The 56,911-nt window shown below is 72.1% G+C and carries 43 protein-coding genes and 2 pseudogenes; 21 read left to right on the forward strand and 24 right to left on the reverse strand.

Translation table 11 applies throughout. From position 1 onward, the window contains the following. Positions 1 to 416: 416 nt before the first annotated feature. Positions 417 to 866 (forward strand): PTS glucose transporter subunit IIA, encoded by a 450-nt coding sequence (locus tag ACIBVL_RS41440; RefSeq protein WP_399106140.1) that lies wholly within the window; start codon positions 417 to 419, stop codon positions 864 to 866. Between the two features lie 96 nt (positions 867 to 962). Beyond that, positions 963 to 2,633: a phosphoenolpyruvate--protein phosphotransferase gene (gene ptsP / locus ACIBVL_RS41445; RefSeq protein ID WP_399106142.1), complete on the forward strand. Its 1,671-nt coding sequence runs from the start codon at positions 963 to 965 to the stop codon at positions 2,631 to 2,633. An 88-nt stretch (positions 2,634 to 2,721) separates the two neighbouring features. Here the strand turns inward: ptsP and ACIBVL_RS41450 are convergent, their stop codons facing one another. After that, positions 2,722 to 3,615, reverse strand: coding sequence for a hypothetical protein (locus ACIBVL_RS41450; protein WP_399106144.1), 894 nt, complete (start codon positions 3,613 to 3,615; stop codon positions 2,722 to 2,724). A gap of 27 nt (positions 3,616 to 3,642) precedes the next feature. Beyond that, a complete protein-coding gene (locus tag ACIBVL_RS41455) occupies positions 3,643 to 4,851 on the reverse strand; it encodes an MFS transporter (RefSeq protein WP_399106146.1) in 1,209 nt (402 codons plus the stop codon). A gap of 115 nt (positions 4,852 to 4,966) precedes the next feature. On the opposite strand from ACIBVL_RS41455, the gene ACIBVL_RS41460 reads away from it, so the two are divergent. Next, complete coding sequence (locus tag ACIBVL_RS41460) at positions 4,967 to 6,286, forward strand: aminotransferase class I/II-fold pyridoxal phosphate-dependent enzyme (protein WP_399106148.1); 1,320 nt, start codon at positions 4,967 to 4,969, stop codon at positions 6,284 to 6,286. Between the two features lie 34 nt (positions 6,287 to 6,320). Here ACIBVL_RS41460 and ACIBVL_RS41465 read toward each other — a convergent pair whose 3' ends face one another. Continuing rightward, complete coding sequence (locus ACIBVL_RS41465) at positions 6,321 to 8,297, reverse strand: acetoacetate--CoA ligase (protein WP_399106150.1); 1,977 nt, start codon at positions 8,295 to 8,297, stop codon at positions 6,321 to 6,323. A 214-nt stretch (positions 8,298 to 8,511) separates the two neighbouring features. On the opposite strand from ACIBVL_RS41465, the gene ACIBVL_RS41470 reads away from it, so the two are divergent. Further along, complete coding sequence (locus ACIBVL_RS41470) at positions 8,512 to 10,878, forward strand: TIM-barrel domain-containing protein (protein WP_399106152.1); 2,367 nt, start codon at positions 8,512 to 8,514, stop codon at positions 10,876 to 10,878. Position 10,879: 1 nt separating this feature from the next. Here ACIBVL_RS41470 and ACIBVL_RS41475 read toward each other — a convergent pair whose 3' ends face one another. Both ACIBVL_RS41475 and ACIBVL_RS41480 read right to left on the reverse strand, forming a co-directional pair. Next, positions 10,880 to 11,416, reverse strand: a complete 537-nt coding sequence (locus ACIBVL_RS41475) for an NUDIX domain-containing protein (protein WP_399106154.1) — start codon at positions 11,414 to 11,416, stop codon at positions 10,880 to 10,882. Positions 11,417 to 11,463: 47 nt separating this feature from the next. Further along, positions 11,464 to 12,273, reverse strand: coding sequence for a M15 family metallopeptidase (locus ACIBVL_RS41480; protein ID WP_399106156.1), 810 nt, complete (start codon positions 12,271 to 12,273; stop codon positions 11,464 to 11,466). A gap of 97 nt (positions 12,274 to 12,370) precedes the next feature. Here ACIBVL_RS41480 and ACIBVL_RS41485 point away from each other — a divergent pair, with 97 nt between their 5' ends. The 5 genes from ACIBVL_RS41485 to glpK all read left to right on the forward strand — a co-directional run bounded on the left by ACIBVL_RS41485 (position 12,371) and on the right by glpK (position 18,468). Beyond that, the gene (locus tag ACIBVL_RS41485; RefSeq protein ID WP_399106216.1) at positions 12,371 to 12,796 is read left to right on the forward strand and encodes a Zn-ribbon domain-containing OB-fold protein; all 426 of its coding nucleotides are present in this window, start codon (positions 12,371 to 12,373) and stop codon (positions 12,794 to 12,796) included. Then, positions 12,793 to 13,983, forward strand: a complete 1,191-nt coding sequence (locus ACIBVL_RS41490; protein ID WP_399106158.1) for a lipid-transfer protein — start codon at positions 12,793 to 12,795, stop codon at positions 13,981 to 13,983. The genes ACIBVL_RS41485 and ACIBVL_RS41490 overlap by 4 nt, the downstream gene beginning before the upstream one ends. 137 nt (positions 13,984 to 14,120) lie before the next feature. Next, a complete protein-coding gene (locus ACIBVL_RS41495) occupies positions 14,121 to 15,767 on the forward strand; it encodes a GGDEF domain-containing protein (protein WP_399106160.1) in 1,647 nt (548 codons plus the stop codon). Positions 15,768 to 16,157: 390 nt separating this feature from the next. Beyond that, entirely contained in the window at positions 16,158 to 16,907 is a 750-nt protein-coding gene (locus ACIBVL_RS41500; RefSeq protein ID WP_399106162.1) for an MIP/aquaporin family protein, read from the forward strand. Positions 16,908 to 16,947: 40 nt separating this feature from the next. Next, positions 16,948 to 18,468 (forward strand): glycerol kinase GlpK, encoded by a 1,521-nt coding sequence (gene glpK / locus ACIBVL_RS41505; protein ID WP_399106164.1) that lies wholly within the window; start codon positions 16,948 to 16,950, stop codon positions 18,466 to 18,468. Between the two features lie 61 nt (positions 18,469 to 18,529). On the opposite strand, the gene ACIBVL_RS41510 is transcribed toward glpK, so the two are convergent. The 5 genes and pseudogenes from ACIBVL_RS41510 to ACIBVL_RS41530 form a co-directional block, all read right to left on the reverse strand. After that, positions 18,530 to 19,135, reverse strand: a complete 606-nt coding sequence (locus tag ACIBVL_RS41510; RefSeq protein ID WP_399106166.1) for a GTP-binding protein — start codon at positions 19,133 to 19,135, stop codon at positions 18,530 to 18,532. Then, positions 19,116 to 22,762, reverse strand: a pseudogene (locus tag ACIBVL_RS41515) (hydantoinase B/oxoprolinase family protein). Before ACIBVL_RS41515 ends, ACIBVL_RS41510 begins: the two are co-directional and overlap by 20 nt. 24 nt (positions 22,763 to 22,786) lie before the next feature. Next, positions 22,787 to 23,182, reverse strand: coding sequence for a DUF742 domain-containing protein (locus ACIBVL_RS41520; RefSeq protein ID WP_399106168.1), 396 nt, complete (start codon positions 23,180 to 23,182; stop codon positions 22,787 to 22,789). 9 nt (positions 23,183 to 23,191) lie between these two features. Beyond that, positions 23,192 to 23,626, reverse strand: a complete 435-nt coding sequence (locus ACIBVL_RS41525; protein ID WP_399106170.1) for a roadblock/LC7 domain-containing protein — start codon at positions 23,624 to 23,626, stop codon at positions 23,192 to 23,194. Further along, positions 23,623 to 26,508, reverse strand: a complete 2,886-nt coding sequence (locus ACIBVL_RS41530; protein WP_399106218.1) for a nitrate- and nitrite sensing domain-containing protein — start codon at positions 26,506 to 26,508, stop codon at positions 23,623 to 23,625. The genes ACIBVL_RS41525 and ACIBVL_RS41530 overlap by 4 nt, the downstream gene beginning before the upstream one ends. Before the next feature lie 384 nt (positions 26,509 to 26,892). Between ACIBVL_RS41530 and ACIBVL_RS41535 the strand changes: the two genes are divergently transcribed. Beyond that, positions 26,893 to 27,489, forward strand: a complete 597-nt coding sequence (locus ACIBVL_RS41535; RefSeq protein WP_399106172.1) for a hypothetical protein — start codon at positions 26,893 to 26,895, stop codon at positions 27,487 to 27,489. 55 nt (positions 27,490 to 27,544) lie between these two features. On the opposite strand, the gene ACIBVL_RS41540 is transcribed toward ACIBVL_RS41535, so the two are convergent. The 4 genes from ACIBVL_RS41540 to ACIBVL_RS41555 form a co-directional block, all read right to left on the reverse strand. Then, positions 27,545 to 32,164, reverse strand: a complete 4,620-nt coding sequence (locus tag ACIBVL_RS41540) for a hypothetical protein (RefSeq protein ID WP_399106174.1) — start codon at positions 32,162 to 32,164, stop codon at positions 27,545 to 27,547. Between the two features lie 92 nt (positions 32,165 to 32,256). Continuing rightward, the gene (locus tag ACIBVL_RS41545; RefSeq protein ID WP_399106176.1) at positions 32,257 to 33,135 is read right to left on the reverse strand and encodes a hypothetical protein; all 879 of its coding nucleotides are present in this window, start codon (positions 33,133 to 33,135) and stop codon (positions 32,257 to 32,259) included. Between the two features lie 52 nt (positions 33,136 to 33,187). Then, positions 33,188 to 34,717 carry a hypothetical protein gene (locus ACIBVL_RS41550; RefSeq protein ID WP_399106178.1) on the reverse strand — a complete coding sequence of 510 codons (1,530 nt, stop codon included), beginning with the start codon at positions 34,715 to 34,717 and terminating at the stop codon, positions 33,188 to 33,190. An 80-nt stretch (positions 34,718 to 34,797) separates the two neighbouring features. Next, entirely contained in the window at positions 34,798 to 35,511 is a 714-nt protein-coding gene (locus ACIBVL_RS41555) for a GntR family transcriptional regulator (protein ID WP_399106180.1), read from the reverse strand. A gap of 174 nt (positions 35,512 to 35,685) precedes the next feature. Here ACIBVL_RS41555 and ACIBVL_RS41560 point away from each other — a divergent pair, with 174 nt between their 5' ends. Genes ACIBVL_RS41560 through ACIBVL_RS41580 form a run of 5 tightly spaced genes read left to right on the forward strand, consistent with a single transcriptional unit; the run spans position 35,686 to position 40,100 of the window. Continuing rightward, the gene (locus ACIBVL_RS41560) at positions 35,686 to 36,987 is read left to right on the forward strand and encodes an MFS transporter (protein ID WP_399106182.1); all 1,302 of its coding nucleotides are present in this window, start codon (positions 35,686 to 35,688) and stop codon (positions 36,985 to 36,987) included. Next, entirely contained in the window at positions 36,984 to 37,829 is an 846-nt protein-coding gene (locus ACIBVL_RS41565; protein ID WP_399106184.1) for a putative hydro-lyase, read from the forward strand. Before ACIBVL_RS41560 ends, ACIBVL_RS41565 begins: the two co-directional genes overlap by 4 nt. A 20-nt stretch (positions 37,830 to 37,849) precedes the next feature. Continuing rightward, positions 37,850 to 38,608, forward strand: coding sequence for a LamB/YcsF family protein (locus tag ACIBVL_RS41570; RefSeq protein WP_399106186.1), 759 nt, complete (start codon positions 37,850 to 37,852; stop codon positions 38,606 to 38,608). Between the two features lie 2 nt (positions 38,609 to 38,610). Next, positions 38,611 to 39,234, forward strand: a complete 624-nt coding sequence (gene pxpB, locus ACIBVL_RS41575; protein ID WP_399106220.1) for a 5-oxoprolinase subunit PxpB — start codon at positions 38,611 to 38,613, stop codon at positions 39,232 to 39,234. Beyond that, on the forward strand, positions 39,231 to 40,100 hold the full coding sequence (locus ACIBVL_RS41580) for a biotin-dependent carboxyltransferase family protein (RefSeq protein ID WP_399106188.1): 870 nt from the start codon (positions 39,231 to 39,233) through the stop codon (positions 40,098 to 40,100). The genes pxpB and ACIBVL_RS41580 overlap by 4 nt, the downstream gene beginning before the upstream one ends. A gap of 13 nt (positions 40,101 to 40,113) precedes the next feature. Here the strand turns inward: ACIBVL_RS41580 and ACIBVL_RS41585 are convergent, their stop codons facing one another. The 5 genes from ACIBVL_RS41585 to ACIBVL_RS41605 form a co-directional block, all read right to left on the reverse strand. Further along, positions 40,114 to 40,977 (reverse strand): SGNH/GDSL hydrolase family protein, encoded by an 864-nt coding sequence (locus tag ACIBVL_RS41585; RefSeq protein ID WP_399106190.1) that lies wholly within the window; start codon positions 40,975 to 40,977, stop codon positions 40,114 to 40,116. Further along, the gene (locus ACIBVL_RS41590) at positions 40,974 to 42,302 is read right to left on the reverse strand and encodes a glycosyltransferase (RefSeq protein WP_399106192.1); all 1,329 of its coding nucleotides are present in this window, start codon (positions 42,300 to 42,302) and stop codon (positions 40,974 to 40,976) included. Before ACIBVL_RS41590 ends, ACIBVL_RS41585 begins: the two co-directional genes overlap by 4 nt. Beyond that, positions 42,299 to 43,426, reverse strand: a complete 1,128-nt coding sequence (locus ACIBVL_RS41595; protein ID WP_399106194.1) for a glycosyltransferase family 4 protein — start codon at positions 43,424 to 43,426, stop codon at positions 42,299 to 42,301. The genes ACIBVL_RS41590 and ACIBVL_RS41595 overlap by 4 nt, the downstream gene beginning before the upstream one ends. A gap of 215 nt (positions 43,427 to 43,641) precedes the next feature. Then, positions 43,642 to 45,063 (reverse strand): HEAT repeat domain-containing protein, encoded by a 1,422-nt coding sequence (locus ACIBVL_RS41600; RefSeq protein WP_399106196.1) that lies wholly within the window; start codon positions 45,061 to 45,063, stop codon positions 43,642 to 43,644. A 326-nt stretch (positions 45,064 to 45,389) separates the two neighbouring features. Continuing rightward, positions 45,390 to 45,782 (reverse strand): ankyrin repeat domain-containing protein, encoded by a 393-nt coding sequence (locus tag ACIBVL_RS41605; RefSeq protein WP_399106198.1) that lies wholly within the window; start codon positions 45,780 to 45,782, stop codon positions 45,390 to 45,392. A 274-nt stretch (positions 45,783 to 46,056) separates the two neighbouring features. Here ACIBVL_RS41605 and ACIBVL_RS41610 point away from each other — a divergent pair, with 274 nt between their 5' ends. Both ACIBVL_RS41610 and ACIBVL_RS41615 read left to right on the forward strand, forming a co-directional pair. After that, the gene (locus ACIBVL_RS41610; RefSeq protein ID WP_133916307.1) at positions 46,057 to 46,251 is read left to right on the forward strand and encodes a hypothetical protein; all 195 of its coding nucleotides are present in this window, start codon (positions 46,057 to 46,059) and stop codon (positions 46,249 to 46,251) included. 52 nt (positions 46,252 to 46,303) lie between these two features. Further along, complete coding sequence (locus tag ACIBVL_RS41615) at positions 46,304 to 47,872, forward strand: hypothetical protein (RefSeq protein ID WP_399106200.1); 1,569 nt, start codon at positions 46,304 to 46,306, stop codon at positions 47,870 to 47,872. Positions 47,873 to 47,969: 97 nt separating this feature from the next. Here the strand turns inward: ACIBVL_RS41615 and ACIBVL_RS41620 are convergent, their stop codons facing one another. Then, the gene (locus tag ACIBVL_RS41620; RefSeq protein WP_399106202.1) at positions 47,970 to 49,469 is read right to left on the reverse strand and encodes a PLP-dependent aminotransferase family protein; all 1,500 of its coding nucleotides are present in this window, start codon (positions 49,467 to 49,469) and stop codon (positions 47,970 to 47,972) included. Between the two features lie 99 nt (positions 49,470 to 49,568). Between ACIBVL_RS41620 and ACIBVL_RS41625 the strand changes: the two genes are divergently transcribed. The 4 genes from ACIBVL_RS41625 (at position 49,569) to ACIBVL_RS41640 (ending at position 53,053) form a co-directional block, all read left to right on the forward strand. Next, positions 49,569 to 50,222 (forward strand): YitT family protein, encoded by a 654-nt coding sequence (locus ACIBVL_RS41625; protein ID WP_399106204.1) that lies wholly within the window; start codon positions 49,569 to 49,571, stop codon positions 50,220 to 50,222. Continuing rightward, a complete protein-coding gene (locus ACIBVL_RS41630) occupies positions 50,219 to 50,986 on the forward strand; it encodes a glycerophosphodiester phosphodiesterase (RefSeq protein ID WP_399106206.1) in 768 nt (255 codons plus the stop codon). Before ACIBVL_RS41625 ends, ACIBVL_RS41630 begins: the two co-directional genes overlap by 4 nt. Positions 50,987 to 51,038: 52 nt before the next feature. Continuing rightward, positions 51,039 to 52,400, forward strand: coding sequence for an MFS transporter (locus tag ACIBVL_RS41635; protein ID WP_399106208.1), 1,362 nt, complete (start codon positions 51,039 to 51,041; stop codon positions 52,398 to 52,400). Between the two features lie 278 nt (positions 52,401 to 52,678). Continuing rightward, positions 52,679 to 53,053, forward strand: coding sequence for an RNA polymerase-binding protein RbpA (locus tag ACIBVL_RS41640; protein ID WP_020128921.1), 375 nt, complete (start codon positions 52,679 to 52,681; stop codon positions 53,051 to 53,053). An 88-nt stretch (positions 53,054 to 53,141) separates the two neighbouring features. On the opposite strand, the gene fxsA is transcribed toward ACIBVL_RS41640, so the two are convergent. From fxsA to ACIBVL_RS41660, 4 genes and pseudogenes are all read right to left on the reverse strand, one after another. Further along, positions 53,142 to 53,675 carry an FxsA family membrane protein gene (fxsA, locus tag ACIBVL_RS41645; protein WP_399106210.1) on the reverse strand — a complete coding sequence of 178 codons (534 nt, stop codon included), beginning with the start codon at positions 53,673 to 53,675 and terminating at the stop codon, positions 53,142 to 53,144. A gap of 46 nt (positions 53,676 to 53,721) precedes the next feature. Beyond that, complete coding sequence (locus ACIBVL_RS41650) at positions 53,722 to 54,564, reverse strand: polyprenol monophosphomannose synthase (protein ID WP_399106212.1); 843 nt, start codon at positions 54,562 to 54,564, stop codon at positions 53,722 to 53,724. 568 nt (positions 54,565 to 55,132) lie between these two features. Then, positions 55,133 to 56,734 carry an amidohydrolase gene (locus tag ACIBVL_RS41655; RefSeq protein WP_399106214.1) on the reverse strand — a complete coding sequence of 534 codons (1,602 nt, stop codon included), beginning with the start codon at positions 56,732 to 56,734 and terminating at the stop codon, positions 55,133 to 55,135. 77 nt (positions 56,735 to 56,811) lie between these two features. Then, positions 56,812 to 56,911 (reverse strand): annotated as a pseudogene (locus ACIBVL_RS41660) (IS481 family transposase); the annotation flags it as partial.

Consider the following 56,911-nt stretch of genomic DNA (forward strand, 5'->3'; position numbering starts at 1 on the left):
TGATTTTTGGCACGCTGTTGAGTTCTCAAGGAACGAAAGCTTCCTTTGTACTCACCCGAGAGACTCTCTCAGGCTTTCCTCCGGGCTTCCCTTCGATCTTGCGTTTCCAACTCTATCAGGGTTTTTCCGTCCTTCTGACCACCGCCCTGCAGGCATGCAGAAGATGATCCAAAGTAGGATCTGACCGAGTTGGATGCTGCTCGGCGAGCGCGCTTGACCGCAACGCTCACCCTCAAGCAGGAGTACGACTGTACACGGGGCCCCAGAGCGGGTGCAAATCCACTAGACTGGTGGTCTAGACCACGAGCGGTCTCCTGTGCGGAACCGGTACTTCATTTGACATACCCTGCTGCACAGTGCGCCGTCCTGGACATGCAGTAACGGCCCATGTACATCTCCACCCCGGGAGGCTTCCCATGACCACCGTGACGTCCCCCCTTGCAGGACGCGCCATCGGACTGGCAGCGGTGCCGGATCCGGTCTTCTCCGGGGCCATGGTCGGCCCGGGTACGGCGATCGACCCGGTGCGCGAACCGTCCGAGGCGGTCGCACCCGTGGACGGAGTGATCGTCTCTCTCCACCCGCACGCCTTCGTCGTCGTCGACGCCGAGGGACACGGCGTGCTCACGCATCTCGGTATCGACACCGTGCAGCTCAACGGCGAGGGCTTCGAGCTCCTCGTGAACAAGGGCGACACCGTGACCCGCGGTCAGAGCATCGTGCGCTGGAATCCAGGCGCGGTCGAAGCGGCGGGCAAGTCTCCCGTGTGTCCTGTCGTGGCACTGGAGGCGACGGCCGACGCCCTCGGTGAGCTTCGCGAAGACGGCGACGTGAAGGCCGGCGACGCTCTCTTTTCCTGGCAGTGATGCCCGCCCCGTCGGCATCCGTCATGGATGGCACGACGGCACAGAGGACAACCAACCGCGGCGGCGGGACCCGCCGCACTATCGGAGACGGGTGAAATGGAGACAACGCTGCGAGGCGTCGGCGTGAGTCACGGTGTGGCGATCGGCGAGGTTCGGCACATGGGAACGGCGGTACTCGAACCGCCTGCCAAGCAGATCCCGGCGGAGGAGGCGGAGCGCGAGCAGGGGCGCGCCCGCAAGGCCGTGGAGGCCGTGGCAGCCGATCTGATGGCGCGCGGCAATCTGGCGGGTGGCGAGGCACAGGCCGTGCTCGAGGCACAGGCCATGATGGCCCAGGACCCCGAATTGATGGCGGACGTGGAACGGCGCATCGCCGTCGGCAGCACGGCCGAGCGAGCCGTGTACGACGCGTTCGCCGCCTACCGCGAGTTGCTGGCGGGAGCCGGTGAGTACCTCGCCGGTCGCGTGGCCGACCTCGACGATGTGCGGAATCGTATCGTCGCCCGTCTGCTGGGCGTCCCGATGCCCGGCGTCCCGGACAGTGACGAGCCCTACGTGTTGGTGGCCCGGGATCTGGCGCCGGCGGACACCGCGCTGCTCGACCCGACGCTGGTGCTCGGCTTCGTGACCGAGGAGGGCGGACCGACGAGTCACAGCGCGATCCTGGCGCGCGCGCTCGGCGTGCCGGCCGTCGTGGCGCTGCCTGGTGCCGGTGAGCTGGCCGAGGGCACGATGATCGCCGTCGACGGCAGCACCGGCGAGATCTTCGTGAACCCGAGCGACGGCAAGAAGGCGGAACTCGAGGCAGCCGCCGCGGCGCGCAAGGCTGCGCTGGCCGCTTCGACCGGTCCGGGCGCCACCGCCGACGGTCACAAGGTGCCGCTCCTGGCGAACGTCGGCGGACCGGCCGATGTACCGGCCGCCCTGGAGGCGGGGGCCGAGGGCGTCGGTCTCTTCCGTACCGAGTTCCTCTTTCTTGACGACAGCAAGAACGCGCCGTCCGAGGAGAAGCAGGTCGAGGCCTACCGGCAGGTGCTCGAGGCCTTTCCCGAGGGCCGGGTCGTCGTGCGCGTGCTGGACGCGGGTGCGGACAAGCCGCTGGACTTCCTGACTCCGGCCGACGAGCCGAACCCGGCGTTGGGCGTGCGAGGTCTGCGCACGCTGCTGGACCACCCGGGGATCCTGCGCACCCAGTTGACGGCGCTCGCGAGGGCTGCCGAGGGTCTGCCGGTCCACCTCGAGGTGATGGCCCCGATGGTGGCCGACCGTGCCGACGCGAAGGCGTTCGCGGACGCGTGCCGTGAGGCTGGGCTGCGGGCGAAGTTCGGCGCGATGGTGGAGATTCCGTCGGCCGCGCTGCGAGCCCGGTCGATTCTTCAGGAGGTCGAGTTCCTGTCGCTGGGGACGAACGACCTCGCGCAGTACACGTTCGCCGCCGACCGGCAGGTGGGTGCGGTGTCCCGGCTGCAGGATCCGTGGCAGCCCGCGCTGCTCGACCTGGTCGCGCTGTCCGCCGAGGCGGCCAGGGCCGAGGGCAAGAGCTGTGGTGTGTGCGGTGAGGCCGCGGCCGACCCGCTGCTCGCGTGTGTACTGACCGGTCTGGGTGTCACCTCCCTCTCCATGGGTTCGGCGTCGATTCCCTATGTGCGGGCGACGCTCGCGAAGTACACGCTGGCGCAGTGCGAGCGTGCCGCGGCGGCCGCGCGTGCGACGGACACCGCCGAGGAGGCGCGCAGCGCGGCGCAGGCCGTGCTCTCCGGCGAGTAGGTCGTCGGTCGGGCCGGCGATCGGCCGGTGAGCAGGGGCGCTCCGCCTTCGGGTGGAGCGCCCCTGCTTGTCGGAGTGTCGTATGTGCTCAGTGGTGGTGGTCCGGCAGGGGGCCTTCCTGGCCGAGATCCGGAGGAGCGGTGTAGTCCACGCCGGACTCGGGTGAGATGAGGTCGCCCGATTCGGCGTCGGTGCAGTAGGCGTCGAAGACCTCGCTGGCGGTCAGGGGTTCGAGGCCGTCGCCGCGCATCCGCCAGCCGTAGATCCGGTCGGGGGCACCGGGGGCGCTGGTGCGCATGACCAGGCCTCCGGGACCCCGGGTGGCGAGGCCGAGGGCGAGGACGGTGGTGAACTCCAGTGACTCGGCCTCGTCGAGTTGCGTGGTGCCGTCGGTCTCCTCGTCGCCGTGGAGGACGGCGACGAGCGTTTCGGGTGTTCCGGTGACGCTGCAGACGAGGTGCCGGTTGCCGGGCGGGGCTGTGTCGAGGATGCGGATGACCAGGTCGGAGGCGCGGGTGAAGGCCGCGCGGCCGATGTCCTCGCCGCAGGTGGCGCAGGCCCCGAGGCGGGACAGGAGGGTGGCCGCGTACTCCCAGGTCGCTTGCCTTACGGCTTCGTCGACGAGGGCGGGGACGAGGTCGGCGAGGGGTTGGCCGTCGTAGGGGATGGTGGGGCCCGTGGTCGCGAGTTGGGCCGTGAAGCGGGTGCGGTTGGCGGGGAGGTCGGGGTCGAGGTTCCTGGCCTTGCAGTACTCGGCGTACTCCTGTGGGTCGAAGAGGGCCACGATGGTGTGGCTGCCCTGCAGGGCGCGTGTCTTGAGGAGGTCCTCCACCTGGCGGAGGTAAGTGGCGTGGTCGTCGAAGGCGAAGGTGCGGTAGCGCCGCATGGCACGGAAGTCGTGTTCGTCGGTGAGCAGGCCGATGGTGCCCGCGATTTCACGGCGCAGGACGCGGCGCATGGTCTGGCGGTCGGTGTGTGCCATGTTTCTTCCCCCTGTGAGCACGGTCGATCAATGCTCACTCACAGTAACCGGCGGCACTGACAATGGCTTCGGCGCGAGCCGCTCGCGGACCAGGCGATGCTGGAATGCGCAGGTCATGGCGATGACGCTGCCGAAGGTGAGCCAGCCGAGGGGGCCGGTGGCGATCGCCCCGGTGACGGCGAGTGGTCCGATGCTGCGCTGGGCCGACTGGGCGAGGCCGTGGACTCCGAGATAGGCGCCCTGGGCGGTCTCGGGGGCGAGAGCGACGGAGAGTTCCCAGGCGATGGTGGCGTGGAACATCTCGGCGAGGGTGAAGAGCACTGCTGCGGCCGTGAGGGACAGGGTGGTCGTGATGGTCCCGCCGGTGGCTGAGGCGGCCATGGCGACGCCGGCCAGGGCGAAGGTGGCCGAGAGCGGGATGAGGAGGGCGCGGGCGGCGGCCGTGGTCGAGCCGAACCGGGCCAGGGAGATCTGGAGTGCCACGACCATCACGTTGTTGAGGACCAGTAACAGGGGCGCCAGACCGTGCGGTGCGGTGCCGGTGTGGGCGATCCAGAGGGGCAGGCCGACCTTGAAGACCGCGTCGTCGAGGAAGAGGACGGTGTCGGTGGCCACGTAGGCGAGGTAGGTGCGGTCGCGCCAGGGGCTGGTCGGTCCGGCGGTCGAGCTGGGGTCCTTGGAGGTGGCCACCGTGCGGGAGGTGGCGCGGGGTTCGTGGCACCGCAGCGTGAGCAGGGCGCAGGCGGCGAAGGAGAGGGCGTCGCCTGCGAGGAGCCATCGGTAGGCGGCGGTGCTGCCGAGTGCGAGGGCGGCCGCCGCGGTGAGGCCTCCGAGGGCCCAGCCGGCGTTGGCGACGGTGCGCTGGACGGCCTGGTAGCGGACGCGGTCGGCGCCGGCGACGCGGGTGGCGTAGAGCTTGGTGAGGACGTTGGCGGCACGGTCGCCGAGGCTGCCGAGTGAGCACAGGACCACGAGGAGCGCGAAGTGGTCCGTGGTGAGCAGGGCGAAGGAGGCGAGCGCGCGCAGCAGTTGGACGGCGATCAGCACCCGGGTGAGCGGGACACGGTCCGCGAGGCGGCCGCCCAGGGGGGCTCCCGCGATCCCCGCGGCTCCGGCGGCGGCGACGAGGGTGCCGACCTCACCGACGGAGAGGCCTGAAACGTAGGTGAAGTACAGGACGCTGACGGATGCCCACAGGCCGCTTCCGACGCGGTCGACGAGGGCGATGGTCAGCATTCTTCGCCCGTCACGCCCTCCTGGAAGGCGGCTGCTCCATGTGGCTGCGCGGCGGATCGTCGGATGCACGGGCTCCCCCTTGCCTCGAATTATGTATTGATACATACTTGGCAATGTGGCAACACAATATGGGATCAGTGGTGCGACGGCCAAGGGGATTGCCGCGTCCGTCGAACGGGGCGTGGCCGAGGGGTCGTTGGGGCCGGGGGCCGCGCTGCCTCCGGTGCGGCGGCTCGCGGACGAGCTCGGGGTGAGCCCCGGGACGGTCGCGACGGCCTACAAGGAGTTGCGGCGACGGGGCGTCGTCGTCACGCGCGGGCGGGGCGGCACGGTGGTCGCGCCGGTTCCCTCGGTGGCGTCACGCAGGCCACCGAGAGTGCCGGAAGGACTGCGGGACCTGGCCGGCGGTCATCCCGATCCGCGGTTGCTGCCCGGTCTGGCGCCTCCCACGCGTCTGTCCCCCGGCGCCCGTTCCCACCGCTCGACGCCCCGGCTCGAGCGGCTGGAGGAGGCCGTGAGGGACTGGCTGCGGCCCGACGGCGTGCCCGTGGAGCATGTGACGTTCGCGCACGGGGCGCTGGACCTGATCGGACGGCTGTTGTCCGTGGAACTGCGCTCGGGGGACGCGGTGGCCATGGAGGATCCCGGGTACCACCATCTGCTGGATCTGGTCACGGCGCTGGGGCTGCGCATCGTTCCCGTCGCCGTGGACGACGAGGGCGTGCGCCCCGATGCGCTACGAACAGCCGTACGGGCGGGGGTACGCGCGCTGGTGTTCAGCCCGCGGGCGCAGAACCCCTTTGGTGGCTGTTTTTCCGCGGAGCGCCGGAACGAGCTCGTCGACGTCCTGCGGGACGAGCCGGATCTTCTGGTCGTCGAGAACGATCACGCCTCCGTGGTCGCGGACGCGCCGCTGCGCACCCTGACGTCTGGCGGACTGTCCCGCTGGGTGCACGTAAGGACGGTGAGCAAGTTCCTGGGGACCGATCTGCGGTGGGCGGCGGCAGCCTGTGATCCCGCCACCCTGGCCCGGCACGACGGGCGGCTGCTGCTGACGTCCGGTTGGGTCAGTCATCTCCTCCAGGAGACGGTGTACCGGCTGCTGACCGACAACGACACCCGCGCGTTGGTGACACGCGCGCGGGAGACGTACGCGCGGCGCAGGACTGCGCTGCTCGAGGAACTGGCGGCTCGTGGCATCCCGGCGCACGGCACGAGCGGGATGAACCTGTGGGTGCCGGTGCGGGACGAGTCGGCCGTGGTGAACGGGCTGCGGTCGTACGGCTGGTGGGTCGCGGCCGGAGCACGGTTCCGGTCGGCGTCCGAGCCGGCGGTGCGGATCTCCGTCGCCGAGCTCGAGGCGGCCGACGCCGTGCGGCTGGCCTCGGACTTCGCCGCGGTTCTGGGTGAGTCCGAGGCCACCTACGGCGGCTGAGCGGCTTGCCCGCCCTGAGGCCCTTGGAGCGCCGTCAGGCCCGCTTGCGGGCGAGATCCTCGTAGAAGTGCAGCAGCTCCAAGTTGTCGATGGAGCCCGGGTTGACCGCCTTCTGCAGCGGGGTGCCCTGGAGGAGGCGCTTGACGGGGACCTCGATGCGCTTGCCGGTGAGGGTGTGCGGGACCCCGGGTACCTCGATGACCTCGTCGGGGACGTGGCGCGGCGAGAGCTGTTCGCGGATGGCCTGCTTGATACGGCCGAGGAGGGCGTCGTCGAGGACGGCTCCGGGAGCGAGATGGACGAAGAGGGGCATCCAATAGCCGCCGTCGGGCTGTTCGATGCCGATGACCAGGGACTCCCTGATCTCGGGAAGCCGCTCGACGACCTCGTAGATGTCGGCGGAGCCCATGCGGACACCCTGGCGGTTGAGCGTGGAGTCGGAGCGGCCGTGGATCACGACGGAGCCGCGTGAGGTGACGGTGATCCAGTCGCCGTGGCGCCACACGCCGGGATAGGTGTCGAAGTAGCTGTCGTGGTAGCGGCTGCCGTCGGGGTCGTTCCAGAAGTGGACCGGCATGGACGGCATGGGATTGGTGACGACGAGCTCGCCGACTTCGTCGACGAGAGGGTGGCCGTTCGGATCCCAGGACTGCAGGTCGGTGCCGAGGCCGGGGGCCTGCAGCTCACCGGTGTACACGGGGAGCGTCGGCACGGCTCCCGCGAAGCATGAGCACACGTCGGTGCCGCCGCTGACGGAAGCGATCCACAGGTCGGCCCCGCTGCCTGCGAACTCGTCGTGCAGCCAGCCGAAGCCGTCGGGCGGCAGGGGTGATCCGGTGGTGGCGACGCACTGGATTGTGCTGAGGTCGAAGTCGCGGGCCGGGTGGACGTCCGCCTTGCGGCACGCCATGACGTACGCGGCCGAGGTGCCGTAGAGGGTGGCTCCGGTGCTCTCGGCGACGCGCCACTGGGCGCCGGTGTCGGGATAGCCGGGGCTGCCGTCGTAGAGGACGATCGTCGTGCCGGTCAGGAGACCGGAGACGAGGAAGTTCCACATCATCCAGCCGGTCGAGGTGTACCAGAAGAAACGGTCCCCGGGGCCGAGGTCGCAGTGCAGGCCGAGTTGTTTGAGGTGTTCGACCAGGATGCCGCCCTGGGACTGGACGATGGCCTTGGGCAGGCCTGTCGTGCCGGAGGAATAGAGCACCCACAGAGGGTGGGCGAAGGGCACCTGTTCGAAGACGGGTTCCTCGTCGGCGGCGGTCAGGGCCGACCACTCCAGGGCTCCCTCGGGGGCATCGGTGCCGAGGAGCGGGATGTGGACGACGGCACGCAGGGTGGGCAGCTCGCGGCGGAGTTCGCCGACCACGTCACGGCGGTCGTGTTCCTTTCCGCCGTAGTGGTAGCCGTCGACGGTGAACAGGACGACGGGTTCGACCTGCTGGAACCGGTCGAGGACGCTGCGGGCGCCGAAGTCCGGGGCGCAGGAGGTCCAGACGCCGCCCACGGCGGCGGTGGCGAGGAGGGCGACGACAGCCTGCGGGATGTTCGGGAGGTAGCCGCTGATCCGGTCGCCGGGCCGGACGCCCAGGGCGCGCAGTTCCGCCGCGAGCGAGCCGACCTGGCGGCGCAGTTCCGACCAGGTGACCGGGCGCGGTTCGTGGGACTCGTCGACATACAGCAGGGCCGGTTCGTCCGGGCGCGTGGCGGCCGCTCGCAGGGCGTGCTCGGCGTAGTTCAGCGTGGCGCCGGGGAACCATTCGGCACCCGGCATGGATCGCTCGCCCAGCACGCGCGTGTAGGGCGTCGAGAAGCGTACGTCGAACCACTCCGTGACGGCTTTCCAGAACGTCTCCAGGTGGTCGACGGACCAGCGGTGCAGGGCCGGATATCCGCCTTGGGCGGGGGCTCCGTGCTGTTTGGCCGCCCAGGCCTGAAACCGGGTGACCTGGGCTTTCGCGATGCGCTGGGGATCTGGCCGCCAGAGCGGCTCGGGGTTCACGGTCGACATGGGGGCGGCTCCCGGACTGTGGCGCGTCGTCTGCGTCGTCGGCGCACGGGCTGGGTTGTGCGCGTGACGCGGCTGACAGGGACGATGCCATGTGATCGACTTCTGCACCAGGGTGTGCCTCACACAGTCCGTGTCGTGAAGATGGGCCCCGGCATGGGTGAACGGCAGTTGAACGACACGCGCGTGTGGAGCGGTCAGTGGCAGGGTGAACAGCATGGACGGTCGTGACCTGGTGCGTTCGATGAAGACGGTCGGTTCCGCGGGCGCGGTTCAGGGGTTGCGCACTGTGCGGGCCGCGTGGCGCAGGCGGCGCGCCGACTCCACCGGGTTGCCGGCGCGGGGTGCCGAGCGCGCGCGGGTGCCGGGGCCGGTGCAGGAGGTGGAGCCGGAGCCCGGCGGTGGCACGCTGAGGTTCAGCCGTTCGGAGCTGAGGATCCTCGTGGCCGTGAACGGGGCCGTGTTCTGGGGGTGGGACGGTGCCGGGCCGGAGCCGTCGTACGCGCTGGCCGGCCGCTGCCCGGAGCCCGATCCCCGGGCGGTGCTGGAGCCGGACAAGGACGGCGGGTGGCGGGTTGTGGCCGAGCGGGTGACGGTCGTCGTCTCGCGGCACGGTGCGATCGAGGTGTGCACGCCGGGTGGGGTGACGTTGCGCCGTGATCTGCCGCCGCGGTGGTGGGAGCCCCGGGAGGGCGGTCCGGCGCGCTGGATGCAGCGCTCGGAGGTGGCGGCGGACGCGCGCTTCTTCGGGCTCGGCGGGCGGGCGTCCGGACCGCGGCTGCGCGGAGGAACGTACCGGCTGTGGAACACGGATCCCGGTCGTGCGTTCGGCCGTGCGGAGGACCCGCTGTACCTGACGATGCCCGTGCAGCTGGTGGTGTCCGACGCGGCCACGCATCTGGTGTTCCACGACACTTCGTGGGACGGGACGGTGACGCTGCGGGAGGGCGAGGAGGGGGCCGGTTCGGGGCATGACCGGGCCGGGTCGTGCGAGCTGCGGATGGACGGCGGGCCGTTGCGCTGCTGGGTCATGGTCGGCACCCCCGCGCGCGTGCTGCTTGCCTGGGCCTCGCTCACCGGGGCGCCGACCCTGCCGCCCGCGTGGGCGCTCGGGCACCATCACGCGCGCTGGGGCTTCGGCGGCGAGCAGGAGGTGCGCCGGATCGTCGCGGGCTATCACGAGCACGGCCTGCCGCTCGACGCCGTTCACCTGGACATCGACCACTACGACGACCACCAGGTGTTCACGGTCGACGAGGACCGCTTCCCCAAGCTTCCGGTGCTCGCCGAGGAACTGCGGCGGGACGGCATCCGTCTGGTGTCGATCGTCACCCCGGCGGTCAGGGCGGATCCGGGCAACGCCGTCTACGACAGCGGGCTCGCCGAGGACGCGTTCGTCAAGGACGCCTCGGGGCGGCTCGTCGAGGGCGTGGTGTGGCCGGGCGAAGTGGTCTTCCCGGATTTCACGCACGCGCGTGTGCGGCAGTGGTGGGGAGGGCTGTACGCGGAACGGATCGAGCAGGGTTTCTCCGGCTTCTGGCACGACATGAACGAGCCGACGTCGTTCACCGCCTTCGGTGAGTCGACGCTGCCCCGGTCGGCCCGGCACGCCCTGGAGGGCCGGGGTGGCGATCACCGCGAGGCTCACAATGTCTACGGGCTGTGCATGGCCCGGGCGGCCCATGAGGGGCTGCGGGACCTGCTGCCCGAGGAGCGGCCGTTCGTGTTCTCCCGCTCCGGCTGGGCGGGACAGCAGCGCTATGGCGGGACGCGGTCGGGGAACGTCGCGACGGGCTGGCCGGGACTGCGGGCGTCGCTGTCGCTGGTGATGGGGCTCGGACTGTGCGGCGTGCCGTACTCGGGGCCGGACGTGGGTGGCTTCGACGGGAGTCCGTCGCCCGAGCTGTATCTGCGGTGGTTCCAGCTGGGGGCGTACCTGCCCCTGTTCCGTACGCACGCGAGTCTGCGGGCGGGCCGCCGAGAGCCGTGGGAGTTCGGTCCGGAGGTGCTGCAGCACGCGCGCGTGGCGCTCGTCGAACGCCGGCGGCTGCTGCCCTACTTCATGACGCTGGCGCATCTGGCCCGGCGTACCGGCGCTCCCTATGTGCGTCCGCTGTGGTGGGGGGCACCGGAGGACCGGGCATTGCGGGACTGCGAGGACGCTTTCCTGCTGGGTGACTGCCTCCTGGTGGCGCCGGTGCTGGATCCGGGCACCGACCGGCGTGCGGTGCAGTTGCCGCGCGGGCTCTGGTACGACACGGCGACGGGACGGAGGTACCGGGGGCCGGGGCAGGTGATCGTGGACGCGCCGCTGTCGCGCATTCCGGTGCTGGCACGCGCGGGTGCGGTCATACCGGTGCGCGGGGACGGCGGCGGGCTGGAGCTGGAGGTGTGGACGCCGGCCCGGGGGCGTACCGGTGGGGGGCTGGTGGTCCGGGACGCGGGCGACGGCTGGGACGAGCCGGAGGTGGAGCGGTACGTCGCCCGCTGGGAGGGCCGGCAGGTCGTCGTCGAACGGGAGGGGGAGGACGGCCTGTACGAGCCGTCCCACCCCGTGCGTGTGCGCGGGCTCGGCGAGCGCTGATTCAGATGTAGCGGCCCTCGAAGAACGCCCGCACCGCGTGTGTGTGGAGCGGGAAGGCGAGCTCCTCCGGCCTGCGCAGAAGGTGCCAGCCCTCCGTCTCGTCCGTGGTGGCCGACTCCGGGAGGCGGTCCGCGGGGCGCTCCGGGAGGAGTCCGAACAGCAGCAGGTGGCCGTCGGGCGAACTCATGGCGTCGACGAGCCGTACGTCGCGGCTCGCGGCGTCGATACCCGTCTCCTCCTTGAGTTCGCGGACGACGGCCTGCCGCCAGTCCTCCCGGTCGTCGATGTAACCGCCGGGCAGTGCGATGCCCCCGCGCGCGGGGCCGACGGTTCGGGTGATGACGACCAGGGCGGTGCCCTTCGTGTCGTACACGGGCTGGAGCGCGATGGCCACCGGCAGCGGGTTGCGGTAGGCGATGGTGGCGCAGGCCGGACAGGTGCGGGGCCAGCCGGTGACGCCCTCCCCGTAGGGCGCTCCGCAGCTCGAACAGTGGGAGTCGCGTGCGGAGTTCGAATTGGAGTGCAGAGTTTCGGACACGCGGCGGAGCGTATCCGATCTTGGGGAGGGCGTCGTACGCCGGCGGCTCAGTGTGCCGCGGTGAGGGATTCGGTGGAGACGGGGAAGTCGAAGTAGGTGTCCGGGTAGGGCTCGGGCTTGAAGGTGTAGTGCCACCACTCCTCGGCGAGGTTCACGAACCCGAGCTCTTCAAGGGTGCTCTTGAGGAGCAGCCGGTTGGCGCGTTGCCGTCCCTGGATGCGCGGGTCGAGCGTGTGGGCCAAGGTGTCGAAGCAGTCGAATCCGGTGCCCATGTCGACCGAGTTGTCGGGGAAGCGCTCCGGCCGGGGTGCGTAACAGGGGACCAGGGATTCGCCGGGGACGTACGGCCTGGTCGGACTGGCGGGGAGCTTCACGAGGGTGAGGTCCATGGTCGAGCCGCGGCTGTGGCCGGACTTCTCGGCGATGTAACCGTCCTCGAAGAGGCGGGTCTTGTCGACGTTCGGGTAGAACTCCCCCTTCATCGACTGGTCGTTCAGGTCCTCGGCCCAGCGGACGAAGTGGTTCACGGCACGCTGGGGGCGATAGCAGTCGTACACCTTGAGTGAGTATCCCTGGGGCAGCAGCTTGCTCTGGGCCCGGTGAAGGGCTTCGGCGGCAGGCCGGGTGAGGATGCAGACCGGCTGCTGGTAGCCGTCGATGCGTACACCCACGAAATTGTGCGGGGTGAAGTAGCGCATCTCCTGCAGGATCGTCGGATCCACGGATCTCAGGGCCACGAAGTCGGCCGGGGCCTTGGGCCCGGTGTCCGCCTGCGCTGTGGCGGGAGCGAAGGTCACGGTCAGCAGGGCGACGAGCGCGGTGACGGCACCGCGGACTGCGCTGGAGAGGCGTGTCATGTCACCTCCCTGCCCAAATCCCGATGCACATGCCACACTTCTGACGAACCGTCAGATTCGGTGCCGAGGAGGAGCCTTGTCGCGTGCACGCACACCCGTGGTCGCCGGGTGGTTCACCGGGGACGGGGAGGACTTCAGGCTCCTCGGAACGCGCTGCTCGGCCTGCCGGTCGGTTTTCTTCCCACGCGAGGACACGCACTGCCGCAACCCTGCGTGCCGGGGCGGCCGTCTGGAAGAGCTCCCCCTGTCGCGGCGCGGGCGCGTCTGGTCGTACACGGACAGCCGGTACCGGCCTCCGTCACCCTATGTGACCAATCGGGAACTTCCGTGGGAGCCGTACGCGTTGATCGCTGTGGAGCTGGAGTCCGAGCGGATCGTGGTGCTGGGACAGGCGGTTCCCGGGATCACCGTCGCCGATCTGACGGTGGGCATGGAGGTGGAGGTCGTCCCGGGCGTGCTGGGCGAGGACGCGGAGACGACCTGGACGACCTGGCAGTGGCGGCCGACGGGGGTGGCGGGATGACGGCAGAGGTGGCGGTGCTCGGTGCGGGGATGCACCCGTGGGGCAAGTGGGGACGGGGGTTCGTCGAGTACGGGGTGGCGGCGGCGCGGGCGGCCCTCGCCGACGCCGGGCTGGACTGGCGGGACGTCGGCTCGATCGTGGGGGCGGACACGGTGCGTGGCGGTTATCCGGGGTATGTGGCCGGGGCGACGTTCGCGAAGGCCCTTGGCTGGCAGGGCGCGCGGGTCACGAGTGTGTACGCGGCGTGCGCCTCGGGCGCGCAGGCGATCAACGCCGCGAGGGCGCAGATCCTCGCCGGTCTGGCGGACGTGGTGCTCGTGGTCGGGGCGGACGCCGCGCCCAAGGGCTTCTTCCGTCCCGCGGGCGGGGACCGGCCGGACGACCCCGACTGGCTTCGGTTCCGGATACTGGGCGCCACCAATCCGACGTACTTCGGACTGTACGCGCGCAGGCGCATGGCGGTGCACGGGGACACTCCCGAGGACTTCGCCCAGGTCAAGGTGAAGAACGCCGCCATGGGCGCGTTGAACCCGAACGCGCGCTACCGCAAGCGGGTCACCGCCGAGGAGGTCGCCGCCTCCGCGGTGGTCGCCGATCCGCTGCGGCTGCTGGACATCTGCGCGACCTCGGACGGCGGGGCGGCCCTGGTGCTCTCCAGCATGGAGTTCGCCCGTCGGCACGGCGCACCGGACCCGGTGCGAATCCGGGCCGTGTCCACCGTGACGCCCCGCTACCCCAACACCGTACTGGACCTGCCGGACATCGCCACCGACTCCGCGACCGGGGAGCAGGCCGGTGGTGAGCCGTTCCGTGCGTCGATCGCTCGCGCGGCGTACGAGGAGGCGGGTGTCGGGCCCGAGGACCTTTCCCTCGCCGAGGTCTACGACCTGTCCACCGCCCTGGAGTTGCAGTGGTACGAGGATCTCGGGCTCTGTGATGACGGCGAGGGCGCCAAGCTGCTGCGTGAGGGGGCGACCGCGGCGGGCGGTCGCATACCGGTGAACCCGAGCGGGGGGCTGGCCTCGTTCGGGGAGGCGGTGCCGGCGCAGGCGATCGCTCAGGTCTGCGAGGTGACCTGGCAGTTGCGGGGGCAGGCCGGCGACCGTCAGATCGGGCAGGCGCGCGTCGGTATCACGGCGAACCAGGGGCTGTTCGGGCACGGATCGGCGGTGATCGCCGTGCGATGAGGAGACGGACGCCATGCGCGTGACCCCGCCGGCACCGGAGCGGCGCCGCCGCACACCGTCCGTGACCACTCCGGAATCCCGCGTGAACGTCTCATGAACTGGCCTTGGGCGTACGCCCGCAGCGCCATCATGCTCCCGTGCCCTCCTGGATGGATACTCTCCGCTTCGCCTTCCAGCCGGTGGTCAACCTGGCCACGGGAGGGGTGGCGGGGCTGGAGATACTCGCCCGCCCGGAGTCGGGGGACATTCTGGCGGAGGCCCGGCGGGACCCCGAAGTCGACGTCAGGCTGGCTGTGGCGGCGGTCCGGGCGGCGGCCCGCAAGGAGACATTGCTGCCCCTGCATGTGAACGTCTTCGCGGGGACTCTGGCCGATCTCGGCGGGCTCACGCCGCTCCACGACGCGGTCCGCGCGGTGGGGCGGCTGCCGTGGGAGGTGACCCTCGACATCGTTCCGCCGTACACGCACGTGCCGCAGCACGCGCTGCTGGAAGCCGTGGCCGCGCTGCGAGGCCAGGGCTTCCGGGTCAGTGCGGACGGCGTGGGGGACGGAGACGTGCCCCTGCGACTGCTCGTCGACATCGCACCGGACCTGGTGAAGCTCGACGCGTCCCTGCTGGCACGACCGGGGGCGGTACGGGCGATGCGGATGTGGTGCGAGGAGTCGGGAGCGCTTTTGGCCGTGGAGGGGGTGGAGACCGAACTGCAGTGTGCGGCCGCGCTGTCGGCGGGTGCGCAGCTGGCCCAGGGCCTGCTGTTCGCGCCGCCGGCCCGGCTGCCCGCCGCCGAGGTGTACGTTCCGCCGCGCGTGCCCGGCGTCGTGTCGGTGCCCCGGTCCGGGCCGTCGGTGAGGGAGTTCGTGCGGCCGGCCGCGCTGCTGCCCGCCAGTGCCTCGGCCGGGCAGGTGCGGGCGCTGCTGACCGGGTCGCCGGACGTGTCCGGGGTGCTGCTCGTCGACCGGGCGGGGGCCCCGGTCCGTTCGGTGCACCGGTCGCGCTTCCTGTTGTCGATGTCGGGGCGCTACGGCCATGCCCTGTACGCCGACCGGCCCGCGACCAAGCTCGCCGATCCACCGCGGACGGTGGGCATCGACGCGACGGCCTGGGAGGTGCTGGACGTGGTCGCGGTCGGCGACCGGGACCGCACCTCGGACGACGTGGCGGTCGTCGACCGCCACGGACGATGCGTGGGCGTCGTACGACTGGCGGATCTCGTAAGGGCGCTGGCCGAGAGCCGGGTCGAGGCGGCGGTGGGGCTCAATCCGCTGACCCGGCTGCCGGGCTCGGACGCGATCACCGGGGAGGTGGACCGGCGGATCACGGAGGGGCGCCCGTTCGCGCTGAGCTGGCTGGACGTGGACCATTTCAAACAGGTCAACGACGGCGCGGGATTCGCGGCGGGTGACGAGCTGATCCGGTCGGTGGGGCGGGCGCTGCAGGTCGCGGCCTCCGGGAGCACCCGTGTGGGGCACATCGGCGGGGACGACTTCCTGGTGCTGGCGGATCCTGAGGACCTGGAGCCGCTGGCCGCCTCTGTGCTGGACACGCCGTGGTCGGCGGGCGGGAGCCCGGTCACGCTGTCGCTGGCAACGGTCCTGTGCCCGTCGGGCAGTGTGACCGACCACCGGCAGGCGGCCGCATGTCTGGCGCCGCTGAAGAAGGCCGCCAAGTCGTTGCGCGGGGCGAGTTGGGTGCTGGGGCGGGCAGGGCTGTGCGGTCATGAGGTGAGGCGGGGGTCGCCGCCGGTGGCGGCGGGCGCGGTGGGCGTGGAGCCGGGGGCGGGCTGAGTGGGCATCAGCCGGACGATCTGAGGAGCGGCAAAGGAACGGCAGCCGGACGACCTGAAGGACGGTCAAGAAACGACTGGGGGCCGGTGGGTGGGCGCAGTAATGGTGACAACCATTGCCGTCCGCCTCCTTGACGCTCCCTGGGCGCCGGTGAACACTTCCCGGTGTCAGCCGACATCGCCGTACATTCTCGGCGTATCCAGGCGCGCGCCGCGCGGGCTCGCTCAGCCGCGGCCCACTCCCCCACGGTCGATTCGGCTCTGACGGCACGCTCGTCACGGACGCCGGGCGGGGCGCGGGACCTCCCTGCCATGGCCGAATCAGCCACGCGAACCGCACCCTGCACAGCGCACCGGGGCCGATCGCCCCGGGCCGGGCCCAGGAGCCGCCATGAGCAACGGAGACATATTCGTCGGCGAGGTCATCGGTACCGCGATCCTCATCCTGTTCGGCGCGGGCGTCTGCGCCGCCGTCACCCTCAGATACTCCAAGGCACGGGCGTCGGGGTGGGTGGTGATCGCGTTCGGCTGGGGCTTCGGTGTGCTGGCGGGGGCCTATACCGCCGCGCCCCTGTCCGGCGGACAGCTCAATCCGGCCGTGACCATCGGCATCGCCGTCGACACGGGTGAATGGGGCAAGGTCTGGGTCTACCTGCTGGGCCAGATGGTCGGTGCGATGCTCGGTGCCGTCCTCGCGTATCTGGTGTACCTCGCGCAGTTCCAGGCGAACGTACGGCAGACCGGCACCACGGAGGGCACGGCCGAGGAACCGACGCCGACCCTGGGGATCTTCTCCACCATCCCCGAGATCCGAAATCCGGTCGCCAACCTGATCACGGAGATCATCGCGACGATCGCGCTCGTGCTGCCGATCCTCGCCTTCGGGCTGACGAAGGGGCTCGGTGAGTCCGGCACCCTGGTGCTGATCGTGTCCCTGCTCGTCGTCGGCATCGGACTCTCCCTGGGCGGGCCCACGGGCTATGCCATCAACCCGGCGCGCGACCTGGGCCCACGCATCGTCCACACCTTCCTGCCGATCCCGAACAAGGGCACCTCCGACTGGGGTTATGCCTGGATCCCGGTCGTCGGCCCGCTGATCGGCGGAGCACTCGCGGGTCTCCTCTACCACGTGGCCTTCTGACCGGCCGCGCAGCCTTCTGAACCCAGCCCAAGGGGTAGCCATGACGGACAACGCCGAGAAGTACGTCGCCGCGATCGACCAGGGCACGACCTCCAGCCGCTGCATCGTCTTCGACCGCAACGGCGCGATCGTCGCCGTCGACCAGCGTGAGCACCGGCAGATCTTTCCCAAGCCCGGTTGGGTGGAGCACGACGCGACCGAGATCTGGTCCAAGGTGCAGGCCGTGGTCGCCGGGGCGATCGCCAAGGCCGGGCTGCGCGCCGACCAGATCAGCGCGCTCGGCATCACGAACCAGCGCGAGACTACCGTGCTCTGGGACCGGGCCACGGGCAAGCCCGTGCACAACGCGATCGTCTGGCAGGACACCCGTACCGCCGGGCTCTGCAACGAGCTCGGCGGCTCCGACGGACAGGACCGTTTCCGTGAGCAGACGGGACTGCCGCTCGCCAGTTATTTCTCGGGGCCCAAGGCGGCCTGGCTGCTGGACAACGTGCCCGGGCTGCGGGCCCGCGCCGAGCGGGGCGAGATCGCCTTCGGCACCATCGACTCCTGGCTGATCTGGAACCTCACCGGTGGCACCGACGGCGGCCGGCACGTGACCGACGTGACCAACGCCGGGCGGACCATGCTGATGAACCTGGAGACCCTTCAGTGGGACCCCTCCATTCTGTCGGCGATGAACGTGCCCGAAGCCGTACTGCCGGAGATCAGGTCCTCGGCCGAGGTGTACGGCACCGCCGTGGGCCAGCTCGGCGGAGTGCCGGTCGCCTCGGCGCTGGGCGACCAGCAGGCGGCGGTGTTCGGCCAGGCCTGCTACGACGTGGGCACGGCCAAGAACACGTACGGGACGGGCAGTTTCCTGCTGCTGAACACCGGCAGCCGGCCGGTGCCGTCGAAGAGCGGTCTGCTGACGACGATGGGCTACAAGATCGGCGAGGAGGCACCGGTCTACTGTCTGGAGGGCTCGATCGCGATAACGGGTGCGCTGGTGCAGTGGTTCCGCGACCAGCTCGGCATCATCCGTACGGCTGACGAGATCGAGACGCTGGCGGCGAGTGTCGAGGACAACGGCGGCGCGTACATCGTGCCCGCCTTCTCGGGCCTGTTCGCGCCGTACTGGCGTTCGGACGCGCGCGGTGTGGTCACCGGGCTCACCCGCTACGTCACGAAGGCGCACCTCGCCCGTGCGGTGCTGGAGGCGACGAGCTGGCAGACACGGGAGGTCGTGGACGCCATGTTCCAGGACTCCGGGGTGCAGATCACGACCCTGAAGGTGGACGGCGGGATGACGAAGAACAACCTGCTCATGCAGCATCAGGCGGACGTGCTCGGCGTCCCCGTGATCCGGCCTCGTGTCTCCGAGACGACCTGTCTGGGCGCGGCGTACGCGGCAGGGCTGGCCACCGGTGTGTGGAACGACCTCGACGAGTTGAAGGCCCACTGGCAGAAGGACGCCGAGTGGACGCCGGCGATGGAGGCATCGGTGCGGGACCGCGAGTACCAGAACTGGCGCAGGGCGGTGGAGAAGAGCTTCGGATGGATGGAGGAAGGCACGGGCTGAGGGGCACCTCACAGGCCGCGGCCCGTACCCCGGTCGGCGGGGGTACGGGCCGTGTGGGGGCTCAGGTGGTGACGGTGTGGCGGCGGTCGGCTCCGAAGTCCATGGCGTGCTGGACCACGCCGACCAGGACGTCCCTGACCGATCGCCGGTCACGGGCATCACACAGGATGACGGGTACGTCGTCGTCGAGGTCGAGGGCCCGGCGTACGTCCTCCTCGGGGTAACGGGCGGCTCCCTCGAAGCAGTTGACGGCGATGAGGAAGGGGATGGATCGGCGCTCGAAGTAGTCGACGCCGGCGAAGCAGTCCTCCAGTCGGCGGGTGTCGGCCAGGACGACGGCACCGAGCGCGCCCTCGGAGAGCTCGTCCCACATGAACCAGAACCGTTCCTGGCCGGGCGTGCCGAACAGGTAGAGCACCAGGTCCTCGCGCAGGGTGATGCGCCCGAAGTCCATGGCGACGGTGGTGGTGTGCTTGCGCTCGACGCCGGTGAGGTCGTCGACCGGGCGGCCGGCCTCGGTGAGGTACTCCTCGGTGCGCAGCGGCCTGATCTCGCTGACGGCGCCGACGAGGGTGGTCTTGCCCACCCCGAAACCGCCGGCGACCAGGATCTTGAGCGTGACGGGCTCGACCGGGGGCTTGCCGCGCTCAGAGCGCCCGAAGATCATCGATCACTTCTCCTGCTTGATGGCTTGAAAGGGGGTGTGGGGCGGTGGGCCGTAGCCTCCGCCACCGGGTGTCTCGACGACGAGTACGTCGCCGGGGCCGACGTCCACGGAGTCGCTGCCGCCGAGTTCGAGGACGGTGCCGTCCGCGCGCTCCACCCGGTTGGCGCCCAGCGCGCCGGGTGCCCCGCCCGCCATGCCGTACGGGGGGACCCGGCGGTGCTGGGAGAGGGTGGAGACGGTCATGGGCTCGTGGAAACGAATGCGGCGGACGGCGCCGTCCCCGCCCTGCCATTGTCCGGCACCGCCGCTGCCGTACCGGACGGCGAACTCGTCCAGTTGTACCGGAAGTCGCCATTCGAGGACTTCGGGGTCGGTCAGGCGGGAGTTGGTCATATGGGTCTGGACAACGCTCGCGCCGGGGAAGCCGTCGCCGGCGCCGGATCCGGAGGCGACCGTCTCGTAGTACTGGTGGCGCTCGTTTCCGAAGGTGACGTTGTTCATGGTGCCGGAGCCCTCGGCCTGGACCCCCAGGGCCGCGTAGAGGGCGCCGGTGATCGCCTGGGACGTCTCGACGTTGCCGGCGACGACGGCGGCGGGCGGTTCCGGCGCGAGCAGGGAGCCGTGCGGCACGATGATTTCCAGGGGGCGCAGACAGCCGTCGTTGAGAGGAATCTCGTCGGCGACGAGGGTGCGGAAGACGTAGAGGACGGCCGCGTTGACGACCGAATAGGGGGCGTTGAAGTTCGTGTCCAGCTGCGGTGACGTACCTGTGAAATCGACGGTGGCGGAGCGGTTTGCGCGGTCCACGCGCACGCGTACGCGGATGACGGCACCCGAGTCGGTCTCGTAGCCGTACTCGCCGTCGTCGAGGGCCTCGATGACGCGGCGCACCGCTTCCTCAGCGTTGTCCTGGACGTGTCGCATGTACGCCTGCACGACGTCGAGCCCGAAGTTCTCGATCATGCGGGCCACTTCGTCGACGCCCTTCTGGTTGGCGGCGATCTGGGCGCGCAGGTCGGCCAGGTTGGTTCCGGGATTGCGGGAGGGGTGGGGCGCATCGGTGAGCCGGCGAAGGGTCTCCTCCTCGCGGAAGCGCCCGGCCTCGGTCAGGAGCCAGTTGTCGAAGAGGACGCCTTCCTCCTCGATGGTGCGGCTGTCGGCGGGCATGGAGCCGGGGGCGATGCCGCCGATCTCGGCGTGGTGGCCCCGGGAGGCGACGTAGAAGAGGATCTCGCGGTCACTCTCCGTGTCGCCGCCGTGCCGGGCGTCGAAGACCGGAGTGATCACGGTGACGTCGGGCAGGTGGGTGCCGCCGTGGTACGGGTCGTTGACCGCGTAGGTGTCTCCGGGCCGCATCAGTGCGCCGCGGCGGCGGATGACCTCCTTGACGCTGGTGCCCATGGAACCCAGGTGGACGGGGATGTGCGGGGCGTTGGCCACCAGATTCCCGTCCGGATCGAAGAGGGCGCAGGAGAAATCGAGGCGCTCCTTGATGTTGACCGACTGGGCCGTGGACTCCAGACGCGCGCCCATCTGTTCGGCGATGGACATGAAGAGGTTGTTGAAGACCTCGAGAAGAACGGGATCGGCTTTCGTGTCGAGTTCGGAACTCTCTGTAGTCGTGGTGCGTTCCATCACCAGATGCCCGTCGTGGGTCGTCGCGGCCTCCCAGCCGTCGTCGACCACGGTCGTGGCGCCGGCCTCCGTGATGATCGCGGGGCCGGTGACGGACTCGCCAGGAGGGAGATCCCCGCGGCGGTGAAGGGGGACGTCGCGCCAGGCGCCGCCGGTGTGGAGGCGGACCGTCTCGGGCGCGGCCGCACGGCCCTCGTACGGGGCGAGGGCGGACAGATCGGGGGGTCGGGTGATGCCGGTGGCTTCCACGGAGAGCGCTTCTACGACGATCGGGCGGTCGAGCGTGAAGGAGTACGTGGCGCGATGACGTTCTTCGAAGGCTTGCCTCATCGTCGCGGGTTCGGTGAGCTCGACGGTGAGGGTGGTGTCGGTGCCGTCGTAGCGCAGCTGTGCGCGGCGGGTGATGCGGATGCGTTCGTCGGGGACGTCCTCGGCACGGAGTTCGGCGCGGGCCGAGCCCGCGAGGTCGTCGGCGGTCTTGAGGATGCCGGGCATGGCGGCGGCTTCGAGGTGCGCCTCGACCGACTGTTCGCGCATGGCGGTGGTGTCGGCGAGACCGATGCCGAGCGCGGACAGGACACCGGCCATGGGCGGCACGAGGACGGTGCGGATGCCGAGGGAGTCGGCGACCATGCACGCGTGCTGGCCGCCGGCGCCGCCGAAGGTCGTGAGGGCGTAGCGGGTGACGTCGTGGCCCTTCTGTACGGAGATCCGCTTCACCGCGTTGGCGATGTTGGCCACGGCGATCTGCAGAAAGCCCTCGGCGACCTGCTCGGGTGTGCGGTCGTCCCCGGTCTCAGCGCGGATCTCGCGCGCGAGGGCGGTGAAGCGGTCGTGGACGAGGGCGCCGTCCAGGGGCTGGTCGCCGTCGGGGCCGAAGACCTCGGGGAAGTGGGTGGGCTGGATACGGCCGAGCATCACATTGGCGTCGGTGACGGCGAGCGGGCCGCCGCCGCGGTAGCTGGCCGGCCCCGGGTCCGCGCCGGCCGAGTCCGGCCCCACACGGTAGCGGGAGCCGTCGAACCGCAGGACGGAGCCACCGCCCGCGGCGACGGTGTGGATGTCCAGCATGGGGGCGCGCAGCCGGACGCCCGCGATCTGCGTGGTGAAGACGCGTTCGTACTCGCCCGCGAAGTGCGAGACGTCGGTGGAGGTGCCCCCCATGTCGAAGCCGATGACGCGGTCGAAACCGGCGAGCTGGGACATCCGGGCCATGCCTACGATGCCGCCCGCGGGCCCGGACAGGACGGCGTCCTTGCCGCGGAACTGGTTCGCCTCGGCGAGCCCGCCGTTGGACTGCATGAACATCAGACGTACGCCGCGCAGTTCGTCGGCGACATGGCGGATGTAGCGGCGCAGCACGGGCGACAGGTAGGCGTCGACCACGGCGGTGTCCCCGCGCGGGACGAGTTTCATGAGGGGGCTGACCTCGCTGGAGAGCGAGATCTGCGGGAAGCCGGTCCGGGCCGCCAGCCGCCCGACGGCCTGCTCGTGGGCGGGGTGGAGGTGACTGTGCATGCAGACGACGGCCACGGCCCGGATCCCGTCGTCGTAGGCCTCCCGAAGAGGTCCGACGAGGGCGTCCAGATCGGGGGCGCGCAGGACGGTGCCGTCGGCGGCGATGCGCTCGTCGACCTCCACGACCCGCTCGTACAGCAGATCCGGGAGGTCGATCCGGCGGGCGAAGATGTGCGGGCGGTTCTGGTAGGCGATCCGCAGGGCATCTCGGAAGCCCCGGGTGATGACGAGAAGGGTGCGTTCACCCGTGCGTTCCAGCAGGGCGTTGGTGGCGACCGTGGTGCCCATGCGGACGACCTCGACGGGGTCGCGCGAGTCCGCCAGCAGGGCGCGGACACCGGCGACGGCGGCGTCGGCGTACCGCGCGGGGTTGTCCGACAGCAGTTTGTGCGTCAGCAGCCGACCGTCCGGGCGGCGCGCGACGATGTCGGTGAAGGTACCGCCCCGGTCCACCCAGAACTGCCAGCCGGTCACGTGCTCACCTCGCTTCCGCGCTGCTCACAGCGCCCGGAGGCCGTTGATCACATCGCGCAGAATACTCTCGTCGACCAGTTCGGCCGGGGGTACGGGCCGGTTCACATGGACGAATTCCGCATCCACGAGGTCTCCGACGAGGACCCGTACCACGCCGATGGGCAGGTCGAGCTCCGCGGAGAGCTCGGCGACCGACTGCGGCGCTTCCCGGCACAGGTCCACGATGTCCACGTGCTCCGGGGAGAGCGAGTGGTCGGCCTCGGGGTCGTCCGCGTGGGGCTCGGCGACTACCACAGCGATCAGATCGAGGCGGTGCTGGACCGCACTGGTGGTGCGGCCACGCGTCATGGCGTACGGACGGACGACCGGTCCGGCCTCGTCGTCGAACCAGTGGCTGCTTCCCTGACCGTCTGTGCTCATGCCATCCCACTACCCGCCAAGGGGCAGATCGGTGCGCGGCGCGGTGCCCAGATGTACGCCTACCCGCTTGACCAGGAGGGTCATCTCGTAGGCCACCTGCCCCACGTCCGAGTCGGCATCCGAGAGGACGGCCAGGCAACTGCCGTCGCCGGCGGCCGTGACGAACAGGAAGGCGTCGTCGAGTTCGACGACGGTCTGGCGGACGCTGCCGGCCTCGAAGTGGCGGCCCACGCCTTTGGCGAGGCTGTGGAATCCGGAGGCGACGGCGGCCAGGTGCTCGCTGTCCTCCCTGGTCAGGTCCCGGGACGCGCCCGTCGCCAGACCGTCGCCGGAGAGCACGACGGCCTTGCGGATGCTGGCGACCCGGTCGACGAGTTCGTCGAGGAGCCAGTTCAGCTCGCCGTTGTTGGTCGTGGTGTGGCCGGTCGCCTTCGGTGCGGTCATCGACCGTCCCCCTTAGTCGTTCGTTGTGGTGCTGTGCCGCTGTGGGCGTCGTCGCCCGCGGCGTTCTCCACGCGGCCGCGCTGCCAGCCGCGCTGCAGCGAGGCCATGCGGCTGCGTACTTCATCGGCGTCCCGGTCCTCGGGGTCGGAGCGGTTCTCCGCGCGCGGTGCCGGGCCCTGCCGCAGTTGCGGGGCCAGATTCGCCTGCCGTACCCGCCGGGGCAGCGCTCCCGGCGTGGAGCGGGTGTCATGAGGTCCGCCGCCAGGGATGCGGTCCTCGGGGGCGCCCTCTCGCGGGTCGGACGTCGAGTCCTCGTGTACGGCCGTCGGGTTTTCCTGGCCGCCGGCCGTGGCCTGGCGGGTGCGGCGCGGGAGGGCGGAAGGGTGCGACGGTTCGTCGGTAACGCGTCCAGGAGAGCCCGTCGGCGCAGGGGGCTCGGTCGCGCCGAGGCTTCGCGGGATCTGCGCCCCGCCGCCCCGGCGGCGCGACGGCAGGGGTGCCGGCCCGTCGGTCTCCGGCCGGCGCGGTCCGGGTCGCTGCGAGAGCTCGTCGGCTTCCTCCGTGCGCCGGGACCGCTGGTCGGTGACCGGGCGGCCGTGCGAGCTCACCAGCTTGGGAGTGCGACGGCTGGGGAGCGGTACGGGGGCGGCCGGGTCGTCGGTGCCGGGGGCGGGCTCGCCAGTGCCCGGGAGCCTGCCGTGCTGCTCGCCGGCGGCAACGGCCGGGGCGTCCTCCGGGCGGGTGAGGGAGCGGCGCGCCCGGAACAGGCCCCCGTCCTCGTCCGCCTCGTCCAGGGGTGCCGGGAAGTCACCGAGGGCGTCCAGGCCGACAGGTGCCTCCAGTTCGACGGGGCCGCCCAGAAGGGCTGCGGGCATCCCGGGGAGGTGCACCGAGGGGGAGACCGCGGTCTCGTGGCTCTCCGCGGACTCGGCCGCCTTCGGAGCCCGGGGACGGTCGAGGCGGAAGCCGATGCCGTTGGTGTCCGGGACGTCGTCGGTCAGAAGGGCGTCCGGGATGAAGACGACGGCGGTGGTCCCGCCGTAAGGGGAGGGCTGCAGGGAGACCCGGACGTTCTGGCGCTGGGCGAGGCGGCTGACCACGAACAGTCCGAGCCGGTCGGTGTCGGACAGCTCGAACTCCGGAGTCTCCGCGAGCCGGAGATTGGCCTCCAGGAGCGCTTCGGGCGCCATGCCGAGGCCACGGTCGTGGATCTCCAGGGTGAACCCGTTGGCGACGCGCTCGCCCAGGACCTGGACGGCGGTGTGCGGCGGGGAGAACACCGTGGCGTTCTCCAGCAGTTCGGCCACGAGGTGGGTGAGGTCGGCGACGGCGGGACCGGTGACGGCGAGGCGGGGCAGGCGGCGCACCTCGATGCGCTCGTAGTCCTCGACCTCGGCGACGGCGGCCCGCACGATGTCCATGAGCTGGACGGGCTTGCGCCACTGCCGGGAGGGGGCGGCTCCGGAGAGAATCACCAGGCCCTCGGCGTGCCGGCGCATACGGGTGGTGAGGTGGTCGAGCCGGAAGAGGTCGGCGAGTTCCTCGGTGTCCTCGGTGCGCCGCTCCATGGTGTCGAGCAGGGTGAGCTGCTTGTGCAGCAGGACCTGGCTGCGGCGGGCGAGGTTGACGAAGACCTCGGAGACGCCGGCGCGCAGCTCGGCCTGTTTCACCGCCGCCTCGACGGCGGCGCGCTGGAGGGTGTTGAGTGCCTGGCCGACCTCGCCCATCTCGTTCTTGTCGTACTCCAGCCGCGGCACCTCGGTCTCCACGTCGACCTGCTCGCCCGCGGAGAGGCGGCGCATCACGCTGGGGAGCCGTACACCGGACGCCTCGTGTGCGTCCAGCCGCAGTTGGCGCAGGTCGCGGACGAGGCCGCGGCCGATGCGTACGGACAGCACCAGGGACAGGAGCAGGGCGACCAGGCCGAGCACTCCGGCGACGACCACCTTGACGATGACCTCGATCGCCACCGGCCGGACACGGTCCTGGTAGCGGTCGTTGGCCTGTTCGTCCAGGGTGCCGAGCTCTTGGAGGACGTTTCCGGCCGCGGTGTCCCAGTTCTTGGCGGTCACGCCACGTGGCATGCCGCCGGGTGTGGTGGCGACGACGGCCTGTTCGGCCGTGCGCAGCGGCGCGGTGGTGGCGTTCTTCCAGAAGCTCTCGTAGCGTTCACGCTCGGCGGTGGGCAGCTGGGCGAGGCTGATGGCATAGACGATGTCGCGCTGCGCCTCGAGGTCGGAGACGTCGCGGATCTCCTCGCGGCTGAGCCTGCCGACGACCAGGGCGGAGCCGAGCATGGCGTCTTCCTGGGAGAGCAGTTCACGGGCGCGGGCGACGCTGACAAGGGCCCGGTACTGCTTGTCCATCTCCACACTGTCGACCACGTCCAGCTTGGCCAGCAGGGCGTAGCACGGGGCGATGAGCTGGTTGTAGAGGTCCAGGGCCTGAGCCCGGGTGACGGTGCCCTCCTCGACACTGCGGCGCAGGGAGTCGAGGCCGTCGTAGGCGTCGAGCACCGCGGTGAGGCCGTCGCCGTCGTCCTGGTCCAGGACCTCGTGGACATCGGCGTCCTGGGCGTTGCGACGGATCTCGGCGAGTGCCTTGTCCGTGGCGGTCCGGGAGCGCCGCAGCGTGGAGAGCGCGTCGGAGGCGCGGGGGTCGGCGAGGTAGACGAGGGTCTGGCGGCGTTCCTGCTGGACGACGCGGACCGTGTCCTCGATGGGGTAGCCGACCTTCTCCACCACGGCGGACACGGTGAACAACCGGCTCGCCTCACGGCCCGTCAGTACCGTGGCGAAGCCCCAGATGGCGGTCAGGGACACCAGCGGCACGAGAAGCAGCGCCACGATCTTCCGGCGGATCGACTTCCCGCGAAAGCGCATGGACTCCCCCAGCTCGAACCCCCACCGGCAGGGGGTACGCATGTGCGTCAACAAACGGCGCGAGCCTACTACCGACGCACAGTTAACTCGAAGAGCCGTCCGGAAGCCGAACTTCCGCACCGGCGCCGAGACGTGGGGAGTTGTCGGGGTATTACGGGAGATTGCCTCCCCGATTCCGGCCTTGTCGACAAGACCGGAACCCATCGGCCCCCACGGCGACTTGGCCAGAATTTTTCGTAACTTGGGAATCTTCGCGGTGTCTCACCCGTCCTACACATTGGGAATCAGGGGCGGAATCGGCCACAGGAGCCGCAGGCCGCACCTGGGCGGCGTAAAACAGAGCAAGCCGGGCAGCCACAGGGGAGCCGGGCCTTCGGCCCGGAAATGAGCGGTCTGCTGTCGGCGGTGGGGAGTGACACGTTGATGGGCACGGCGGAGCGGCGCGTGGCGCCCGAAGAGGGTGTGGCCGGGCGCGGTACGGCGCTGCAGGATCCCGAACAACCGGATCGCGACATTCCGGTGGAGGGACGCGGCACCGGCTGGAAGGACGGCACCAAGGGTGCGGCCATCCCGGCGCAAATGCGTTCGGCCTACCGGCCGTTGTGGGTCGAGGAGCCCGCGCGGCGACGCCGGATGCCCGACCCGGTACGTAGGGCGGCGGTGCGGGCGGTGCTCATCATCGCCGTGACGCTGCTTCAGGCGATGGTGGCGTTCCTGTGCACCCTCGCCGAGTCCTGGCTGGCCTTTCCCATGGTGATCAGCAGTGTGGTCAGCACGGTGGTGGCCACTTGGTCGGCACTGGACGTCTGGGTGACCCGCCAGGTGTGGAACCAGCGCAACGGCGTGGTGTCGACGCCGAGCAGCACCGCCCGGTCGCTGCGCCGTGAGCGCCGCGTGGCCCGGCGGCAGGCCAGGGCCGCCGAGCGGGCGCAGGAGCGGATAGGCAGGCAGGGCGGCACCGGCCGGCTGTCCCACCCCTGAGGCCGGCCGGCGACACGGTCCCCGCGCCCCTACCGGGCGCAGGGCACCCTGCCGGTCAAGGGGCGCTCGGGTCCGGGCGTTTGTACATCCGGGTCGCCGTGATCTCGCTGTGCACCGCCTCGCCCGCCTGAGGCTGCTGGGGCAGTCCTGGGCGGAGGTGCTCCTCGACGCTGATGTACTTCAGGCCCGCCCTGAGGTCGGCGTCGTTGCGCAGCCGGATGACGAGCGGGAACTCCGCCAGGGCCGTCGTGTCGAACAGGCCGGTGGTGTACAGCAGTTGCACACCCAGCGCGTCCGACACGGCCCGCTGCAGCTCCAGCAGATAGGTCGCGTTGGCGCGGCCGATGGGGTTGTCGAGGAACAGTGTGCCGGCGTGGCGGTGCTTGTCCCTGCCCCGGTCGTTCGAGCGCAGTGCCGCCATCGTGCAGTACAGGGCGATGGCCGCGGTGAGCAGCTGGCCGCCGGAGAACACATCGCCCATCTGCCCGACGGGCACGCGCTCCGCACGCAGTACGGCGTCCGGCTTGAGGATCTCGACGGCGACGCCCTTGGGCTGGAGCGCGGCGGCGACGCCCCGCAGCAGGAGCGACATGCCGTCGCGCCGCAGGTCGGAGTTCTTCTTCACGGCCGCCCGGGTCGCGTCGTCGATTACCTCGCCGAGCCGCTCGGTGAGGGTGGCCTGGTCGGGCTCCTCGAAGCGGATGCGCAGGAACTCCTGGCCGGACCACTCGCCCAGCCCCTCGGGCAGGCGTGACAGCCGCTGGGCGGAGCGGAGGGTCGCGAGCGCGGACTCGACGAGGCCTCGCAGCCGGTCCACGATCGAGTCCCGGTTGCGCTCCAGCTGCTCCAACTCGTCGGTCAGCACCCGCAGTCGGGGCGCGAAGGCGTCCGCCCACTTCTGGGCGTGCTCGGGCAGGGCGGAGGCGGGCAGCTCGCGGATCTGTTGCCGGGCAGGTGTACGAACCTGCTCGTAGCGCGTGGAGTTGGCGTGCCGAACGAGCACGTCGCCGGCCTCGCGTACGGCGGACTCGGCGGCGGAGAGGTCGGCGGCGCAGCCGCGTAGCGAGCGGCGGGCTTCGGCGGCCGACTGGCGGGCCTCCTCCAAGGTGCCGGGGTAGGGCTCGGGCGCCTCCTGCTCGTCCTCCGGGGCGTGCTCGCGCAGGAGGTCTCGGAGCATCGCGGCGATCTCGTCGAAGCCGCCGGCCGCGTCCTCGGCGGCCCGGTGCGCGTCCAGCAGTTCGGTGTGTGCCTCTCGGGCCTGGGCCAACGCCTCGGTGCGGGAGGTGAGTTCGGCCGTGGCCGTGCGCAGCAGTGCCTGGGCGTGCTCGGCGTCGCGCGGCTGGAGCTCCTCCGGCAGCTCGGTGTGGGCGTCGCCGTCCTCGGGCGCGTGCCGCTCGGCCTCGCCGCGCAGCCGCCCGAGCTGTTCGCTGGCGGTGGACACGCGGGTCTCCAGGAGCTGTACGAGCTCCTCCGCACGCGCGGCCGCGGCCTGCCGGGACGGCCCGTCGGAGCCGTCGGGGGACTGGAGCAACTGCTCGGCGCGGGTGCGGACCTTGTTGCTGAGCCGGTCCAGTTCGGCGCGGGCGGCGCTCTCGTCGCTCTCCGCGCGTGCCTGCTCGGCGCGCAGGTCGGCGCCGACGCCGACCTTCTCGTAGAGCTGGGAGGCGGCGCGGTAGGCCTCGCGGAGGGCGGGCAGGGACGACTTCGGCGCGTCCGTGTCGTCCTCCGGTACGTCGTCGGGGGCCCCGGCGATCTCGGAGCGCTCGGCGCGCAGCGCACGGGCGGTGCGGCGGGCGTCGTCGGCGGCGCGCTGGGCGGCGCGGCGGTCCTCGTCCGCGGCGCGGGCGTGCTCCAGGCAGGCCTGGGCGCGGGCCTCCGACTCGGCGGCCTCGTCGGCGAGTTCCCGCAGCTTGACCTGCCAGCCCGCCCGCTCGCGCAGCCGGAAGGCGAGCCCGGCGAGGGCGTCGGCGGCGCGTCGGGCCTTCTGGGCGGCCTCCTGCTTCTCGTCGCGGACCTGTGCGGCCTCGGCGGCGGCCTCGTCCGCCTCGGCGCGCACGGTCCGTGCCTCGGCGAGCTCGGCCTCGGACTCCTCGGCGAAGGCGCGCGCCTCCTCGGCGGTACGGGCGAGTTCGGTGAGCCGCCCCGCCGGGCAGCCCGTGCGCCAGGAGGCGAGGCGGGCGGCCAGTTCCCGGTCCTTGCCGAGCCGCGCCGCGAGCCGGCGGATGTCCTCGTCCCGCTCGGTCGCCCGCGCGCGCAGCGCCTGCCGCTCTTCGTCGGCGGCGTGCTCGTCGTGCATGGCCGGGTTCGGCGGTACCAGGAAGACGTCACCGCTCTGGGCATCGGCGGCCGGGGGCGGTGCGAGCAGGGCGGCGGCCGTGCCGACCGCGACGGCCGAGCGGGGCAGCAGCGCGGCGCCGCTGAGGGCGTCACGCGCGCGTGCGTGCGAGTCGGGGTCGGTGATGATCACGCCGTCGACCAGCTCGGGGCGGGCGGCGAGCACGCGCGCGTGGTCGGCGGGGTCGACGGCCTGGGCGAGGTAGCGCCACCCGGGCAGGGCGGGGATACCGTGCTCGCCGAGGAACTCGACGGTGGCCAGCACGTCGGGGCCGGGCGGCAGCAGCCCGCCGTCGCCGAGCGCGCCGAGGATGCGGGAATCGTCGGCGGCCGCGGTGCGCAGTTCGAAGAGCTGGCGTTCGGCGGAGGAGACGGCGTCGTCGAGGAGTTCGCGCAGTTCGCCGGCGCAGCGGTCGAGGTCCTCCGGGGTCAGGGAGGGGCCGTCGGCGCTGTCGCCGTCCTGCCGGGGCTGCGGGATCGGCCCGCGCGCAGCACCGCCGGTGAGGCCGAGCAGCTCCGCCAGCCGTTCCTCGCCCGCCAGGGCCTCGGCGAGCCGGCGTTCCGCCTCGTACGAGCGCCGTGCGGCCGTCGCCGCGTCGGCCGCGCGGGCCGCGGTCAGCTCGGCGCGTGACTCGGCGGAGGCGGCCTCGCGGGCGTGCTCGGTGGCCCTGTGGGAGGCCTCACGGGCGGTGTCCCAGGCGGCCACGGCCGTCTTCTCGGCGTCGCTGGCGGCGAGGGCCGCGCGGGCGGGGTCCGCGTCGGGCGCGCTGTCGTCCAGCCAGCCCGCGCGGACGGCTTCGGCGGTCTCCTGCTCGACCTCCGCGAGCCGCTGGCGCAGATGCCCGATCTCGCTGCGGGCGCGCTGTGCCTCGGTCGCGGCGGAGGTGGAGTCCCGGTGGGCGGTCTCGCCGACCTCCTGGAGTGCGGCCGAGCGCTCCTCCTCCTCGTTGGCGAGGGCCTCGGCGCCCTCGGCGGCCGCGTGCAGGGCGCGTACGAGGTCGACGGCGGCCCTGGCGCGGGCGGCGAGGGCCGGGGCGGCGTCGCGCTCGGCCTCCTGGATCGCGGCGGACACGCGCGTGACGCGGTCGGAGGCGGCGCGGTGGCGCAGGACGGCCTCGGCGGCCTGCCAGGCGGCGTGCAGGGTGCGGGCGTCGGCGAGTTCGCGTTTCTGCGCGGCGGCGGACTTCTCCGCGGCGGCGAGCGCCAGAGAGGCGTGCCGGAAGGCGAGCTCGGCGGCGATCAGCGCGCTGCGCTCGCGTCCGCCCTCGGAGTGGGTGACGGCGTAGGCGGCGGCCGTGACCCGCTGGGCGAGGTCGGCGGCGCGTACCCGCTCCTGCAGGCCCCGGGCGGACAGCCGGCGGGCCAGCGTGCGGGTACGCCGCTCGGCGCCCGTGTGGATGTCACGCGCACGTGAGCGTGCCTCGGCGGCCTCCACGATCCGCCCGAGCAGGTCCACCGACCCGGCGGTGAAGTCCCGTTCGGCGATCAGCTCGGCACGGCGGCCCAGTTTGTTGCCGAAGCCGCTCACGAGGTCGGCGAGCCCGTCGGTGTCGCGCGTGTCCGTCACCGCTCGCAGCAGCAGGTCGGTGAAGTCGGAGTCCTTCTTGACCGCGAAGAGGCCGGCCGCCTCGCCCTCGTCGGCGTTCATCTCCCGCTGGTAGCGGAAGAGTTCGGGGTCGAGGCCGAGTTCGGTGAGGTGCTCGACCCACCGGTCGTGGATCTCCTCCCAGTGCACCTCCAGGTGCGGATACGCCTTCCCCGCCTCGGTGATCGCGTCCCGGAACCCCTTCATGGTGCGCCGCCGCCCCTGCGCGCCGGAGGCGCCCTCGACGGGCGGCCGTACGGCAGTGGACTCGGCGACGGGGAGGTTGTCGAGGCTGAGCCCGGGCCCGGGCCGGAACGAGTACCAGGCCTCCGCGAACTTACGTGGGTCGTTGGAGACCTGCCGTCCGCGCCACTCGCTGGCCTTGCCGACGACGACGCACTCGCCGGTCAGTACGTGCTGCCACTCCAGGGCCACATGCCCGCAGTCGTCGGCGAGCAGGAACTTGCGCAGCACGCCGGAGCTGGCGCCGCCGAGGGTGTTGCGGTGGCCCGGCAGCATCACCGAGAAGATCAGCTTGAGCAGGACGGACTTGCCGCCGCCGTTCTCCAGGAAGAGCACGCCGGCGGGTGCGGGCCGGCGCGGCGGGCCGACGGGCTCCTCCTCGAAGAACTCCGCCTGCATGGGGGCGGGGTCGGGCACGACGTCGCCGACGCCCCGCAGGTCAAGCACGGTGTCGGCGTAGCGCGCACCGGCAGGCCCGATGGAGTAGAGGCGGACCCGGGACAGCTCGTACATGGCGGACTCTCGTAAGTCTTCGGCAGATCAGGGGGGTGTAGAGCTTTGGCAGCCTTACGTGGCTTCGGCAGCTCTGCGGGGCTTCGGCAGCCTCAGGAGTGGAACGGCAGCCCGGCGTCGGCCACCAGCTCCAGGTCGTCGGTCTCCTCGGCGGGCAGCAGCGTCGGGGTGCCGTCGGTGACCGGGACGACGCCCAGTTCCAGCAGCTCGGCCATGGCGGCACCGCCGGCCATGTCCCGGACCTGGAGCTGGTAGCGGGCCGTCGTGCGGTACGTGCCGCCACTGTCGTCGCCGGTGCGCTGGAGGAAGCCGGAGTCGGTGAGGAAGGCGACGGCCTTGCCGACGATGCCGGTCGTCGAGCCGGCGAGTCTGCGGGCGTCCTTGGTGGCACCGGCGGCGCTGCGTCTGGCCCAGATCCGCCAGGCGGCCTCCAGGCCGGGCGCGTCGGTGGCAGGGTCGGTGTTCTCGCCCTGGGCCTCGGCGCGCTCCTCCAGCCGGCGGCAGGCCTGGCGCACGAAGGCGTCGACGCCGTTGACGCTGACGCGCCCGATGTACCCGTCGTCGGCGAGGTCCTCGGGTCGCGGGAACGCCATCGCGGCGACGGCGAGATGGGCGAGCCCGTGCAGGAAGCGGTCCCCGCCGTCGGCGGACGTGCGACGCGCGTAGTCCCCCATCCGCACGGCGAAGACCGAGTCCTCGGCGGCGGTGACGGCCATCCCCGCGCGCGGGGACACCTCCAGCACGACCAGTCCGAGCCCGGCGGCGACGGCGTCGGCGAGCCGCGCGAACGCCGGGTCCTCCCGGTGGCGCCGCAGCAGGTCCGCGTACTCCTGGTCACGCGCGGGCTGGAGTTTGGGCTGCAGCCCGAAGGCGACGAGCCGCGCCGCGTCGGCGGCGTCGGCGGGGGTGACGGGGGCGTTCACCGCCGGGGCGGGGGCCTCCGTGTCGCTCCACTCGACGTGCTCGGTCACGGCTTCGGCTCCTTGGTGTACTCGTGCTCGTTCATCAGGTTCCCGGCCCGGCTCATGCGGCCTCCGTGCGGTCGGCCGCCATCCCCGCGGCGTCCAGCAGAGCGGTGCCGACTATCAGGTCGGCTCCGCCGAACTCGGGGTCGTCCAGCTCCGTGCCGTCGTCCACGGCGAACAGGAGCTTCTCCTCGCCCTGCCGGTAAGCCGTGCCCACGGCCGGGCTGGCGGCGTGAACCGCCAAGAGTGCCACCAGGTACGGCAGTTCGAGGTCACCGGTGCGCCGCGCCTCCGCCAGGAGTCCCGACAGCCGCCGCGGCGCGTCGGCGGGCAGATCGAGCAACTCCTTGGCGACCGCCAGCTGTTCCTCGCTGAACCGGCTGTCGTCCGGGGTCGCGATGAGGTCTGGCTCCGGCATCTCGGCCCCCAGGTGCTCCCGCTCCACCGGCGGCGTCAGGAGCAGGTCGACCAGATCGCCCACCCGCACGGACACCGGTGTCCGGAACCCGGTCCCGCGCGCGAAGAACGCGTCGGTGACCCGGGCCGCCTGCTCCAGCGGCAACGGCAGCACGGGCGCGACGAGATGGCCGTAGAGATCTATCCCGGAGGACGTCATGGGCGTGGCGAAGGCCTGCCGGTCCTGTTCCGCGCGGAACAGCGGGCCGGCCTCCAGCAGCCGGGACTGCAGCTGGGTGTGCCTGCGGATGCAGTCCTTCACGATGTCGACGAGTTCGGCGGCGCGCCGCTTGTTCTCTGCGTCCTCGATCTCGTCGCGTGCCCGGCGGATGTTGGTGAGGATCGCGTTCTCGTGGCGATAGCGGTCCGCGACGTGGTCGAGGGCCTCGGCGATCATGTCGGGGACGGTGTTGAGCCAGTCCACCGCGCGGACGTTGCGCCGGGTCGCCTCCAGGGCTCGGCGGAGGGTCTCCGAGTACTGCACGGTGCGGTAGCGGGCCTGTTCGGCGGCGAGTTGGGCGTCGGCGAGCCGGCCGCGGCGGATCAGGACCTCCAGCTTGACCTCGGCGGCGATCTGCGCGCTGGTGACGTCGGTGTCGAGGGCTCCGACGAGGACGTTGACCGCCTCGTCCGTGGTCCGGAGGTAGACCGCTCCCCCGTGGCCGGGGACCTCCTCGAGCAGCTTGAAGTCGTAGTCGCGGCGCACATAGGTGCCGTCGGCCGCGAAGGTGCCGTACACGGCGCGGAAACCGCGGTCGACGCTGCCGACGTTGATCAGGTTCTCCAGGACCCAGCGGGCCACCCGCTCATGCTCGGCTGCGGGCCGCTGGGGGGCCTGTGCGGCGATGCGCGGGATGAGGCGGGCCACGATCTGGTCGTGGTCGGCGCCGGTGTCGAAGTCCATGTTCAAAGTGACGAGGTCGATGGCGGCGAGGGCGATCTCCGCCATGCCGTACACCGAGTACTCACCGGCGAGGTTGGCCTTGCGCACGTCGAGGTCGTGGATGGGCGCGGTGCAGGCGAGCGCGCGCAGCCGCCGCGCCAGTCCCTCGTCGGCGGCCGGGCCCGGAGCGGGGCGCGGCCCCGCGCTGAGCTGGGGCGGAACTCGGTCCGTCGATGCAGGCGAAGTCACGGTGCACAGAGTAGGTCCTCGGTCTGACAACAACCCAAACGACCGCAGATGCGACCGCCTCACCCGGCCGGGAGACGGGGTCAGGCGTCGCCCCCGCCACCAGCCCCTTCTCCCACCCGCCGCCGGTACACCTCGACGACCCGTTCCAGTGAGTCCTGGAGGTACACCTCGAGCAGTTTCTCCGCCTCGCCCCTGTCGCCGGCCTCCAGGGCCTGGAGGATCCGGCGGTTGCGCATGAGGTACGGCTCGTGCAGCCGCCGTGGGTCGTCGACGAGGTGGAAGGCGAGGCGCAGCTCGGCGAAGACGCTGCGCATCAGCTCGTCGGTGCGGGCGCTGGCGGCCAGGGCGACGAGTTCGCGGTGGAAGTGGATGTTGGCGGTACCCACTCGTTTCCAGTCATTCTCGACGGCCGCGACCTGGCCCTCGGTGACGGCCGCCCGGAGTGCGTCCAGGGCGTACGGCGGCTCGCCCAGCCCCCGCACGACGGCGCACTCGACGAGCGCGCGGGTGCGGTAGATGTCCTCGACGTCCTCGACGGTCAGGACCCGTACGAACACGCCCCGGTTCAGCTCGTGGACGAGCAGCCGTTCGTGCGTGAGCAGCCGGAACGCCTCGCGCAGCGTGTTGCGGGAGACGCCGAGCGCTCCGCCGATGCTGTCCTCCGACAGGCGCGTCCCCGGCGGGAAGAACCCGTCGGCGATACGGCTCCTGAGGATGTCCGAAACACGCTCGGCCGTGCTGGTGCGCCCCAGGAGGGCGCGGTCGTCGGCCAGTCCCGCCAGCTGCTCTGCCATGCCGGAATTCAACCGCAGAACACGAGAACGAAACAACACGGGTATTGAAGGATCGTTCAACGATCCTCTACCTTCCTGTTCACGGCACCGCCCCGTCCCCACCGCGGCGCCGGCCGCTCCCGCACGGCACGGCTCACTTCCAGCGCCCTCCGTCATCCCTCTGCGAGGTGCCCCATGAGCACGACCCCACCACCGCACGCCCCGACCACCGGCACACGCCCCGTCACCGCCGAACAGCCCTCCGACGACGGGGCGTTCGCCTGGCTGCGGGCCCTCGGTCCGCGTGGCCGCCGCGCCTTCGCCGGCGCGTTCGGCGGCTACGCCCTCGACTCCTACGACTACTTCACGCTGCCCCTGAGCATGGTCGCGCTGTCGGCGTACTTCGGCCTGGACAGCGGTCAGACCGGCCTCTTCACCACCGTCACACTGGTCGTGTCCGCGATCGGCGGCGCCGTCGCGGGCGTGGTGGCCGACCGGATCGGCCGGGTCAGGGCGCTGATGATCACGGTGATCACGTACGCCGTCTTCACCGTCGCCTGCGGCTTCGCGCCGAACTACGAGACGCTGCTGGTCTTCCGCGCCCTGCAGGGTCTCGGATTCGGTGGTGAGTGGGCGGTCGGCGCGATCCTGGTGGCCGAGTACGCGAGCGCGAAGCACCGGGGCCGCACCCTGGGCGCGATTCAGAGCTCCTGGGCCGTCGGCTGGGGTCTCGCCGCGATCGCCTACACACTCGTCTTCTCGTTCTTCGGCGACGACATGGCCTGGCGTGTGATGTTCTGGACGGGTGCCCTGCCCGCGCTGCTGGTCGTGTGGATGCGACGGCAGGTCAAGGACGCGCCGGAGGCCACGGCGGCGCGCGAGCAGAGCGCCGAGAAGGGCTCGTTCCCGGCCATCTTCAAGGGCCCCCTCCTGCGCACGACCGTCTTCGCCGGGCTGCTGTCCACCGGCGTCCAGGGCGGCTACTACACGCTGGCGACCTGGGTGCCGACGTACCTGAAGTCGGAGCGCGGTCTGTCGGTGGTCGGCACCGGCGGCTACCTGACGTTCCTGATCTCGGGCGCCTTCCTCGGCTACCTCACCGGGGGCTACCTCACCGACCGGCTGGGCCGGCGCCGCAACATCTGGCTGTTCGCCCTGCTGTCGGCCATCTGCATCCTGGCGTACGCGAACATCCCCGACGGCGCCAACACCCTGCTGCTCGTCCTCGGCTTCCCGCTCGGGTTCTGCATGTCGGCGATCTTCAGCGGCTTCGGCTCCTTCCTGAGCGAGTTGTACCCGACGGCCGTGCGCGGCACCGGGCAGGGCTTCACGTACAACACCGGCCGTGCCGTCGGCGCGGTCTTCCCCACCTCGGTCGGCTTCCTGGCCGACAGCTGGGGTGTGGGCGGCGCGCTGGTCTTCGGCGCGATCGGCTACGCAATCGCCGCCCTGGCGCTGCTGGGGCTGCCGGAGACGCGTGGGAAGGAACTCGAGTGAAGCGCATACAGGACCGTCGTCCCACCCTCGTGGACGACCGCCCCCTGACTCTCGTCGACGAGCACGCGCACGCGTGGAGCCCGGAATTCGCGCGGTCCCGCTTCCGGGAGGGCCTCGCGGGTCCCACGGCCGGGGTCGCCGCGGGGCACACCCAGGTCAACCTGATCTCGGTGCCCGCGGACTGGGCGTACGACATGCTGCTGTTCTGCCAGCGCAACCCGAAGCCGTGTCCGGTTCTCGACGTCACGGACGCCGGTTCCTGGACGACCGTCCTGGCCGAGGGCGCCGACCTGCGCACCGATCTGCCGCGCTACCGGGTGTGGGAGAACGGCGAGCTGGTGGACGAGCCGGCGGACGCCCGCGCGTACTGGCGGGACGACCTGGTGTCGTTCCTGATCGGCTGCAGCTTCACCTTCGAGTGGGCGCTGGCCGGGGCGGGCGTCCCGATCCGCCACCTCGAACAGGGGCGCAACGTCCCGATGTACGTGACGAACCGTCAGTGCCGGCCGGCGGGGCGCCTGCACGGCCCGATGGTGGTGTCGATGCGTCCGGTGCCGCCGGAGCACCTGGCAACCGCCATCCGGGAGAGCAGTCTGCTCCCGGCGGTCCACGGCAGCCCCGTACACTGCGGCGACCCGTCGGGCCTGGGCATCGACGATCTCGGCCGGCCCGACTTCGGCGACCCGGTGGACGCCGAGCCGGACGACATCCCGGTGTTCTGGGCCTGCGGTGTGACCCCGCAGGCCGCGGTGATGGCCTCGCGCCCGCCGTTCGCCCTCACCCACGCCCCGGGACAGATGTTCCTCACCGACGCCCGCGACGAGCAGTACCGCGTGGCCTGAGCAGGAGACAGGAAGGATCCATGACCGCGATCGATCTGAACGCCGACCTCGGCGAGGGCTTCGGCCGCTGGCAGCTCACCGACGACGAGCAGTTGCTGTCCGTCGTCACCAGCGCCAACGTGGCCTGCGGCTTCCACGCCGGGGACGCGGCCACCATGCGGCGAGTCTGCGGACTGGCCGCCGAGCGGGGCGTGACGATCGGCGCGCAGGTCTCCTACCGGGACCTGGCGGGGTTCGGGCGGCGCGCCATGGACGTGCCGTCCGCCGAACTGGCCGCAGAGGTGGCCTACCAGATCGGCGCCCTGGAGGTCTTCGCGCGGGCGGCGGGCTCCCGCGTCGCATACGTCAAACCGCACGGCGCGCTCTACAACCGGGTCGTGCACGACGAGGAGCAGGCCGGCGCGGTGATCGACGGGGTGCTCCTCGCCGACGCCACGCTGCCCCTGCTCGGACTGCCGGGCTCGCGTCTGCTGGACCTGGCCCGGAAGGCGGGCCTGCCGACCGTCACCGAGGCGTTCGCGGACCGCGCGTACACCGAGCAGGGCACGCTCGTGCCGCGTGGTCGGGCCGGGGCCGTGGTGACCGACCCGGACACCGTCGTCGAGCGGTCCCTGAGTCTGGCCCGCTCCGGTACGGTCACCTCCCAGGCGGGGCCGCCCATCGAGGTGCGCGCGCGTTCCCTGTGTCTGCACGGCGACACACCCGGCGCGGTGGACCTGGCCCGCCGGGTCCGGAAACGGCTGGAGGAGTCGGGCGTACGGGTGGAGGCCTTCGCATGAGCATGCGGGTGCTGCCCGTCGGCGACGACGGACTGCTCGTCGAGGTTGCCTCGGGACGCGAGGCCGAGGCCCTGCACGCGGAGCTGCTGCGCCGCCGCACCGCCGGACTGCTGACCGCCCGCGAGATCGTCCCGGCGGCCCGGACGGTGCTCCTGGACGGCGTCGACGACCCGGTCCGTCTGACTTCCGAACTGACCTCGGCGGACGTCCCGCCCGCTCCCCCGCACGCGCGCGAGGTGATCGAGCTGCCGGTGCGCTACGACGGCCCCGACCTCGCCGATGTCGCCGCGCACTGGGGTGTGTCCGAGCGGGAGGTGGCGCGGATCCACGCCGGCACCGAGTTCCGGGTCGCCTTCTGCGGGTTCGCACCCGGATTCGGCTACCTCACCGGTCTCCCGCCGCGTTACGACGTTCCGCGCCGCGCCACGCCGCGCACCGCCGTACCGGCGGGCTCGGTGGCCCTTGCGGGGCCCTACACGGGGGTGTACCCCCGCTCTTCGCCGGGCGGCTGGCAGCTGATCGGCAGCACGGACGTGGTCCTGTGGGACCACGCGCGGGTACCGGCCGCGCTGCTGTCACCGGGCACGCGTGTGCGCTTCGTCGCGGCGCCGGTGGGTGCGGGGTGACCGACCGCGCGCTCTCCGTCGTCCGCGCCGGGGCGCTCACCACCGTGCAGGACCTGGGCCGGCCGGGGCACGCCCACCTCGGTGTGCCCCGCTCCGGCGCGCTGGACGCCCCCGCGGCGGCCCTCGTCAACCGGCTCGTCGGCAACCCGCGCGAGGCGGCGGTCCTGGAGACCACCGTCAACGGCTGTGCCGTACGGCCTCGTTCCGCCGTCACCGTGGCGGTCGGGGGCGCCCCCTGCCCCGTCATGCTGGACGGCCGTCCGGCCGCCTGGGGCGCTCCCCTCCGCGTGCCCGGCGGGGCGGTGCTGGACGTGGGGTCCGCCGTCTCCGGGCTGCGCAGCTATGTGGCGGTGTCCGGCGGCATCGCCGTGGAACCGGTCCTCGGCAGCCGCTCCACGGACCTGCTCTCGGGCCTCGGCCCCGCGCCCCTCACGGACGGCACGGTCCTGCCCCTGGGCGCCGAACCGGGCCGCCACGCGCGCGTGGACGTCGCCCCGCAAGCCGCTCCCCCGGCCGAACTCGTCCTCCGGGTCACGCTCGGGCCGCGCGACGACTGGTTCACGCCGGCGGCGGTCCACGCCTTCACCACGAGCGCGTTCCGGGTGTCCCCGGCGAGCAACCGCATCGGGCTGCGCACCGAGGGGCCCACGCTGGAGCGCGCCCTGACCGGTGAACTGGCCAGCGAGGGCATGGTCCTGGGCGCCGTGCAGGTGCCGCCCAACGGCCAGCCGGTGGTCTTCCTGGCCGACCACCCGACCACCGGGGGCTACCCGGTGATCGGAGTCGTCCGCACCGCCGACCTCCCGGCCGCCGCCCAGGCAGTACCGGGAACACCGGTCCGCTTCGTCGGCGTACGCCGCCGCTGACGCCCGGCGCGGCTCAGACGGCGTCCGGCTGGGGTTCCGCCGTCGACAGCGCGGCAAGGGCCGCGGAGACCGCCGCGGACGCCCGCAGGTCGAGCCGGGCACTCGTCCCGCGCGCGCGGTGGCGCATCTCGTCGACGGCCAGCGTGAGCAGTTGCGGCAGCAGGTCGGTGCAGCGCCGGGCCACCCAGCCGGTGCCCGCGGTCGCCAGCCACCAGAGGCCGGCCGAGGCCGTGGGCGCCGGGGACTCCGGCTCGGGTGAGGGCGCCGGTCCGGCGGCGAGGCCCGCCTGCGCGAGCAGTGCGTGGAAACGCACGGCCAACTGCCGGTGCCCCCGCTCGCCCGGATGCAGCCGGTCCGCGCTCCACATCGCCCGGTCCGTCAGCCAGGCGCCCTCCGCCGCGTGCAGGTGGACGGCCCCGTACCTTTCGGACAGCGCGTGGACGACGGCGTTGACCGCACGCTGCCGCCGGGCCAGCGGACGGGCCAGCGCCCCGGGCAGGCCGAGCATGGCGCCCGGGTCGGGCAGGCACGCCGTGAGCAGGACCGCGCCCTGCTCGGCGAAGGCGGTGTACACCGTGTCGAGCCGGGCGGCGACGGCATGGATGTCGAAGGTGCAGCGCAGCGTGTCGTTCACGCCTACGACGACGGAGACGACGTCGGGCCGCAGCGCCAGCCCGGCCGGGAGCTGCCGCTCCAGCACGTCCCTCGTCTGCGCCCCGCTGACCGCGAGGTTGGTGAACTCCACGGACTCCATCGGGGACTCCTGGGCAAGCCGTCCCGCGAGCAGCGCGGCCCACCCGCGCCACCCCTCTCCCGCCGGATCACCCACCCCTTCGGTGAGGGAGTCTCCGAGCGCGACGAAACGAAGGGGTCTCATCCGAGGCCTCCGGGCACGAAAGGACGATCCAGGACCGTCGCGACGCCTTCGCCGGAACGCTCCGCCCCCGTCGCAACGCTCCCGTCCCCACGCTCCCGCCCCGTCGCAGCGCCGGCGTCGGACCGCTCCCGTCCCGTCGCACCACTCACGTCAGCACGCTCCCGCGCCGTCGCACGGCCCGCCACAGAACGCAACGGCACCGTCGCATCGTGCGCCGCGAGGAACGCCTCCACCGACGCCCCCCACCCGAAGCACTCCGCACGCGCGCGTGCCTCCTCACTGCGCTCCGCCCGGGATCGCTGAAGAAGGTTCTCGACCGCGTCAGCGAAAGCCGCCCCGGCATCCGCCGCGACCATCCCCGCCGTCCCGATCACCTCGGGCAACGCCGACGAGGCACTCACCACCACGGGTGTCCCGCAGGCCATCGCCTCCAGCGCGGCGAGACCGAACGTTTCCGCGGGCCCCGGGGCCAGGCACACGTCGGCGGAGGCCTGCAGCGCCCCCAGGGCCCCCCGGTCGCCCACGTGCCCGAGGAAGATCACGGGCAGCCCCCGTTCCCGGGCCCGCTGCTCCAGCCCCGGCCGCAGCGGCCCGTCCCCGGCGATCACCAGCACCGCACGTACGCCCCGTGCCACCAACGCCTCGACGGCGTCCAGTGCCGTACTGGGCCGCTTCTCGACGGACAGCCGGGTGCAGGTGACCAGGAGCACTTCGTCCACGCGCGCGTACCGGGCCCGCACTCCCGCGTCGTACAGCGCCGGATGCCGCTCGACGAGGTCCACGCCGAGCGGGGCCCTCACCACGTTCCGGGCCCCGATCCGCACGAACTCCCGCTCGGCGAACTCGGTGGTGCACACCACGCGCGCGTACGTGTGGGCCGTACGGATGTTGAGGGCGTCGGCGGTGCGGCGGGCGGCCGCTTCCGGCACGCCCCAGGTACGCAGCACTCCGTCGGCGGTCTCGTGGGAGACCATCACCGCGGGGACCCGGGCGCGCCGCGCCCACTTGCCGGTCCACCGCAGCGTCGTACGGTCGGAGACCTCCAGGCGGTCGGGCTCGAGGCCTTCGAGGAGGCGGGCGACGCGCCGCTTGTCGGTGAGGACGCGGTAGCCGCCGGTGCCGGGCAGCAGCGGGCCGGGCAGGGTGATCACCCGGCCCTGCTCGGTCTCGCGGTCGGTCGCCCGCTCGCCCGGCACGATCAGGACGGGCTCGTGGCCCGCCGCGCGGTAGCCCTTGCCGAGTTCGCGCAGCGCGGTGCGCAGCCCACCCGAGGCGGGGGCCACGAAGTTGGCCAGGCGGACGATCCTCAGCGACCCCCCGCTCATGCCGCCACCACCAGTCGGCGCGCGGCCAGCACGTCCGCGTAGTGCCCGATGAGCCGGTCGCCGACGGCGGCCCAGGTGCGCCCCTCGACCATGCCGCGCCCGGCCTCGCCGTACGCCGTCCGCAGGGCGGGATCGGCGGCCAGGGACCCTACCGCGTCCCGTACGGCGGCCGTGTCGCGCGGCGGGACCAGCAGACCGGTGCGCCCGTGGGCGACCAGGTCCAGGGGGCCGCCGGCGGCCGGGGCGACCACCGGCACACCACTGGCCATGGCCTCCTGCACGGTCTGGCAGAACGTCTCGAAGGGCCCCGTGTGCACGAAGACGTCCAGCGAGGCGAAGATCCGGGCGAGGTCGTCCCCGGTGCGCCGCCCGAGGAACACCGCGCCGGGCAGGGCCTCGCCCAGGTGGGCCCGGCTCGGCCCGTCGCCCACCACGACGACTCGCACGCCCTCCAGACCGCATGCCCCGGCCAGCAGTTCGACCTGCTTCTCGGGGGCGAGCCGGCCGACATAGCCGACGATCAGTTCGCCGTTCGGGGCGAGTTCGCGGCGCAGTGCCTCGTCGCGGTGGTCGGGGCGGAAGCGGACGGTGTCCACGCCGCGCGGCCACAGTTTGACCCGGGGTATCCCGTGCGTCTCCAGGTCGTGGCGGGCGGCGGTGGAGGGGGCGAGGGTGAGGTCGGCGGCGGCGTGGACGGAGCGGATGCGCCGCCAGGCGGTGGTCTCGCCGGCGCCCATGTAGGTGCGGGCGTATCCGGCCAGGTCGGTCTGGTAGACGGCGACGGCGGGGATGCCGAGTTTCGCGGCGGCGGCCATGCCGCGGACGCCGAGGACGAAGGGGCTGGCCAGGTGGACCAGGTCGGCGCCGTGCTCGGTGATGGCCGCGGCGACGCGTCGGCTGGGGAGGGCGACGCGGACCTGGGGGTAGCCGGGGAGCGGGAGGGAGGGGACACGGACGACGGGGCAGGGCGCCTCGGCGTCCGGCCCGGTACCGGCGGCGGTGGCCGGTGCGACGACGAGCGGAAGGTGACCGCGATCTACGAGGTGCCGGGCGGTCTGGAGCGCGCAGTGGGCCACGCCGTTCACGTCGGGGGGAAAGGATTCGGTCACGATGACGACACGCATACCCGTGTTGTCGCCGCCTTGGACGTGGCGGCGACAACGTGGATCTTTCCGGCCGACAAACGTCCCGTGAGCGTTGCGCTGCGCGCCCCGGCGCGGCCCAGCGGCACGCCTGTGCCGCTCACCCGGCAGGTCAGACGGTGTCCACACCCGTCCGACCCCAGGGTCATCCCGTGTTCACCCGGGAGGCGCGCGGCGACCCCTCCGGTCGCGTCCGGCTACATGGCGGACGCCGCGTCCGGTCCGATCCGGCTCCGTACGGCCGTCTGGACCTCCGCCTCCTCGGCGGGGTCGGCGGCGAGCCGGCGCAGGCGCTCCACGACCCGGGCGTCACCGGTCTCGGCGTGCCGGGCGGCGATCTCACGGGTGGCCTCCTCGCAGTCCCAGAGGCACTCGACGGCGAAGCCGGTGGCGAAGGAGGGGTCGGTGGCGGCGAGTGCGCGGGCGCAGCGCTCGCGCAGATGGGAGGAGGCCGTCTCACGGTAGATGTGGCGCAGCACGGGGGCCGCGCAGACGATGCCTAGGCGTCCGGCGCCGTCGACGAGGGTCCACAGGGTCGGCGCGTCGCAGCCCTCGCCTCGTACGGCCTCGCGCAGGGCGCCGAGGACAAGGTCGCTGTCCCTGGTGCCGCCCCGACAGGCGAGCATGCGGCCCGCTGCGGCCCCGAGGGCGTCGGGCCGGTGGGCCCAGCCGCGGGCCCGGTCGACGGCGGCGAGGCTGCGCATGCGTTCGAAGGCGTCGACGGCGGCCTCCACGACGGCCGTGGAGCCGCCGGCCACGGCCTGCTCGATCAGCACGAGGGCGTCGGGATCGTTGCAGTCGGCGAGATAGCGCAGGGCCGTACAGCGGGCTCCCTCGGGGCCGTCCTTGGCGGCCTGCACGATTTCCGGCCGGTCCTCGGGGCCGGCCACTGCCGTGAGGCAGCGGGCGGCGGGCACATGGAGGGCCGCGCCGCGTTCCACACCTTGCTGGGCCCACTCGAACACGGCCCGCACGCTCCAGCCGGGGCGTGGCCCGCTGGAACTCATCTGGCGTTGCCAGCGGTCGAAACAGCCGGCTTCCTGGGCGGCACGCACGCGTGTGGAGACGTACTCGCGGGGATCCTCGGCCCACAGCCGCCAGGGCCGTGGCTCGAAGGCGTCCCGGACGGCGGCGGCCAACTCGGCCTCGCCCTCGGCGTCCGGGGCGAACCGCGCGAGCACCGGCGTGGCGAGGGCGCGCAGGCCGGCGTCGTCGTCGCGCAGGGCGAGCTCGTCCAGGGCCCAGGCCCAGTTGGCGCCCGAGGCGGCGTACCTGCGCAGCAGTTCGAGGGCGTCCCGCCTGCCGTAGGAGGCCAGATGACCGAGGACGGCCAGGGCGAGGCCCGTGCGTGACTCCTCGGTGTCGAAGGCGTCCTCGACGTCGAAGAGGTGTGCCTCGATCTCGTCCAGTTCGCCACCGAGGTCGAGGAAGAGTCGGGCGTAGTACAGGGAGCGGTTCTCCAGCTGCCAGTCGTGGCGGGGATCGCGCAGCACACAGTGGTTCAGTGCCGCGAGCGCTTCGGCGCGCGGGGCGGTGAGCGCGTGCAGCGTGCCGTCGCCGCGACCCCTCTGCAGGAGGCCGAGCAGCGTACCGCTGGGCGCTATGACCGGATCGAACATGGGAAACAGCCTCACATCAAGCGTCGACGCAACCGGGGACGTGCACTACCTGGCCGCGTGACAACACGTCGGGGCGCCCGCCGTTTCCTGCTTGCTGTAGACCATCTTCCTCTGCCTCTCGTCGGTGGCCCATGCGGACCGCATCACGGCCCGCGCGGTGCGGCAACACCTGCCCAGCCATCGCGTCCGTGAATCACGTCGTCATGATGACCCGGCTGTTCAGCCTGCCGCGACCGAAATTTCCGGCGGCCCCGTACCGCCTCCCCCGTGGTCGTTGATTTACCTGGTCAGGAACTTCGTCCTACCTGCGCAGGAGCACGCTCGGCTCAGGGCGTGCCGAACAGCTCCAGGAGCTCGGCCCTGGCGAACATCCGGGCCGTGTCGACGGCCGAGGGGGTGCCCGCCGACGGGTCGGCGCCCGCCTCCAGAAGGACCTTGATCACGTCCGTCTCACCCTTGAAGGCGGCCCCGGCGAGCGGGGTCTGGCCTCGGTCGTTGATCCGGTCGGCCTCGGCGCCGCGGGCCAGCAGGGCCCGGACCGCGTCGGCGTGGCCGTGGTAGGCGGCGAGCATCACCAGGGAGTCGCCGCGGTCGTTGGTGAGGTTGGCCGGAACGCCCGCGTCGACGTACGCCACGAGCTCCTCGGTCGCGCCCTGCCGGGCAAGATCGAAGATCTTGGTCGCCAGCTCCACGACCTCGGGGTCGGGGGCTTCAGTCATCGGCCTGGACCGCCTCTCGCTCACGACTCGCTACAACCGTTCAGGTGAATCGTCAGCGTACTGGCTCGTCGCGCACATGGCCGGTCCCGTCCGAGGCAAAGATCACGAAAAACCCCGTTCGCCGCAATTCTCCTGCTCAGGCGGCCCGCCAGACCTTCGGCCGCCTGGGGGAAATCCTCCGGAATTCACCCAGTTGCACCTTTTATCGTATGGATACATCCTGTGATCCTGGAAGTACTCATGGTGACTGTCCCCACGAACCAGGAGATCCCCCATGATCCTGTCCATCTCAGGCGTCGTCCTGCTCGGCATCATCGTCTTCCTGTTCTTCCGGAAGGACGGGCTCAAGGCGTCACACGCCTGCGTCTCGGCCCTGTTCGGCTTCTACCTGGCGAGCACGGCCATCGCCCCGAGCATCAAGGCGGGCGGCGAGAGCCTGGCCGGCCTGCTCGGCGGCATCAAGTTCTGACGCCGCCCGTCCCGCCGTCCGTCCCTTCCGTACGCACCATCAGGAGACTGCAGTGGCCCGGCGCCCCCTCCCCCGCATCCTGAGCACAGGCAGCGCGCAGATCGCCCGGAGCCGGGAGCTGGCCCGGACGGCGGCCGACAGCGCCACCGACGTCCTCCATCCGCTGATCACGATCACCCGCGGTCTGCGCCGACTGGCCTCGGCCGGGCGGCGCAGATGGGCCGAGACCCCCAAGGACAAGCGCGGCCCGCTGCTGTTCCTGGCGGCCTCGGTGATCCTGGTCGTGGCCCTCGTGCCGTACGGCCCGCTGCTCGCCGTCATCACGCTGATGGCGGCGGCGGCCTGGCAGGGCCGGGACCGCACCCCGCCGGCTCCCGACGGGCCCGACGAGTCGCAGACCCAGCGGCTCCAGTCCCTGTACGAGGCCCTCGTCCCGTACTTCTCGACGGCCGAGGACCCCGCTCCCCTCTACGCCCACGGCGGTGACTGGGAAAAGGCCTTCCCCGCCTACGAGTTCGACGGCTCGGGCCGGATCGCCCACCTCGTGATCCGGTACCCGGCCTACTTCCCGGACGGCGCGGCCGACTCACGCGCGCGGATCGAGCAGTTGCTCACGGCGAAGTCGGGCCGCGGCCGCGAGTACCTCTTCACCTGGGACGAGGAGGGCAACGAGCTGACGGTCGGCGTCCTCGCCCCGCTCCCCACCGACATCGCGGCCCAGCGTTTCGTCACCGCTCCCGGCGAGACGGTCCTCGGCTTCACCGACCCCACCAGCGTCCAGCGCACGCTCCCCCTCACCTACGGCGAGGAACAGCGCGACGTCCCGCCGGTCGTCTGGCGCACCGGCGTCCGCTCCACCGAGCCGCACCTGCTGGTGGTGGGTCAGCCCGGCAGCGGCACCTCGACCCTCCTGCGCTCCATCGCGATCCAGGCCCTCCGGTACGGCGACGTCCTGATCGTCGAGGGCGGGGGCAGCGGCGAGTACGCGTGCCTCAGCGGCCGGGACGGTGTCCTCGGCGTCGAGGCCGGACTGGCCGGGGCACTGACCGGCCTGGAGTGGGCGGCGCACGAGACCGAGCGCCGCCTGATCGCCGCGAACGGCGCCCGGCAGGCGGGCCACGCACCGCCGGACGACACCAGGCGCCCGCTGTGGATCCTCCTCGACCGCCCCACCGCCTTCACTCCGCTCGCGGAGGCGGACGGCCGCGAGGATCCGCAGTCCCTGCTCCAGGTCCCCCTGCGGCACGGGCGCGCGGCCTCGGTGACGGTGGTCGTGGCCGAGCAGTTCGACAGCCTGGACCTGCTGAGCGACGCCGTACGGCAGCACACACGCGCGCGTGTCGTACTCGGGCCCGCCTCCGCCGGCCGGCTGGCGTCCGTCCTCGGCGCTCCTCCCCACACAACGCCGGTCGACCAGGTACCCCCGGGGCGCGGGTACGCGCGGCTGGGCTCGGGGCCGGTGCACCGGCTTCAGGTACCGGCGACTCCGGATCCATGCGACGACGCGACGAGTGAGGTGCAGCGGCAGGCGGTGCTGGAGCTGCTGCCGCCGGTGACGACTCCGGCCGACGCGGAGACGGAGTCGCTGCCGGTGCCGGTGGAGGCGGCGGTCGCGGAGTAGCTTCACGGGCCGGCGCGGGGACTCACCCGGTGGCACCGCGCCGGCGCGGTGCCACCGCGCCCCCAGCGGCACGACTTTCCGCGGCCGAGGCCGCCTGCTACGCCACGAACGTCCGCGGCCCCTCGGCCCCCACCGTCCCCCCGCTCTCCACAATCCTGGCCGCCGCGGCCAGGCGTGCCGCCGCCTCCTCCGCCACCGCGCCCCCCACGGTGAACGGCAGCCGCACATAGCCCTCGAAGGCGCCGTCGACTCCGAAGCGCGGCCCCGAGGGCACCCGCACCCCGACCCGCTCCCCCGCCTCGGCGAGCCGTGAGCCGGACAGACCCCCGGCCCGCACCCACAGCGTCAGCCCGCCGCGCGGCACGGCGAACTCCCACTCGGGCAGCTCCCGCCGCACCGCCGCCACCAGGGCGTCCCGGTTGTCCCTGGCCTGAGCACGCCGCAGACCGACGGCCTGCTGCCAGCCGCCGGTGCTGAACAGCCAGTTCACCGCGAGCTGCTCCAGGACCGGCGTGCCCAGATCGGCGTAGGCGCGGGCCGCGACCAGGCTGCGGATGACGTCCGGGGCCGCCCGCACCCAGCCGATCCGCATCCCCGCCCAGAAGGCCTTGCTGGCCGAACCGACCGTGATCACCGTCGACCCGGCCGGGTCGAACCCGCACACGGGCCGCGGCATCTCGACCCCCTCGTCGAGCCAGAGCTCGCTCATCGTCTCGTCCGCGACCAGCACGGTCCCCGCCGACCGCGCCGCCTCCACGAGCCGCCGCCGCTGGTCCTCGTCGGCCAGCGCGCCGGTCGGGTTGTGGAAGTCGGCGACGACGTAGGCGATCCGCGGGGCGGCCTCGCGCAGGACCTGACGCCAGCGGTCCATGTCCCAGCCGGCGAGGCCCTCGGCCATGGCCACGGGCACCAGCCGGGCGCCCGCCTCCCTCATGAGCTGGAGGATGTTGGCGTAGGAGGGCGACTCGACGGCGATGCGTTCGCCGCGTCCGCCGAAGAGGTGGCAGATGGCGTCGATGGCGCCCATGGCGCCCGTCGTCACCATGATCTGCTCGGGCATCGTCGGGATCCCGCGAGCCGTGTACCGTTCGGCGATCATCGAGCGCAGCGCGGGCAGGCCCGCCGGATAGTCGCCGTGCGTGTGGGCGTACGGGGGCAGTTCCTCCAGCGCGCCCTGGACGGCGCGGGTGAGCCACGGCTCGGGTGCCGGGAGGGCCGCGCAGCCCAGGTCGATCATCGACCCGAGGGCCTCGGGCGGCAGGGGCTCCAGGCCGCGGGCGGGCAGCGGGTTGCCCGCCGGGACGGCCGTCCAGCTGCCGGCGCCGCGCCGGGACTCCAGGAAGCCCTCGGCCCGGAGCGCCTCGTAGGCGGCGGCGACGGTCGTACGGCTCACGGAGAGGGCCAGGGCCAGTTCGCGCTCGGCGGGGAGCCGGGCGGCCACCGGGACACGGCCCTCGAGCACCAGCAGCCGAATGCCGTCGGCGAGTGCGCGGTAGGCGGGCGGGCGGCGCGTGCCCGGGCCCGCCGGGCGGTCCTGCTGGGACTTGAGCAGCCGCGCGAGCTGGGCGGCCCCCACCGCAGAGGTCCACTGCGCCATGGTTACCAGTCCACCTTCCTCGAATTGGCCATGGATGGCGATTCCTTCCAAGCCACAGAGTGTCACGGGTCAGGCCACTACCACCACAGGGGGCACCACTTGCAGGCCAGGGGACATCTCATACGGCGGCTGGTCCAGTTGTACGCGGGGCTCGTGCTCTACGGGCTCAGCTCGGCTCTGCTCGTCAAGGCGGGCCTGGGCCTGGAACCCTGGAACGTGCTGCATCAGGGCCTGGCCGAGCGCACCGGCCTGACGATCGGCGTCGTGTTGATCATCGTTGGTGCGGTGGTGCTGCTCCTGTGGATCCCGCTGCGTCAGCGCCCGGGCCTCGGCACGGTCTCCAACGTCTTCGTCATCGGCATCGCGATGGACGGCGCCCTCGCGGCGTTTCCCGAGGCGCACGCCCTGGCCGTGCGCGTTCCTCTTCTGGTGACCGGCGTCGTGCTCAACGGCGCGGCCACCGGCCTGTACATCGCCGCCGCCTTCGGCCCGGGGCCGCGCGACGGACTGATGACCGGGCTGCACCGGCGCACCGGCCGCTCGATCCGCACCCTGCGGACGACGATCGAGCTGGCGGTCGTGGTGACCGGCTTCGCCCTCGGGGGCAGCGTCGGCGTCGGCACGCTGCTCTACGCGGTGTCCATCGGTCCGCTCGCCCAGTTCTTCCTGCGGGTGTTCGCCGTTCCGACGGCATCCGGCGGCAGCACGGTCGTTGCCACCGGGACACCCCGTGGGGTGATACTGCGCAGGTGACCACCCTGATACGCCACCCCTACCTCGACCATCCGGGGCCCATCCCGTTCGCGCACCGCGGCGGGGCCGCGGACGGCATGGAGAACACCGTGGCGCAGTTCCGGCGCGCGGTGGAGACGGGTTACCGCTACATCGAGACCGATGTGCACGCCACCCGGGACGGCAAGCTCGTCGCCTTCCACGACGCGACGCTGGACCGGGTGACCGACGGCGCCGGCCGCATCGCCGACCTGCCGTGGGCGGACGTACGGCAGGCGCGCGTGGCGGGCCAGGAGCCGGTGCCGCTCTTCGAGGAGCTGCTGGAGGCCTTCCCCCAGGTGCGCTGGAACGTCGACATCAAGGCCGAGCCCGCCCTGCACCCGCTGCTCAACCTCATCGCGCGCACGAACGCCTGGGACCGGGTCTGCGTCGGCTCGTTCTCCGAGGCGCGGGTGGTGCGCGCCCAGCGGCTCGCCGGGCCGCGCCTCGCGACGTCGTACGGCACCCGGGGTGTACTGAATCTGCGGCTGCGGTCCTGGGGGGTGCCCGCGGCGCTGCGCCGGTCGGCGGTGGCCGCGCAGGTGCCCGAGGCCCAGTCGGGCATCCAGGTCGTGGACCCCCGCTTCCTTCGTACCGCCCATGCGCGCGGGCTGCAGGTGCACGTGTGGACGATCAACGATCCGGATCGCATGCGCCGGCTGCTGGACCTGGGAGTCGATGGCATCATGACCGATCACATCGACACGTTGCGCAAGGTCATGGAGGAGCGGGGCGTCTGGGTCTGAGCCGCCCGACACCCCGTCGAAGCCTTCGCACCAGCGGGAAGCGAGGGCACGGGTGGGGACCGACACCGTGCGGACGGCGGCGTCCGACGAGGCCGCCGGGCGGCGGCGCGAGCAGCGCGGCTGGTACTTCTACGACTGGGCGTGCTCCGTCTACTCGACGAGCGTGCTCACCGTGTTCCTGGGGCCGTACCTGACGTCGGTCGCCAAGGAGGCGTCGGACACCGACGGATACGTCCACCCCCTGGGCATACCGGTGCGCGCGGGCTCCTTCTTCGCCTACTCGGTGTCCCTGTCGGTCATCGTGGCCGTCCTGGTGATGCCCCTGGTGGGGGCGGCCGCCGACCGCACCGGGCGCAAGAAGCCGCTGCTGGGTGCCGCCGCCTATCTGGGCGCGGCGGCCACCACCGGCATGTTCTTCCTCGACGGCGACCGCTATCTGCTCGGCGGCGTGCTGCTGATCATCGCGAACGCGGCCCAGTCGGTCGCGATGATGCTCTACAACTCCTACCTGCCCCGGATCGCTCCGCCCGAGGAACGCGACGCGGTCTCCTCGCGGGGGTGGGCCTTCGGATACGCGGCGGGCTCCCTGGTGCTGGTCGCGAACCTGGTCCTCTATCTCGCCCATGACTCCTTCGGCGTCTCGGAGTCGACGGCCGTGCGGATCTGTCTGGCCTCGGCGGGTCTGTGGTGGGGCGGCTTCACGATCATCCCGCTGCTGAGGCTGCGCGACCGCGGCCGTGAGGAGCAGGCGGTCGTCCGGGAGGAGGCGACGGCTCCGGGGTTGCGGCAGCTCGCGGCGACGGTCCGTGACATGCGCCGACACCCACTCACCCTCGCCTTCCTCCTCGCCTACCTCGTCTACAACGACGGCATCCAGACCGTGATCTCCCAGGCGTCGGTCTACGGCTCCGAGGAACTCGGCCTCAGCCAGTCCGCGCTCATCGGGGCCGTGCTGCTGGTTCAGGTACTGGCCGTCGCGGGCGCCCTGGGCATGGGGCGGCTGGCGCGGAAGTACGGGGCGAAGCGCACGATCCTCGGCTCGCTGATCGCGTGGACGCTCACCCTGGGCGCCGGGTACTTCCTGCCGGCCGGTGCGCCGGCGGGGTTCTTCCTGCTGGCGGCGGCGATCGGCCTGGTCCTCGGCGGCAGCCAGGCCCTCTCCCGCTCCCTCTTCTCCCACCTGGTCCCGCCCGGCAAGGAGGCGGAGTACTTCTCGGCGTACGAGATGAGCGACCGCGGGATGAGCTGGCTGGGGCCGCTGCTGTTCGGGGTCACGTACCAGCTGACCGGAAGTTACCGGGACGCGATCGTGTCCCTGGTGGCGTTCTTCCTGATCGGTTTCGTGCTGCTCGCGCGGGTACCGGTACGACGTGCGATCGGCGCTGCGGGAAATCCGGTGCCCGAGAGGATTTAGCGCTCAGGGCGAAAGGGCGGTAGTGTACGCGTTTGGCCTGCCAGGCGTACCGTTACTGCGCGTCAAAGATGCCGAAACGCTGGGTGACATCTCCTTTCAGATGTGACAAACCGGGCGCCGGTGGGTACTGCACTGGTTGACAAGGCTGCGGCTACGACGGCGACGCATGACCCGGAACGGGACTCGGAACGGGAATCTTTACCGCCGACCGGACGTTGACCGGATGACGACGACAGCGACACCTGTCCTGTGGGCGACAAGCCCGGGAGGCACGATTCATGAGTGAGCGAGCTCTTCGCGGCACGCGCCTCGTGGTGACCAGCTACGAGACGGACCGCGGCATCGACCTGGCCCCGCGCCAGGCCGTGGAGTACGCATGCGAGAAGGGGCACCGCTTTGAGATGCCCTTCTCGGTCGAGGCGGAGATCCCGCCGGAGTGGGAGTGCAAGGTCTGCGGAGCCCCTGCACTCCTCGTGGACGGCGACGGCCCTGAGGAGAAGAAGGCCAAGCCCGCGCGTACGCATTGGGACATGCTGATGGAGCGGCGCACCCGCGAGGAACTCGAAGAGGTCCTCGAGGAGCGGCTGGCCGTTCTGCGGTCCGGGGCGATGAACCTTGCGGTCCATCCCCGCGACAGCCGCAAGTCCGCGTAGCGGGAAGCCGGCAACAAGCGCACGCCAATGACCGCGGGCGCCGTACGTGCAACATGCGTACGGCGCCCGCGGTCATTGGCCTGAGAAATCAGGGTTCGTCCCTGACGACCTCGCCCTGGACCACCTTGCCGTCCGGGCGGTGGATGCGGGCCTGCTGGAAGGCGTCGCCCAGGGTGCCCGGAGTGGCCTCACGGAGCTTGCGTTCGACGGTGTGCTCGGCGTAGCGGCTCAGCGCCTTCTGGACCGGCGGGAGCAGCAGGACCAGGCCCACCGCGTCCGAGACCAGGCCGGGGATCATCAGCAGGAGGCCGGCGAGCATCATCAGGCCGTTGCCGGAGCCCTTCGAGGGCGAGCCGCCGCGCTGGAGCGCCGCGTTGAGGTTCTGGAAGGCTCGGCGCCCGGCCCGCTTGATGACCACGGAACCCAGGACGAACCCGGCGACCAGGAGCAGGAAGACCACGAGCCCGCTCGTCGCGCCCGCGACCGCGGTCAGCAGCCAGATCTCCAGCACGAGCCACGCGGCCAGCCCCAGCGGCAGGAAGGTCCGCAGGCGGGAGCGCCTTGGCCGGCCGGAGGGGGAGGCGGAAGCGGGGTACGTCGGGATCGGTGCGCCACTCGTCATGCTCCCAGTGTGCCTGTACGCGGCTCAGCGCGGCATAAGGGGACGATCAGCCGTCGCTGTGCGGCTTCGCGGGCGTCTGCGCCCGCGGCCGGCCGGGCTGGTCCGCGGTCCGGCCCGTGAGCTTGCCGACCCGCTCCCCCACGCCCCACGCCGTGACCCGCCACAGCGCCTCGACGAGGATGTCCCGGCTCATCTTGGAGTCGCCGAGTTCGCGCTCCACGAAGGTGATGGGAACTTCCACGACGTGGAAGCCCGCCTTGACCGCGCGGCGGGCCAGGTCGACCTGGAAGCAGTAGCCCTGGGAGGCCACCTCGTCGAGGCCGAGGCCCTCGAGGGTCTCACGGCGGAAGGCGCGGTAGCCGCCGGTGATGTCACGCAGGGGGAGGTCGAGGGCGAGACGGGAGTAGAGACTGCCTCCACGGGAGATGACCTCGCGGGACTTGGGCCAGTTCACGACCCGGCCGCCCGGCACCCAGCGGGAGCCGAGAACCAGGTCGGCGCTCTTGAGAGCGGTGAGCAGCCGGGGCAGTTCCTCGGGCTGGTGGGAGCCGTCGGCGTCCATCTCGATCAGGACGCCGTAGCCGTTCTCCAGGCCCCAGTGGAATCCGGCGAGGTAGGCGGCGCCGAGGCCCTCCTTGCCCTTGCGGTGCAGGACCCGCACCTGCTCGTCCTCGGCGGCCAGTTCGTCGGCGAGCTTGCCGGTGCCGTCGGGGCTGTTGTCGTCGGCCACGAGGACGTGGGCCTCGGGGACAGCCTTGCGCACCCGGCCGACGATGCTCTTGATGTTCTCCGCCTCGTTGTAGGTCGGAATGATCACCAAGGCGGTGCCGAGCGGGCCGAACTGCCTCCCCCGCTCCTGTGCCGCGCGGGTCCCGTCGCCGTCGTTCACTGCTGCCCCTTCGTGTCCGTACGCAGGGGACCACCATAGTGGCCACCGCCTGCGATGACGTCACAGGACGGGGGAATGGTGGTGTCGAATCCCCAGGAGCGGGGTAAGAACGTACTTTTGGCCTTGTATGAGCCACCTACCCCCGCTCGGGTGGGTCGAAGCATGCTGCGGATGGGGGCCCGGCGCCCTTCGGGCCGACCTGGGGCCCGCTGGCTGCGGGTCGACCGAAAGCCGTTGTCTACTGAGCGCCCGGGCCCCACCCGGGTCACACCTCCCCGACCGGACGGAACGTTCCCTCGCTGCGTCGCTGGCACTGAGCCTGGCTGCCAGTGGCGGTGCCCCGGTGCGGCACACCGCCCCTGACCCAGCGGCGCCGCGGCGAGTGCGCGGAGGTTCTGCGGCGGGGCGTCCGGTGGTGGACCCGGCCGAACCTACCGGCCCCCCGCCGTCCGCTGTCAACAGCCGTGCGACCTGCGGGTTTTCTGTCAATGCGCTGGTCAGCGGGGAGGCGGTCCCGGCCGTACCTCGGCGTGCGGACGGGTGATCTTCCCGGCGCCGGCCCCGGAGATCACTCGCCCGGCCGTACGAACACCGTCCGTCCCCCGACCACCGTGCGCAGGCATACGGGGAGGTCGGTGCCGGGGCTGAGATCGGGCAGGCCGGGGGTGCCGGAGCGGGGGTCGGTGGACCAGCGGGCGACCCGGTCGTCGGGGGCCTGGACGATCAGTTCGTCGGTGCGCCAGACCGCGTAGTCCGCCGGTGCGCCCGGCACGAGGACGCCGGCGTCGTCCCGGCCGATCGCCCGCCAGCCGCCGCGGGTGTGGGCGGTGAAGGCGGCTCGGACGGAGACGCGGTGCTCGGGGGTCCGGTGGAAGGCGGCGGCGCGGACCGTGCCCCACGGGTCGAGGGGGGTGACCGGGCTGTCGGAGCCGAAGGCGAGCGGCACCCCGGCCCGCAGCAGGGCCGCGAAGGGGTTCAGGGTGCGGGCCCGTTCGGCGCCCAGGCGCTGGGCGTACATGCCCTCCTCGCCGCCCCACAGCGCGTCGAAGGCGGGCTGCACGGAGGCGGTCAGGCCCAGCTCGGCGAAGGCCGCGACGGTCTCGGGGGTCAGCATCTCGGCGTGCTCGACACGATGGCGGGCGGCCCGGATCCGGGCCTGGCCCACCTTTTCGGCGGCCGCGCGGACGCCCTCCACCACCGCGGTCAGGGCCGCGTCGCCGATGGCGTGGAAGCCGGCCTGGAGCCCCGCCTCGGTGCAGGCGACCACGTGCGCGGCGACGTCGGCGGCGGTCAGGTAGGCGGCGCCGGTGTGGGCCGCGTCGGTGTACGGGGCGTGCAGACAGGCCGTGTGCGAGCCGAGGGCCCCGTCGACGAACAGGTCACCGGCCGCGCCGAGCGCGCCCAGCTCGCGGGCCTTGTCCGTATCCCGCTCGGCCCAGTAGCCGACGACCCGCGGGCCGGCCTCCTCGGCGGCGATCCGCAGCAGCCCCGTGAAGTCGTCCTCCGAGGAGATCTCGGGGCCGGCGCACTCGTGGACGGAGCCGATGCCGAGCGAGGCGGCGTGCGCGAGGGCGGCCCGCTGGGCCTCGGCGCGCTGGACGGGCGTCACGGCTGCGAACGCGGCGGCGCGGACGGCGTGGTGGGCGTCCGCGATCAGCGGGCCGTCGGCCGCGCTCGGGCCGGAGGTCAGCTCCAGGAGCGCTGTCGTGACGACCGCCGAGTGCACGTCGATGCGGCTGAGGTAGAGCGGCCGGCCGCCGGTGGCCTCGTCCAGTTCCGCCCGCCGGGGAGGGCGTCCCTCGGGCCAGCGGGAGGCGTCCCAGCCGTGCCCGAGCAGCACCTTGTCCTGCGGGCGGGCGGCGGCGAAGTCCCGCACGAGGTCCAGGGCCGCCGACAGGGAGGGGGCCGCCGACAGGTCGAGGCCGGTCAGGGCGAGACCGGTGGACGTGGTGTGGACATGGGCGTCGGTGAACGCCGGGGTGACAAGGGCTCCGTCCAGGTCGACCACCTCGTCGACGCCGTCCGAGAAGGCGTCGGCCGCGCCCTCCGAGCCGACCCAGGCGACCTGCCCACGCTCGACGACCATCGCGGTCGCGAACGGGTCGGCGGGGCTGTGGACCTCTCCGCGGCGGAGCAGGACGGTCTTCGGCTCGGGTGTGCGCTCACTCATGACCGACAGTTTCTCGCGCCGCGGCGCGAGAGACGCACCTGGGGGCATGCGGACAAGCCGCCGGGAGGCGGCCGGCGCTAGGTGTATTGACCCGCAGCGTTGTTCACACGGCTGATGGGTGGCTGGCCGCCGAGTGCGGTGTGGCAGCGGTGGTGGTTGTAGGTGTGCAGGAAGTCT

This window comes from Streptomyces sp. NPDC049687 (assembly GCF_044465285.1).
Taxonomy (GTDB): domain Bacteria; phylum Actinomycetota; class Actinomycetes; order Streptomycetales; family Streptomycetaceae; genus Streptomyces.

Coding starts and splice junctions, on each gene's coding strand:
- ACIBVL_RS41525 (WP_399106170.1), bottom strand. CDS start 23,626: ATGACCGCACCGAAGGCGACCGGCCACACCACGACCAACAACGGCGAG.
- ACIBVL_RS41450 (WP_399106144.1), bottom strand. CDS start 3,615: ATGGCACACACCGACCGCCAGACCATGCGCCGCGTCCTGCGCCGTGAA.
- ACIBVL_RS41535 (WP_399106172.1), top strand. CDS start 26,893: ATGAGCGGTCTGCTGTCGGCGGTGGGGAGTGACACGTTGATGGGCACG.
- ACIBVL_RS41610 (WP_133916307.1), top strand. CDS start 46,057: ATGATCCTGTCCATCTCAGGCGTCGTCCTGCTCGGCATCATCGTCTTC.
- ACIBVL_RS41500 (WP_399106162.1), top strand. CDS start 16,158: ATGAGCAACGGAGACATATTCGTCGGCGAGGTCATCGGTACCGCGATC.
- ACIBVL_RS41510 (WP_399106166.1), bottom strand. CDS start 19,135: ATGATCTTCGGGCGCTCTGAGCGCGGCAAGCCCCCGGTCGAGCCCGTC.
- pxpB (WP_399106220.1), top strand. CDS start 38,611: ATGCGGGTGCTGCCCGTCGGCGACGACGGACTGCTCGTCGAGGTTGCC.
- ACIBVL_RS41560 (WP_399106182.1), top strand. CDS start 35,686: ATGAGCACGACCCCACCACCGCACGCCCCGACCACCGGCACACGCCCC.
- ACIBVL_RS41620 (WP_399106202.1), bottom strand. CDS start 49,469: ATGGCGCAGTGGACCTCTGCGGTGGGGGCCGCCCAGCTCGCGCGGCTG.
- ACIBVL_RS41555 (WP_399106180.1), bottom strand. CDS start 35,511: ATGGCAGAGCAGCTGGCGGGACTGGCCGACGACCGCGCCCTCCTGGGG.
- ACIBVL_RS41440 (WP_399106140.1), top strand. CDS start 417: ATGACCACCGTGACGTCCCCCCTTGCAGGACGCGCCATCGGACTGGCA.
- ACIBVL_RS41590 (WP_399106192.1), bottom strand. CDS start 42,302: ATGAGCGGGGGGTCGCTGAGGATCGTCCGCCTGGCCAACTTCGTGGCC.
- ACIBVL_RS41605 (WP_399106198.1), bottom strand. CDS start 45,782: ATGACTGAAGCCCCCGACCCCGAGGTCGTGGAGCTGGCGACCAAGATC.
- fxsA (WP_399106210.1), bottom strand. CDS start 53,675: ATGACGAGTGGCGCACCGATCCCGACGTACCCCGCTTCCGCCTCCCCC.
- glpK (WP_399106164.1), top strand. CDS start 16,948: ATGACGGACAACGCCGAGAAGTACGTCGCCGCGATCGACCAGGGCACG.
- ACIBVL_RS41655 (WP_399106214.1), bottom strand. CDS start 56,734: ATGAGTGAGCGCACACCCGAGCCGAAGACCGTCCTGCTCCGCCGCGGA.
- ACIBVL_RS41585 (WP_399106190.1), bottom strand. CDS start 40,977: ATGAGACCCCTTCGTTTCGTCGCGCTCGGAGACTCCCTCACCGAAGGG.
- ACIBVL_RS41490 (WP_399106158.1), top strand. CDS start 12,793: ATGACGGCAGAGGTGGCGGTGCTCGGTGCGGGGATGCACCCGTGGGGC.
- ptsP (WP_399106142.1), top strand. CDS start 963: ATGGAGACAACGCTGCGAGGCGTCGGCGTGAGTCACGGTGTGGCGATC.
- ACIBVL_RS41530 (WP_399106218.1), bottom strand. CDS start 26,508: ATGCGCTTTCGCGGGAAGTCGATCCGCCGGAAGATCGTGGCGCTGCTT.
- ACIBVL_RS41600 (WP_399106196.1), bottom strand. CDS start 45,063: ATGTTCGATCCGGTCATAGCGCCCAGCGGTACGCTGCTCGGCCTCCTG.
- ACIBVL_RS41540 (WP_399106174.1), bottom strand. CDS start 32,164: ATGTACGAGCTGTCCCGGGTCCGCCTCTACTCCATCGGGCCTGCCGGT.
- ACIBVL_RS41570 (WP_399106186.1), top strand. CDS start 37,850: ATGACCGCGATCGATCTGAACGCCGACCTCGGCGAGGGCTTCGGCCGC.
- ACIBVL_RS41455 (WP_399106146.1), bottom strand. CDS start 4,851: ATGCTGACCATCGCCCTCGTCGACCGCGTCGGAAGCGGCCTGTGGGCA.
- ACIBVL_RS41595 (WP_399106194.1), bottom strand. CDS start 43,426: ATGCGTGTCGTCATCGTGACCGAATCCTTTCCCCCCGACGTGAACGGC.
- ACIBVL_RS41465 (WP_399106150.1), bottom strand. CDS start 8,297: ATGTCGACCGTGAACCCCGAGCCGCTCTGGCGGCCAGATCCCCAGCGC.
- ACIBVL_RS41520 (WP_399106168.1), bottom strand. CDS start 23,182: ATGAGCACAGACGGTCAGGGAAGCAGCCACTGGTTCGACGACGAGGCC.
- ACIBVL_RS41470 (WP_399106152.1), top strand. CDS start 8,512: ATGGACGGTCGTGACCTGGTGCGTTCGATGAAGACGGTCGGTTCCGCG.
- ACIBVL_RS41640 (WP_020128921.1), top strand. CDS start 52,679: ATGAGTGAGCGAGCTCTTCGCGGCACGCGCCTCGTGGTGACCAGCTAC.
- ACIBVL_RS41480 (WP_399106156.1), bottom strand. CDS start 12,273: ATGACACGCCTCTCCAGCGCAGTCCGCGGTGCCGTCACCGCGCTCGTC.